Genomic DNA, 57,671 nt, shown 5'->3' with positions numbered 1-57,671 from the left:
TGGCCAACGACATCGGTGCGAGCAACACCTTGGAGCGCCTGCGCCAACTGGTGGCCAAGGGAGTACTGGAGCCGCTCGATGGCGCCGCCTATGAGGAGGCCTACCACTTCATCCAGCAGACACGCATGCAGCAGCACCAGCGCCAGAGTCGAGAGAATCAGCCTTATTCCAACCGGCTCGACCCCGACAGCCTCAACCATCTGGATCGACGCATCCTGCGCGAGTCCCTGCGTCAGGCACAACGCCTGCAAGCCAGCCTGGCGCTGCGGTACCAGCTATGAGCCTGCTCGACTGGCTGCGGCCTGCCGCGCCCAACCTGGATGCGCACTTGCGCCAGCGCCTCGAACGCTTGCCTGCGCCGCGACCGCTCGGGGTCGAAAGCCTGCGCGAACAGCGCTGGGTGGTGCTGGACCTGGAAACCAGCGGCCTGAATCTCAGCCGCGACGTGGTGCTGTCCATCGGCGCGGTGGTGATCGAAGATGGCGCCATCGATCTTGGGCAGCAGTTCGAACGGACCTTGCTCCGTCCTGGCCGCAAGACCACTTCCAGCGTGCTGATCCATGGCCTGGGCCCAGGTGCCCTGGCAGCCGGCTGCGACCCACGCGAAGCCCTGCTCGAGTTGCTGGAGTTCATCGGCGCCAGCCCGGTGCTGGCCTTCCACGCGCCATTCGACCAGCACATGCTGGCCAAGGCGCTGAAGGAGAGCCTTGGCTATCGCCTGCGTCATCCGTTTCTGGACGTGGCCGAACTGGCGCCGATGCTCAACCCCGACACGCTCTTGCGCGAACCGGGCCTGGACGACTGGATCGCCCGGTTCGGCCTGGAGGTCCATGAGCGTCATCATGCCAGCGCCGATGCGCAGGTCACCGCAGAACTGGCCTTGATCCTGCTCAGCCAGGCCCGTCGGCAACAGCTCGACAGCCCCCTGCAACTGGAACAGCGACTGCGCCAGTGGCGACGACGCAACCTGCACAGGCATGGCCTTTAGGCAGTAGATAACTGTTGCCCGGGCATAGCGCTGCTCGACAGCATGGCATGTTCTCATCACCCGGGACATGAACCATGACGCCACTGCAAAGCCTCGAAGCGCTCGACCTACAAGCGACCACGCTGTTGGAACTGCCAGCCGGCATCGAACAGTCGCTGGATCTGCATGTGCAACAGGTGCTCTCCAGGCCCGAGCTGAAAGCGGCCGATCTGCTGCTCGATGGCCAGAGCCTGCTGACAAGGGTCGGCCAGCGCCTGGCTGGCGAGCAGCCTTTCACCGCGCCTGCCGCTGGCCAGGTAGCGCGGGAACGGATCAGCCTGCCGGCCGGCTTCGCCCAAGCCATCGAAAGATTTTGCCAGCAGGCGAGGCAGACCTATCATCGCCGTTTCGTCGACTACTGGCTGGAGCGCGACAGCCGTGGCCTGACCCGACGCTCGCGCCTGGTCGTGCTGCGGCGCGAGCAGCTGGATGCGGAAATCCGCCTGCGCCTGTTCGACCAGACGCTGGAGCAGGCGGAGGCCGAACTGCTGCGCATTTGCATCGAACGTGGCCGGCCCTGGCAGCGGCAACACCTGCCGAGCGACGCGCGACCCCAGGTGTACCGACCCTTGCTCGACGGCAGCGACCCCAGCTGGCGCTTGTACCTGCCTGGTTCGCTGGTGCTGGTGGAGCGGGGCCCCGAAGGGCGTATGGTCGAGCCCGGGGAACCGGTCGGCAAGGCCCTGCTGTGCAGCCTTGCCCATGGTATCGAAGCCTTCGCCAGCCTTGCCGACTTGCATCTGGAACTCTGCGAACGCCTGGAGGACCCGCTCCAGAGTCGCCCGCTGGTCGAATTGCTGGTCGACCCGCAAGCCCAGCGCCGAGCCTGCCAGGCCGAACGCCTGCGCTACGACTGGTATACCGATGACTTCGTGCACGCCCAGGTCGATGCGGTGCGCAACGCCCATCGTCACAGGCTCGCGCTAGCCTGGCAGCAAGCCTGGAACAGCGGCCTGCAAGCGGATATCCCGGCCTTCGATGCGGCCCTGCAGGCGCAGCTCCAGCTCGACCAGGTGTTTTCCAGCAAAGGCGCGCTGGCGACTCGCTATGCACTGCTGCTGGAAAAACACCTCCCTGCCTGGCTGCGCAACGCGTCCCAGCAAGCCTTGAGCCATATCATGCAAACGTTGCAGGAACTGGTCGTCGCCATCGAGCAGGCCGCGGCGCCTGGAATTCCTACACTCGAAGAGTTTCACCAGCGTAACCGCCTGCTGGACTGGACCCGCCAACGTCTGCAAGCGCGCCTGCTCCATGCCACGGGCCTGGAGCTCGACGTACGACAGCTGCGCCTTAGCGTCACCATGGCCAGGCAGGTCGGTCCGGTCTTCAATCCCCTGATGCCGAGCAGCTACATACCGATAGCCAATCGGCCCCAGGTCGGCGACACCATCGAACTGGTCCCGGTCACCTACAAGCTCGAGGAACTGGCCCTGCTGAACATCGCCTGGTTCGATACCGACTACTGGCTGACGGCCCGGCTACATCGCGCCGACGGCCGCCCGGCTCCTGCGGGGCTCGATGCAGCACTGGTCAAGCGCCTGATCCGCGAGCTCAATGCCGGCAACAGTTATCCGGCCTTCCTGCGCTGGCACCTGCTCGAGTCCGCCAACGGCAAATGGCGGCAATGGGCCCATGGCCGGATCAATCGCGCACGCATGCGCAGCGAAGCGGCAAAGGCCCTGCATGCCGGCCATTATCTGGAGACTTGGCCAGGGCAAGGCTATGCCTGGACCCGCAGCGTGCTCGACTACCCGGACAATGCGCACCGACCATTGGTCGAAGGACGACGGATCGTCGTCAGCCAGCTACTGGTCGATGGCCACACCCTCCAAGGTGTACTGCTGGTCAGCTCCCTGGATTCGAGCCCCTACTTCCTGCTCTACGCGGCAAATGCGCCAGACAGCCGTCCCTGGCGCCATTACCGCAACCCCAGGCATCTGCTGCGCGCCTTGCGCGAAAGCGTCGAATTGCGCCGCTACGTCAAGGAGCGCCTGCCGCTGCTACCCGAACAGCAGGTCGAAAGGCTGCTGACCAGAGGGCGCCTGGCCGCACACCTGCAACGCCCCTTGATCGCAGGCAATCTGTTCGATGCCTGCTACCTGGCACAGGTTCAGGCGTTGCGGGAAAAGGTCGATGCCAGTAGCAATACGAGCCTGGAACTGCTTGGCGAAACGGCCCTGCAGACGTTCTGGATACTGCTGGACCTGGTCAGCGTGTGGCTGCCGCAACGCACCCTGGCCGCTCTGGCGTTCGGCAGGGCGGCTGTCGCCACGCTCGACAGCCTCGAGGAGCTGCAAGAGGATGATCGCCTGGGCGCGCTTTCCCAAGCCATCGAGGCTCTGGCCCATGCCGCCGATGGCGTCGGTACCATCGCCGGCTCGGCGATCACTCGCAAGGCCATACGCCATATGCCGCCCAACCCGCCGGGTTCGCTGCCCAATCATTACCAGGTGGCTCCGGAAGTCGGCAAGCTGCGCTATCGCCTGGGTGGTCTTCATGGCGAGGGCGTCTACGAGATGCCGTCGCCGTACCAGGGGCTCTCCCACTACTACATCAAGGACAACGCCGAACGTTTCTACCAGGTCCGCTTCGACGGACGTCGCTGGCGAGCGGTCGATCCCCAGCAACCGGACGCCTACTTGCAGGTACCGATCAAGCGCCGCGCCGATGGCAACTGGATCGTCGACTCGCCGGTGCTGTGGTACGACGGTCTGCCGGACCTCGCCCAACTGCTCGACGACTGTGCACTGACCGAACCGGCAAGCGGCACGCCATCAGCCGATGGCAACGGGCTTTACCGCTACGCCAACCAGCTGTACCTGCAAGCCGGCAAACGTCGGGTAGGCTTGCGCAAGCACCTGCTAGCAAACCACTATCACTTGTTGATACCCGCGCAACGCCCCGATGCGACAGTCGCCTGGGCCGTCTTGCGCTGGCAGGAGCGTGAATGGCGGATACGCGTGCGCCAGGCCGGACGCAGCAGCGACTGGCTGGCGCTGCCTGAAGACTATCAGCCCAACCTTGGCAACAGCTGATCCAGGCGCTGGTGCAGGACGCTCTCACTCGGCCAGTTGCGCAGCAGGCGTGCCCGGTCGCGGGCATAGGCCGGTGCGAAGCTGAGCTGAGTGCCGTGCTGGCTCATCGCGTCGAGATCTATCAGCGACCATTGGTCCTCCTGCCAGAACAGGTTGTGACCCTTGAAGTCGCCATGGCTGATGCGCTCGTGGATCAGCCGCTCCATCAGCCGGACCAGCGCCTGCAACTGCTGCTCGGGTACCTCGCCGCTGTCGAGGTATGGCGCGAAGCTTTCGATCAGATCCGGCCCGTCGGCGTGCTCGGTCACCAGGTAGGCGCGACCACGCAAGCCGACGACCCGCTGCTCGAGCACGGCCAGCGGCCTGGGCGTGGCGATTCCGAGAAACGCCAGGCGGTGCCCCTCGATCCACGAGTGCCAGGCCCGGCTCGGACGCCAGAAGCGCTTGAGCCAGTGCGCGGCGTCCTTGATGTTGTAGCGCTTGATCACCAACCGGCGACCGGCGACTTCGACGCAGGCGACACTGGCCGCGCCACCCGTCTTGTATAGATGGCCCTGCTCGATCAGCTCGTCGGCCTGCTCCAGGACTGGCAGCATTGCCTGCGCCTCGCCGCGCACGATCGCGCGCAGGCCGGACAGGCCACGTTCGACGCTGAATAGCGTGCAATCGCGTCCGGCCTTGTCGAGATAGTCCTTCAGGCGCCAGGTACGTACCTTGTCCACCTGCTTCTGCAAGGCCTCCATGGGTAGCGCATGCTCGGCGTTGGCCAGCAGGTAATGCACCAGCAGCTCCTCGATGAACGGCTCCAGAGGCTTGGGCAGCTGGGCGAAGAAGACCCCGAGGTTTTCCAGCACGCGCTGACGGGAAAGCGGCTGGCCAGGCGTCTCGGCCCTAATGCCCGCGCCATCGATGAGGTAAAGCTGGTCGCCTTGGCGGAGCAGGTTGTCCAGGTGCAGGTCCTCCTGCCAGAGGCCCTTGGCATGCAAGTGCGCGACGGCCTCCAGGGCTTGGCCGAGCACTTGCTGCTGTGCTTCGGCCAGAGGTGGCAGCGACTCGACTTCGGCCCAGGCGGCGCCCAGGCTCTGGGCATTCTCCAGGTATTCGAACAGCAGCCAGCCGCCCTCGCCTTCCACCAGGCCATCGGCGAGCAACCTCGGCGTGGTCAGGCCCTGGGTAGCCAGCAGGCGTACCCCGTCGAGCTCGCGCTGGAAGTGGCGCGCGGCGCTGCTGCCCACCAACAGCTTGGCCAGCACCGGGGTCCCGCGCCAGATCCCCGCGCCGACATAACGCTGCCCCGGCAGTACACGCAGCAGGTTGAGCAGTTGCAAGTCGGCGCTGCCAGCGGCATCGGCCAGGGTCAGCGACAACGGCACGTCGGGATTGCGCCCGGCGTTCTTCAGATCAGGCAGACGCATCAGCGAGCCTCCTTGTCACGGCGCCGGCTCGCCAGGCGTTGCTGCCAGGTCTCGACCAGCGCACTGTCTGCCGGCTGCCCGAGATAGGCAGCCAGCAACGTACGGACATCCGCGGCCTGCCAGGCCGGAGCCCGACGCAGCAGCGGTTCCAGGTCCTTCAAGCGGTCGCGCATGCCGAACAGCAGCGGCCGGGTCTTTTCCAGGTCGATCAGCTGCGCCTGCCAACCATCGCTGCGCGCACGCAGGAAGATGTGCTTGGGGTAGAAACAGCCGTGCAGCTGGCCGGCTGCGTGCAAGGTCCTGGCCAGGCCACCACAGGCCTGGACGATCCCCTGGCGGCGCACGGGATCGAGCTGGGGCCAGCGTTCGAGCAGGCTGTCCAGGTCGTTCCAGTCGTCCAGCGCGCGGGTCATGAGGATGGCCCGGTGCTCTCCCCTGGCCTTGCGTTCGCCGTAGAACACTGCCTGCAAGGCGGGTATGCGCAGCTTCTGGTAACGGCTGATGTTGCGGAACTCGCGTGCCAGGGTCGGCTCGCCGAGCGGCCGGTGCAGGGTCCGGGTCAGGTAGTTGGCTTGCCGCTTGAGGTAGTAGCCCTTGCCCTCCAGCTCCAGTCGATAGACGCTGCTCCAGCCCCCGCGGCCGGTGTTGGGCTCGTCGACGGCGTCGAGCTGCAGCGCCCAGAGCGCTTCGAAATCGTCCAGGCCATGGCGTTGCAGCAAGGCCATTTCGGCGTTGGCCAGGTAATCGGTCATTCCCGTCCCTCGAAGAAACCCACCACCCGACGCACGCGGCGCTTGTCCGCTGCATTGAGCCGCTCGTGCCCACGATACTGCAGGTAGAAGCGAAGGCGCTGGGTCGCGGAAAGATGGTATTTGGCCACCTTGTCCAGGCAGGCCAGGTCCTTGATGACCCGATGGCGCAGCATGAAACCGCGCCAGAAATCGCCGGTCGGACAGTCGATGAAGTAGATCGTCGCCTGGTCGTCGACCAGCAGGTTGCGCCACTTCAGGTCGTTGTGGGTGAAATGATGTTTGTGCATGGTCCGGGTATGCCGTGCCAGCTGGCGGCTGACATGGTCTACCCAGGCGCGGTCGAGCAGCCGCGGGTCGTGGCGCTCGGCCAGGACCGACAAATCCTCGGTACCTGGCAATTCCCGGGTGACCATCGCTCCGCGACCGAATGCCAGGCCCTTGCGCTCCAGGCCCCAGGCGATCACTTCGGCGGTGGGAATGCCCCACTTGGCGAACTGCTTGAGGTTCTGCCACTCGGCCTTGATCCGTGGCCGGCCCAGGTAGCGGCGCAGCCCCTTGCCGGCGCCGGTGTAGCGCTTGACGTAGTAGTGGACCCCGTCTCGCTGGACGCGGATCACCTCGCTCAGCGGGTCGCGGGTCAGGTGCTCGCCGCGCAGAGCGAATACCGCGTCGATGCTGCCAAAGTCGGCCGCCAGGGCCTGGTAGCCCGGCGCCAGTGTCCAACCTGCCATCAGAGCGCGTCTCCATAGCGTTGCTTGCGCGCATAGAGTTTGCGTGCTTTGCCCTCCAGTGCGGCGAGCAGGGGCGCCTCGTCGGCCAGGACCTGGCGCAGCGGGCGCTGGAAGTAGCCGCGCAGGAAGCGCAACTTGTCGCGCCGCGTGAGCCCGATGTCCAGGGCGGAGAAGTACAGCGCTGCCAGGTCCTTGTCGCGCCAGCGCCGGGTGATGGCCGGCCGGGTCTGGGCGCGATGCAGGTCGATCAGCGACAGCTTCAGGTCATTGGCGGTCACTGGACGGTCGGTGTGCAGCAGGAAGTGGCAGATGTAGCAGTCGCGGTGGTTGACGCCAGCGCGGTGCATGGTCCCGGTCATTCTGGCCACTTCGTCGATCAATGCCCGCTTGAGGCGTGGCTGGGGCGGCTGGCGCAGCCAGTCGAGACTGAAGTCCTCGAGGCTGATGGTCGGCGCCAGTTCTTCGGTCACGATGAACGAATGCTGTGTCGCCGGGTTGCTGCCGCGCTCGCCATAGGCCACGGCGGTCATGGTCGGCACGCCTGCCTGGTGCAGGCGCTCGATGGCACGCCACTCCTGGCCGGCGCCAAGCACCGGCAGCTTGGCGCTGAACAGGTTCTTGAAGATTTCGCCCCAGCCGATGCCGCGGTGGATCTTGACGAAGTAGCCCTTGCCGGCGACTTCGGTACGCAGCGTGCGCCGCCCTTCCAGCTCGCGGTACACCTGGCCCTGCAGGCTCTCGACGGATTCGAAAGGGTCACGCCCGGCCCACAGGCGCTTGAACGGTTCGGCCAGTTTCAGTTTCATGAGGGCTCCTGGCCGACGATCACGTCGGCGGCACGCTGGGGCATGCTGTAGAGATCGGCCACCTCGGCGAAGGCCAGACCGTTGCGCGACCACATGGCACGGGCCTGGTCGTCCTCGAGCATGCGCCGCAGGCAAGCGTCGAGCTGCGACTGTTCGAACGGATCGTCCAGCACCAGGCCGCTGTCGGCCTCGGCGATGTAATGGGCGTAACCGCACACCTTCGATACCAGCACCGGCAGCCCGGCGACCAGCGCCTCGAGCAGCACGGTTCCGGTGTTTTCGTTGTAGGCCGGATGGATCAACAGGTCGGCGCCGAGCAAAAAGCGCGGGATGTCGCTGCGACCCTTGAGGAACTGCACATGCTCGCCGAGACCGAGGCCAGCGCTCTGCAACTGGAACACCTTGGGATCGTCCTGGCCGATCACCATCAGCCGGGTACGCTTGCGCAATGCCGGCGGCAGGGCGGCCAGGGCCTTGAGGCTGCGGTCGACGCCCTTGGTCTTGAAGCCGGAACCGATCTGCACCACCAGCAGGTCATCTTCGCCCAGGCCGAACTCCCGACGGAACCCGTCACGCACGCAGTCGGCATTGGCCGGGCGTCGACGGTCCGGGGAGATGCCCGGCGGCAACAGGTGGAAGCGTTCCAGGGGCGTGGCGTAGTGCTTGATGAACAGCGGTTGCTGCACCTCGGAAATCATCAGTATCTCGGTCCCGGCATCCGCGGCGAACACGGCCCGCTCGTAGTCGGCGAAGTGCCGATAGCGGCCCCAGCGGCGATACAAGCCACCGCGCAGGGTCTGGGCCTTGTCCTCGAAGCAGCCGTCGGCGGCGTAGTAGACGTCCAGCCCTGGCATCTTGTTGAAGCCGATCAGCCGGTCGACCGGTCGTCGGGCAAGGTCGGCGGCCATCCAGGCACTGAGCTTCTCGTTGCGCCGGTGGTTGAACAGTGCTTTGACCGGAGCGATGAGCACCTCGAAGCCCGGCGGCACCTCGCCTTCCCAGATCAGCGTATAGACACGGATCTGATGGCCGCGCTGCTGGCACTCCAGGGCGATGCGCATGAAATCGCGCTGCAGGCCGCCAAATGGAAAATACTTGTAGAGCACGAAAGCCAGTTGCATCAACGAACATCCTCAGCCAGCAGCAGCGCGCCCAGGCGGCTCGCCACACGCTCGGGGTCCAGGCGAGTGAAGCACAGCGGCCACTCGCGCTCGACATCGAACCGGCGCACGTCTTCGGCGCTCGGCTTGTAGGTGCATTTTCTCTGCATGCATGGGGCGCAGGGCCAGTCGCTGGCCAGGTGGACCTGGGCACGTCCGTAGGCACCCGTCAGCCCGGGGTTGGTCGGCCCGAACAACGACAGGGTCGGCACATCCAGCGCGGCGGCCAGGTGGCCCAGGCCAGTATCGACCGCCACGCAAGCCTTGGCCCCCGCCAGCACCCGGGCGACACCGGCAAGGTTCAGCTTCGGCAGCACCTGGCAGTGCTTCAGCCCCTGGGCGATGCGCTCGGCGCGCGCCTGCTCGGCCGGGCTGCCCCACGGCAGGCAGACCTGCAGGCCCATCCGTGCCAGGCGCTCGGCCAGTGCGCGCCAATAGACTTCGGGCCAATGCTTGGTCGCCCAGGTCGTGCCATGCAGCAACACCACGTAGGGGGCGGTCGGCGCCAGTTGCAGCCGCCCCAGGTCCAGGCCATACCGGCCCAGCCCCTCCGGCAGGTCATAGGCCAAGGCCATGGCGAACAGCTGGCGCACCCGCTCGACCGCATGCTGGCCGAGGGCGACCGACAGCCGACGGTCGTAGAAACGGCTGGCCCAGCCCTCGCGCGCCGAATAACGATCCAGCCCGGCCACCGGGGCCTTGACGTAGCGGGTCAGCCAGGCCGACTTGAGCAGCCCCTGGGCATCGATGACCAGGTCATAGTCGACCTCGCGCAAGCGCTTCTTGAATCGTTGCCATTCACCACTGCGCCAGGCCTGCCAGGGATGCTTGCGCCAACGCCGGATGTTCACCGGGATGACCCGGTCGACCGCCGGATGCCAGGCGGGAATCTCGGCAAAGCCTTCTTCCACGACCCAGTCGAAGCGGATACCGGGCAGCGCATGGGCGGCATCGGTCAGCGCCGGCAAGGTATGGATGACGTCCCCAAGCGATGAGGTCTTGATGATCAATACCCGCACTTAGTCGACCTCGGCCAGCACATCGATCAGCTCCGGGCCTTCCAGCCGCCGCAAGGCAGCGATGACCGCCTCGGGTTCGAGCAGGCGCAGGCAGTTGTAGTGGCCGAAGCGGCAAGTGCGGTCGAAGCACGGACTGCATTCGATCCCTAGGCGTACCACCTCGACCTGCTGGGCCAAGGGCGGGGTGAAGCCTGGCGAGGTCGAGCCGTAGACCGCGACCAGTGGCCGGTCGAGCGCGGCAGCCACATGCATCAGACCCGAATCGTTGGACACCACGGCAGCAGCGCAGGACAGCAGGTCGATGGCTTCGGCCAGGGACGTTTCGCCGGACAGGTTGATGGATTCTTCGCGAAAACCGGGAATGAGCCGGTCACGGATCGACTCGCCTACCGGCTGGTCCTTCTTCGAGCCGAACAGCCAGACCTGCCAGCCCTGGCGGATCGAGGCCTCGGCGACCTGAGCATAGTGCTCGGCCGGCCAGCGCTTGGATTCGCCGAATTCCGCACCAGGGCACAGAGCCAGCACGGGCCGATCCAGAACCAGGCCGAACTTGCCCAGTGCCGCCTCGCGACTCGCCGGCTCGATGCGCAGCCGGGGGCGCGGATAGGGCTGGACCAGCTCGGTACCCGGCTCGTAGGCCAGCGCCATAAAGCGCTCGATCATCAGCGGGTAGCGCGCCTTGTCCAGCTTGCGCACATCGTTGAGCAGCCCATAGCGCATTTCACCGCGCCAGCCGGTACGCTTGGGAATACCGGCGAAGAACGGCACCATGGCCGACTTCAGCGAATTGGGTAGCACGATCGCCTGGTCGTACTGCCCCGCCAGGGACTTGCCGATGCGCCGGCGCGTGGCAAGCTCCAGCGCGCCGTGGCCGAGCGGAAAGCTCAAGGCCTGACGCACTTGCGGCATGCGCTCGAGGATCGGCCGGCTCCATTCGGGCGCCAGCACGTCGATGACGCACTCGGGTTGACGCTGTTTCAGGCAATGGAACAGGGTTTGCGCCATTACCATGTCGCCCACCCAGCTGGGGCCGATGATCAGAATTCTCATGCTATTTCCAGTAAAGCTGGGGAAAGCTTGCGGACCTTGCGCGAACGTTGGAAGACGAGCGGGCATGGCTGCCCGCCCGGGAGGCTCGTGGGTGCCCATCGACGCTTTCGGCCCGCACCTGGCGATCCCCGCGTCTACGACCAACCGCGCAGGCCAGACGATCACGACCGCCCAGCTTTCCCTCTATATTCAGGCCATTTGCCGAGCAGTGTACCACCGAGCTCCGGTAACCGGTCAGCCGAGCGCGTCAGGCGCTTGCCCGGCGCCCCTGTGAAGTTCAGACCAGCCCGAGCTGTGCCCAGATCCGCCGGACTTCGCGACGCTCGTCGGCGAACTGCGCGGCATCGATGATGCCGGCCTGTTTCTGCAAGGCCTGGCGATGCGAGGCCGAGCGGAACGCCTTGTACACCTCGCGCAGCAGCACGGCATCGCTGGCCGGCATCAGGCCAGCGTGCTCGAGCTCCTCGAGAATGCGAATGTTGTCGGTCCAGCGCAGCAGGGTTGGATGCATGTGGGACCAGGCCAGGGCGGCGTACTGGACCATGAACTCGATATCGACGATTCCGCCAGCGTCCTGCTTGATGTCGAAAGGCATGCCCGGCTCGAAGGCGTTGCCAGCCGTCCCGGCAGCCGTGAGCCGGGTGCCCAGGTTGTCGCGCATCTTGCCGCGCATCTCGCTCACTTCGGCGCGCAGCTTGTCCAGCTCGCGCGCCTGGCCAAGCACCTGGGCGCGTACCTGCTCGAAGGCCGTGGCCACCTGTTTGCAGCCTACCAGCACGCGCGCCCGGACCAGGGCCTGGTGCTCCCAGGTCCAGGCTTCGTTGCGCTGGTAGCGCTCGAAGGCGCCAAGCGAGCTGACCAACAGGCCGGAAGCGCCGGACGGCCGCAGGCGCATGTCCACGTCGTACAGTTGCCCAGAGGCGGTCTGGGTGGTCAGCAGGTGGATGATGCGCTGGCCCAGCCGGGTGAAGAACTGCGCACCGTCGATCGGCTTGGCGCCGTCGGTCTCGGCGTTTGGATCGGCATCGTGGATGAACACCAGGTCCAGGTCCGAACCGTGCCCCAGTTCGAGGCCACCCACCTTGCCATAGCCGACGATGATGAAGCCGGGATCGCACAGGCTGCCATCACTGCGCCTGGGCTGGCCATGCCGGGCAACCGTCTGGCGCCAGGCCAGGGCCAGCACCTGATCGAGGATCGCCTCGGCGAGCCAGGTCAGGTAGTCGCTGACCTTCATCAACGGCAGGTGACCGGTGATCTCGGACGCGGCCACCCGCAGGTTGTGCGCCAGCTTGAAGTGGCGCAAGGCTTCCATCTGCTGTTCCAGGTCGTCCTCGGGAATCCGCGTCAGCCGCTCGCGCAGCTCCGAGGCCAGCTCCGGCGCCAGCGGCGGGCTGAACAGCCGCCCTTCGTTGAGCAGTTCGTCGAGCAGCAACGGGAAACGCGCGATCTGCTCGGCGATCCACGGGCTGGCCGCGCATAACGTGAGCAGCCGGCGCAGGGCGCCAGGGTTCTCCGTCAGCAGGACCAAGTAGGCCGAGCGCCGGGCCACGGCCTCGACCAGCGGCAGCACGCGCTCGAGCACCAGGTCCGGACTGTCATGCTCGACCGCCTGGGCCAGCAGCCGTGGAATGAACGCGTCCAACCGCTCGCGCCCGATACGCTGCATCGAGCGCAGCGACGGGCTGGCCCGCAGCCCGGCCAGCCGCCGCAAGGCTTCGCCGGGCTGGCCGAAACCGGCTTCCTGCAGCTGCCGACAGGCGGCTTCTTCGTCCTGGGCCTGCTCCCACAGCGGCGACCATTCACCGCCGACCATCAGTTCGCCCTCACTCTCGCTCTCGTCAGGATCGGCTATGACCTGCCGGAAATGCCAGTCGATCCGCCCGCGCCAGTGCATGAGCTGGTCGTGGAAAGCCTGCCAGTCGGCGAAGCCCAGCATGTAGGCCACGCGGGCGCGATCGAGCTCGTCGTCGGGCAGCATCTGGGTCTGGCGGTCGGCGATCGCCTGGATCGCATGCTCGGTATACCGCAGGAACTGGTAGCCTTCGCGCAGCTCCGCTACCGCGGCGCCTGGCAGGTAGCCCTGGTCTTCGAGCGTGGCCAGGACCTCGAGCAGCGGTCGTTGCTGCAGGCTCAGGTCGCGCCCACCATGAATCAGCTGGAAAGCCTGGGCGATGAACTCGACCTCGCGGATGCCGCCGGCGCCCAGCTTGATGTTGTCGGCCATGCCTTTGCGCCGCACTTCCTGCTGGATCAGCTGCTTCATGGTGCGCAGCGCCTCGATCGCGGAAAAATCCAGGTAGCGCCGGTAGACGAACGGCCGCAGCATGTCCTGCAACTGGGCGCCGGCGATCTGGTCCCCGGCCACCACGCGCGCCTTGATCATGGCATAGCGCTCCCAGTCGCGTCCCTGGTCCTGGTAATACTGCTCCAGGGCGCTGAAGCTCAGCACCAGGGCGCCGGCCGAGCCGTAGGGCCGCAGGCGCATGTCGACCCGGAACACGAAGCCATCGACGGTCACCGGGTCCAGTGCCTTGATCAACCGCTGCCCCAGCCGCGTGAAGAATTCCTGGTTGTCCAGCGAACGCTTGACCCCTTCGGTCTCGCCCCCTTCGGGGAAGGCGAAGATCAGGTCGATGTCCGAGGACAGGTTGAGTTCGATCGCGCCGAGCTTGCCCATGCCCAGCACCACCATGTGCTGGGGTTCGCCGCTGCGCCGCCCGATCGGCGTGCCGAACTGCTGGCAATGACGCGGATACAGCCACTGGTAGGCCTGGTCGATGCAGGCATCGGCAAGATCGGACAGATCACGGCAGGTTTCACCCAGCGCCGCCTGTCGGGTAATGTCGCGCCAGATGATCCGTATCTGCTGCCGGTTGCGCTCGCGCCGCAGGTTGCGTGCCAGCTCATCCTCGTTCTGCGCGGCCTGGGCCGCCGCGGCCACCCGCGCGCGCAGCTCGCCGGCCAGCAGTGCGCGCTCCATCTCGCCACTGGCCAGCAGTTGCGTCAGCAGGCCCGGCTCGCGCAAGGCCTGGTCGAGGACGAAATCACTGGCGGCGGCAACCTGATCGAACTGATCTCGCTGTGCGCGGCTCCAATCGGGTAGATCGGGATGAGCGCCCAATGCATCGGCCAACGATCGCGCATTGCGAGCGACCAGCGGTTGCAAGGCAGCGGGCGGTTCAGGCGGCAAAGGCAGGCGCATGGGCTATCCTAGATCGACGTTGGAAGGGGGCAGGAATGCGGTCGAGGGGAAGCCGGACCACGGTTGGACTGTCATACAAAAGTTTGAAATGGCTGGAAATACGAAAATATTGGCACGATTCATCGAATTAAACTGTACACCAAGCTGTTTTCAACCGACGGTATCGTTTCTCCCCACAACCCGCCAACCGGCCATGAGCCGTCTCAATGTAGTTTTACTACTGCCCTTTCAGCGCAAAAGCATGAAATGCCAAGACATTTGTAGTAAAACTACACGGCGCCGGATGACTGTCCGGTAATCCAAGAATTCACGACGTCTGCCCAAAAGGCCAGTCGCAAACTCAGGCAATCGATTCTGGTTGCCTTTCCGCCCTGGAGCAAGCCATGCAAGACCTCGATCCCGTCGAAACCCAGGAATGGCTGGACGCCTTGGAGTCGGTCATCGACAAGGAAGGCGAAGACCGCGCTCACTATCTGATGACCCGCATGGGCGAGCTGGCCACCCGTAGTGGCTCTCAGCTGCCGTATGCGATCACCACGCCATACCGCAACACCATCCCTGTCACCCACGAAGCGCGCATGCCTGGCGACCTGTTCATGGAACGCCGCATCCGTTCGATGGTGCGTTGGAACGCCCTGGCCATGGTCATGCGCACCAACCTGAAGGATTCGGACCTGGGTGGCCACATCTCGAGCTTCGCCTCCAGCGCGACGCTGTACGACATCGGTTTCAACTACTTCTTCCAGGCGCCCACCGAAGAGCATGGCGGCGACCTGATCTTCTTCCAGGGCCATGCCTCGCCCGGCATCTACGCCCGCGCCTTCCTCGAAGGCCGCATCAGCGAAGACCAGATGAACAACTTCCGCCAGGAAGTGGACGGCAACGGCCTGTCCTCCTACCCGCACCCCTGGCTGATGCCCGATTTCTGGCAGTTCCCGACCGTGTCCATGGGCCTGGGCCCGATCCAGGCGATCTACCAGGCGCGCTTCATGAAATACCTGGAAGCGCGCGGCTTCATCCCGGCCGGCAAGCAGAAGGTCTGGTGCTTCATGGGCGACGGCGAGTGCGACGAGCCGGAATCGCTCGGCGCCATCGCCCTGGCCGGCCGCGAGAAGCTGGACAACCTGATCTTCGTGATCAACTGCAACCTGCAGCGCCTGGATGGCCCGGTGCGCGGCAACGGCAAGATCATCCAGGAACTCGAAGGCGTGTTCCGTGGTGGTGGCTGGAACGTCAACAAGGTGGTCTGGGGCCGCTTCTGGGACCCGCTGTTCGCCAAGGACACCAACGGCGCCCTGCAGCGGCGCATGGACGAAGTCATCGACGGCGAGTACCAGAACTACAAGGCCAAGGACGGCGCGTTCGTCCGTGAGCACTTCTTCAACACGCCCGAACTCAAGGCCATGGTCCAAGACCTGTCCGACGAGGAAGTGTGGAAGCTCAACCGTGGCGGCCATGACCCATACAAGGTCTATGCGGCCTATCATCAGGCGGTCAACCACAAGGACCAGCCGACCGTCATCCTGGCCAAGACCATCAAGGGTTACGGCACCGGTGCCGGCGAAGCCAAGAACACCGCGCACAACACCAAGAAGGTCGACGTCGACAGCCTGCGCAAATTCCGCGACCGCTTCGACATCCCGGTCAAGGATGCCGACCTGGAGAACCTGCCGTTCTTCCGCCCCGAGCCCGACAGCGCCGAAGCCAAGTACCTGGCCAAGCGTCGCGAGGCGCTGGGTGGCTTCGTGCCGCAGCGCCGGGCCAAGAGCTTCAGCATCCCGACCCCGCCGCTCGAAACCCTCAAGGCCATCCTCGACGGTTCGGGCGACCGTGAAATCTCCACCACCATGGCCTTCGTGCGCATCCTGGCGCAGCTGGTCAAGGACAAGGACATCGGCCAGCGCATCGTGCCGATCATTCCTGACGAAGCGCGCACCTTCGGCATGGAAGGCATGTTCCGCCAGCTGGGCATCTACTCGTCCGTAGGCCAACTGTACGATCCGGTCGACAAGGACCAGGTCATGTTCTACCGCGAGGACAAGAAAGGCCAGATCCTCGAGGAAGGCATCAACGAGGCTGGCGCCATGTCGTCGTTCATCGCCGCCGGCACCTCGTACAGCAACCACAACCAGCCGATGCTGCCGTTCTACATCTTCTACTCGATGTTCGGCTTCCAGCGTATCGGCGACCTGGCCTGGGCTGCCGGCGACAGCCGTACCCGGGGCTTCCTGATCGGCGGCACCGCTGGCCGTACCACCCTCAACGGCGAAGGCTTGCAGCACGAGGACGGTCACAGCCACATGCTGGCAGGCACCATCCCGAACTGCCGCACCTATGATCCGACCTACGGCTACGAGCTGGCGGTGATCATCCAGGACGGCATGAAGAAGATGACCGAAGAGCAGCAGGACATCTTCTATTACATCACCGTGATGAACGAGGCCTACCAGCAGCCAGCCATGCCGGCCGGCGTCGAGCAAGGCATCGTGAAGGGCATGTATCTGCTCGAGGAAGACACCCACGAAGCGGCGCACCATGTGCAGCTGCTGGGTTCGGGCACGATCCTGCGCGAAGTCCGCGAAGCGGCGAAGATCCTGCGCGAAGAGTTCAACATCGGCGCCGATGTCTGGAGCGTCACCAGCTTCAACGAGCTGCGTCGCGACGGCCTGGCCGTGGAACGCCGCAACCGCCTCAAGCCAGGCCAGAAGCCACAGCAGACCTATGTCGAGCAGTGCCTGGGCGGGCGCAAGGGCCCGGTCATCGCCTCCACCGATTACATGAAGCTGTTCGCCGAGCAGATCCGCCAGTGGGTGCCGACCAAGGAGTTCAAGGTGCTGGGCACCGACGGCTTCGGTCGCAGCGACAGCCGCAAGAAACTGCGTCACTTCTTCGAAGTCGATCGTCACTTCGTGGTGCTTGCAGCCCTGGAAGCCTTGGCCGACCGTGGCGAAATCGAACCGAAGGTGGTGGCCGACGCCATCGTCAAGTTCGGCATCGACCCGGACAAGCGCAACCCACTGGACTGCTGAGGAGTATTTTTAAGTGAGCGAACTCATTCGCGTACCTGACATCGGCAGCGGTGAAGGTGAAGTCATCGAGCTGTTCGTCAAGGTCGGCGACCGCATCGAGGCCGACCAGAGCCTGCTGACCCTGGAATCCGACAAGGCTTCCATGGAAATTCCGGCGCCCAAGGCCGGCGTGGTCAAATCGCTGAAGGTCAAACTGGGCGACACCCTCAAGGAAGGCGACGAACTGCTGGAACTGGAAGTCGAGGGCGCCACCGCGGCGCCCGAGGCCGCGGCCCAGCAAGACAAGCCCGCCGCCGCCCCGGCCGCCGAGGACAAACCGGCAGCCGCCCCCACGCCCGCCGAGGCCACCCCGGCACCGGCCGCCTCCGCCAGCGTGCAGGATATCCACGTGCCGGACATCGGTTCGTCGGGCAAGGCCAAGATCATCGAAGTGCTGGTCAAGGCTGGCGACAGCGTCGAGGCCGACCAGTCGCTGATCACCCTGGAGTCCGACAAGGCATCCATGGAGATTCCTTCCCCGGCCGCAGGCGTGGTCGAGGAAGTGATCGCCAAGCTCGACGACGAAGTCGGCACCGGGGACCTGATCCTCAAGCTCAAGGTCGCGGGAGCTGCCGCGCCGGCACCGGCACCGGCCAAGTCCGAGGCGGCTCCAGCTGCGGCCGCCGCCGCGCCTGAAAAGGCTGCCACGCCTGCCCCGGCGCCCGAGAAACCGGCCGAAGCAGCCGCCAGCGCACCGGCACCCGCCGGCAACGCCAAGGTCCATGCCGGCCCGGCCGTGCGCCAGCTGGCCCGCGAGTTCGGTGTCGACCTGGGCGCCGTGACGGCCTCCGGGCCGCACGGCCGTATCCTCAAGGAAGACGTGCAGGCGTACGTCAAGGCCATGATGCAGAAGGCCAAGGAAGCGCCAGCGGCAGCCGCCGGCGCGACCGGTGGCGCCGGCATCCCGCCGATTCCGGCAGTCGACTTCAGCCGCTTCGGCGAAGTCGAGGAAGTCGCCCTGACCCGCCTGATGCAGGTTGGCGCCACCAACCTGCACCGCAGCTGGCTGAACGTGCCGCACGTGACCCAGTTCGACTCGGCCGACATCACCGAGCTGGAAGCCTTCCGCGTCGCGCAGAAGGCAGTGGCCGAAAAGGCTGGCGTCAAGCTGACCGTGCTGCCCTTGCTGCTCAAGGCTTGTGCCCACCTGCTCAAGGAGCTGCCGGACTTCAACAGTTCGCTGGCGCCCAGCGGCAAGGCGATCATCCGCAAGAAGTACGTGCACATCGGCTTCGCCGTGGACACGCCGGATGGCCTGCTGGTGCCGGTGATCAAGAACGTCGACCAGAAGAGCCTGCTGCAGCTGGCTGGCGAAGCCGCGGCGCTGGCCGAGAAGGCCCGTACCAAGAAACTGGCCGCCGACGACATGCAGGGCGCCTGCTTCACCATCTCCAGCCTCGGCCACATTGGCGGCACCGGCTTCACGCCGATCGTCAACGCGCCGGAAGTGGCGATCCTAGGCGTGTCCAAGGCGGCCATGGCGCCGGTCTGGGATGGCAAGGCCTTCCAGCCCAGGCTGATGCTGCCGCTGTCGCTGTCGTACGATCACCGCGTGATCAACGGCGCCGCCGCCGCGCGCTTCACCAAGCGCCTGGGCGATCTGCTGGCGGACATCCGCACGCTGTTGCTGTAATGCCGTTCGCTGCCTCTCTCGTTGCGGGAGAGGCAGTCCTTCCTTTGCGAGCGACCAGGCTCGCGTCTTGACGACTTGCCTGGCGAGCCTGATCGCGCACTATTCTCTGGCCAATGAATATCTGGTTCAGGTGTCCGCCACGGCCGCTTGCCAGGCTCGGGCACTTGATGCAACCTTGCCAGAGGCGCGGCCGTCCAGGTCGCGCCACCCTCTTCAAGCGAGCCTTCGATGAAAAGCCAACCCGATGCCGCCAGCCGTATGGTGGCCGAGGTCGTCACGCAGCTTCCCGTGCCTTCGCGGCTCGGGATGCTGCGTTTCGAGCGGCTCAACGAGGCGAGCTGGGCCCTGCTCTACCTCGACCCGGCCTGCGAGCGGCAGTTCGGCCAGCCCGCCGCCGAATTGTGCGCGCTGGTCGGGTCGCCCTTCGCCAGCCTGATGGAGCCGGAGGCGCGTTACCGGCTGCATGACGAGATCCAGCTGCAGCTGGCCCATCGACCTTACTACCGAGTGCGCTACGCCTTGCACGTCGGCGCGGCGCCCATGCGCGTGCTGGAGGTTGGCGAGGCCTACAGGCAGCACGCCCGGCAACTGCTGCGTGGCTACCTGATGGTCCTCGACGACCAGCCGGGCGAGGCCCCGGAACCGGACGCCAGCGACCTGGAAACCCGCAACAATCGCCTGCAGCTCGCCTTGCAGATGAACCAGAACGTGCAGCAGGAGCAGCTCGAGCACCTGGAGCGGATGCGCGCGCAGCAGGACCTCATCCTGCGCCTGGTTCGTCAGCGCTACAGCGCCAGCAATTCCCTCAGCGAGGCCGCCGAGCTGATCACTCGCAGCGCCTGCGAGATCTACCGGGTCGACTGTGCCAGCCTCTGGCATCTCCATGGCCAGCGCCTCGAGCCGATCTCGTCCTGGAGCCGGGACACCCAGCAGCATCGCCTGCCCGATCCGCTCGATGTCAGCCGCTTCCCCGACTACCTCGATGCACTGCACGACAGCCGTGCCATCGATGCGCACAATGCCAGTCATGACCCACGCACCCGCGATCTGGCCGACAGCCTCTTTACCTGCGAAAACACCGCCTTGCTCGACGCGGGCATCCGTGTCGACGGGCAAGTGGTGGGGGTGCTGTGCCTGGAGCAGACGGGCGTGCCGCGCGCCTGGCAATCCGACGAGATCGCTTTCGCCGGTGAGCTGGCCGATCAGTTCGCCCAGGTCATCACCAGTCACAACCGCCGTGCGGCAGCCAGTGCCCTGCATCTGTTCCAACGCGCGGTGGAACAGAGCGCCAGCGCCTTCCTGCTGGTCAACCGCGACGGTGTGGTGGAGTACGTCAACCCCAGCTTCACCGCCATCACCCAGTACAGCACCGAGGAAGTCCAGGGCCATCACCTGGCCGAACTGCCGGCGCTGGAAAACCTCAGCGAGCTGTTGTTCGACTCGCCTTCCAGCCTGGCCATGGGCAACAGCTGGCAAGGTGAATTCAAGAGCCGGCGCAAGAACCTCGAGCCGTACTGGGGGCAGCTGTCGATCTCCAAGGTCTACGGCGACAATCGCGAGCTGACCCACTATATCGGCGTCTACGAGGACATCACCCAGAGCAAGCTGGCCCAGCAGCGCATAGAGCGCCTGGCCTATACCGACAACCTCACCAACCTGGGCAACCGGCCGTCCTTCATCCGTAGCCTCGACGAGCGCTTCGCCCAGGACGGCGAGCGACCGATCTGCCTGCTGCTGGTCGATATCGACAACTTCAAGCGGATCAATGACAGCCTTGGCCACCAGACTGGCGACAAGCTGCTGGTCAGCCTGGCCCGGCGCCTGCGCAACAGCCTCGAGCCAGGCGGCATCCTGGCGCGCTTCGCCAGCAACGAGTTCGCCGTGCTGCTCGACGATACCGTGCTCGAGCATGGCCAACAGATCGCCCAGCAGCTGCTGCGCACGCTCGACAAGCCGATGTTCGTCGACAACCAGTTGATCAACGTCACCGCCTCGGTGGGCCTGGCCTGCGCCCCCCTGCATGGCCGTGACCCGCAAAGCCTGATGAAGAACGCCGGCCTGGCGCTGCACAAGGCCAAGGCCAACGGCAAGCACCAGGTCCAGGTATTCACCGAGGTGCTCAATGCCGAAGCCAGCTACAAGCTGTTCGTCGAGAACAACCTGCGCCGGGCGCTGACCCAGGACGAGCTCGAGGTGTTCTACCAGCCCAAGCTGTGCCTGCGCAGCGGTCGACTGCTTGGCCTCGAGGCGCTGCTGCGCTGGAATCACCCGGAGCGCGGCATGATCCGGCCAGACCAGTTCATCAGCGTGGCCGAGGAAACCGGGCTTATCATTCCCATCGGCAAGTGGGTGCTCCGCCAGTCCTGCGCCATGAGCAAGCAGCTCGGCGCAGCCGGCCTGGGCAACCTGCACGTGGCGATCAACCTGTCGCCCAAGCAGTTTTCCGACCCGGAACTGGTGACTTCGATCGGCACCATCCTTGCCGAGGAGGCACTCCCCCCCCACCTGCTGGAGCTGGAACTGACCGAAGGACTGCTGCTCGAAGCCACCGAGGATACCCGCCGCCAGCTCGAGGAGCTCAAGCAGTTGGGCCTTACCTTGGCGATGGACGATTTCGGCACCGGCTATTCATCCCTGAGCTACCTGAAGAAATTCCCGATCGACATCATCAAGATCGATCGCAGCTTCATCAGCGAAATCCCGGACAACCAGGACGACATGGAAATCACCTCGGCGGTGATCGCCATGGCGCACAACCTCAAGCTCAAGGTGGTCGCCGAAGGCATCGAGACGGCCGAGCAACTGGCCTTCCTGCGTCGCCATCGCTGCGACGTGGGCCAGGGCTATCTGTTCGACCGGCCGATCCCCGGACGCGAACTGATCGACAGGCTCAGGCGCTATCCACGCGGCCCGGCGACCTGACAGCAGCGCGACACTGGGGCACACTAGCGGTCTAATCCTATCGACCCGACTACAGAGGTACGGCCATGGTCCTGCGTTCGGAAATCCTGGTGAACAAAAACGTCCTGCCTACCGCGGAACAGGCCCTGCCTGGCCGCGAGACACCGATGGTCCTGCCTGAGAAGCACTTCGTGTTCGAAGACACGCCCCTGCTTGGCCCTTTCTTCCAGAACGTCGATTTCGCCATCTTCGGCCTGGGCTGCTTCTGGGGCGCCGAGCGTCGCTTCTGGCAGCGCGAAGGCGTAGTGAGCACAGTGGTCGGCTATGCCGGCGGCTTCACCCCCAACCCCACCTACGAAGAAGTCTGCTCGGGCCTGACCGGGCATGCCGAAGTCGTGCTGGTGGTCTTCGACAAGGACAAGGTCAGCTACCGTGAACTGCTGGCCATGTTCTGGGAGCTGCACAACCCGACCCAAGGCATGCGCCAAGGCAACGACGTCGGCACCCAGTACCGCTCGGTGATCTACTGCACCAGCCCCGAGCAGCTGGAGCAGGCCCAGGCCAGCAAGGCCGAGTACCAGGCAGAGCTGGACAAGGCCGGCTTCGGCCAGATCACCACCGAGATCGACCAGGCGCCGACAGTGTACTTCGCCGAGGCCTATCACCAGCAGTACCTGGCCAAGAACCCCAATGGCTACTGCGGTATCGGCGGCACCGGCATCTGCCTGCCGCCAAGCCTGCAAGGCAACTGAGGAACCGGGCATGACCTGCATGACGCTGTTCCATTCGCCCTTGTCGCCCTTCGTGCGCAAGGTCATGGTCGTGCTGTACGAGACCGGCCAACAGGACCGTGTCACCCTGCAGCCGGTCAATATCAGCCCCGTCCGTGGCGACGAGCGATTGAATCGAGACAACCCGATCGGCAAGATCCCGGCCTTGCGACTGGCTGACGGCACCGTGCTGCACGACAGCCGGGTGATCTGCGCATACCTGGATCTGCAACATGTAGGCAACCCATTGATTCCGCGCGAGGGCCTGGCGCGCTGACGGCGCCTGACCCTGGCGTCCCAGGCCGACGCGCTGACGGATGCGGCGGTCTCGACCCGTTACGAGACCTTCCTGCGCCCCGAAGACAAACGTTGGGCTGGCTGGGTCGAAGCACAGGGCGAGAAGATTCGTCGGGGTCTGGCCGATCTGGAGCGCGAGCACCTGGCGGAACTGGCGTCGGCCTTCGATATTGCCGCCATTGGTGGTGCCTGCGCGTTAGGCTACCTGGACCTGCGCCAACCCGATTTCGGTTGGCGCGAACGCCAGCCGGGGCTGGCGCAGTGGTATGCGCAGGTATCCGAACGCCCTTCGCTGGTGGCGACGGCGCCGGTTGTCTAGGCGGCCCAATGGCAGTTGGCAGCGCCCTGAGCAGGCGCCGGAAGCAGGCTGGAAGCCGTACGACCGGGCGTAGGCGGTCGCAGTGACGCGATGGGCGCGAAGCAGCCGCTGAGTCGCGCCGACAACCCGAACATTGCCCTTGCGTACCACCCAGCTAGGGCCCGCCTTGCAACGGGCAATCAAGGCGCCTTTGCGGCGGCGTTCTCAACAATCCGGCTTGTCCGCCGTATATCGCCGCGCCGGGTCCACCGCCGCCTTGAACTCGCGCAGCGCCTTGGCGCCGATCAGTAGCGGATAATTGAAGCTGCTGCGGTCGGTCAAGTTCACCTCGACCGTGCGCTTCACGTCCCCCAGGCACAGCTCCAGCTCGACCACCGGCCGCTTCGCCGCTTCGGCGGCCTCGCCTTCTTCGTCCTCGTCGGCCCGGCTCTTGATCTTGCTGATGCGTGCCAGCCTGTGCTCGTAGACCTTGCCATCGGCGTCCCGAGTGGCCAGCCGGAAACGAACCCAATCTTCACCCTCACGGGTGAAGCGCTCGATGTCCTTTGCCGACAGCGACGCGGTCAAGGCACCGGTATCCATCTTCGCCTTCAGCGTCTGGCCGATCTCCGGCAGGCCAATGTATTCGTAACGCCCATAAAGGGTCGGATCGGCAGCCATGACCGGTAGGGCCAGCAGTGACAACAGAGCGAACATTGCTTTCACGAGATACGCTTCCTTGAGACAAGACAGGGGTTGGACGTCAGCGGCAGCGGCAAGTTTTCGGGCGCACGCAGCAAGCTTGCCGGCAGCCGTTGCCAGCGAACGCAGGGCGAACGATGCCGAGCTTATCGATCACAATGTGAAACATTTGTTTCTACCGTCCGGCTCGGCCTATTTGGCGTGCCGCCGGGCGATGCTTATCATGGCCGATCGCTAACGTCCTACAACAAGAGTCCCCTATGCGTCGCCTGTTCACCGGCATCTTCGTCACTCTCCTGCTGTTGCTCAATACCCTCGTGCTGATCTGCCCGCTGCTGGTCTTCGCCCTGCTCAAGCTGGTCCTGCCGTCTCGCGGCCGGGACCTGGCCTCGCGCGCGGTCATGTGGGTCGCGCAAACCTGGGCCGCGATCGACCGGCTGATCTTCGCCTGGTGCATCCCGACGCGCTGGGACATCCGTGGCGTCGAGAAGCTGCGCCTGGATACTTCCTACCTGGCAGTCAGCAATCATCAAAGCTGGGTCGACATCCCCGCGCTGATGGAAAGCCTCAACCGACGCGTGCCGTTCTTCAAGTTCTTCCTGAAGAAGGAACTGATCTGGGTCCCCTTGCTCGGCCTGGCCTGGTGGGGTCTGGACTACCCCTTCATGAAACGCTACAGCAAGGCCTTTCTGGACAAACACCCGCATCTCAAGGGCAAGGACCTGGAAATCACCAAGGCCGCGTGCGAACTGTTCAAGCGCCAGCCGGTCACCGTGGTCAACTATCTCGAAGGCACGCGCTTCACCGAAACCAAGCGCAAGGTCCAGCAGTCGCCCTACCGCCACCTGCTCAAGCCAAAGGCCGGTGGCGTCGCCTTCGTGCTGGCCGCGTTGGGCGAACAGCTCGATGCCTTGCTCGATGTGACCATCGTCTATCCAGGCGATCGTGCGCCGGGGTTCTGGGATCTGCTCAGGGGTGCCATCCCCAAGGTGATCGTGGACATCCAGGTGCGTGAACTCGATCCGAGCCTGTGGGCCGGCGACTACGAGAGCGATCCGGTGTTTCGCCAGGCCGTGCAGGACTGGGTGAATGGCCTGTGGCAAGAGAAAGACCTGCGGATCGAGCGATTGCGCGCAGAGCTGTGTTGAGTCGTTGCCCGTCCAGAAGGCCAGGCGTCAGACGGCGCTCAAACCGATGGCCCGGCAGCCGGCGCGGACCACAAGGCCCCCAGGCTCTGCAGCAGCGAACCGGCAATGCCCTGCTGCGCCAGGTACTGCAGGAGCAGCGGTGCGAATTGGTCGATCATTGCCCCATCCATCTCCAGCGCCTTGAAGGCGCTGACCAGATCATCGAGGTCCCCGACATTGCCCAAGGCGTTGGCGAGGGGCAACCGTCGCTGGCTGTTCTGGCCGAGCAGCTCGTCCAACCCTCGTAGCCCACCGAAGGCGTTGACGGTGGCGAGCATGTCCAGTCCAGGGGCCGCCTCGATGAGCTGGTTGTACTGGGTCTCGTCCAGGTTGTTGCGTGCCATGCCAAGCATCGCACTCGCACCACCCAGCGCCTGTCCAGGCGTGACCTTGAGTTCGCTGCCAAGCACATTGAGCAATCGCGCCGAGGCCAGCGGTGTCTGGACCGAAGCTTCGTGGCCGCTCTGGTTCTGGATTGCCGAAGCAGTATTGATGGCATCGTCGAGAGTGAAGGCCAAGGTGGGGTCAGCAACCAGCACCATGAGGACTGTCAGGGTAGATACCTTCATAAGAATGATCTCTTGTGGTAAAGCAAGCTGTTCGACGACCAGTCATGGCGCTTGTTCCAGCTCTGCTCCGGTCAACGAATGTCTACGTGTGGCATGGCACGCCGCCAAGACCGAGGGAGTCACCCAGCATTTATGCCAGTTGATAGACACTCTACAAAGTCTCAACATGCCCTGACCACGTTTTCAAGAAATTATCCAACCCACCGGTGAGCCAATGAAAAAGATGCGCTTGGCCAGCACAGCTTATTTTTATCAAAGTTCCAAACTTTCCACGGTTTGCGAATGTACCAAGGCCCGATCGATTATGCGCGGCATTGGAATTCCTTTGGTCGAACATGCACCAGAACGTAGCGAGCCTGGCGATCTCTTATCGACCGATGGCAACGGCTCGATATTATCAGACGGAGATTTCGATAGACGCGTGTCGCGCCGCTACACCTGCTACGGCTATTTGCACGACGTGAAACGAAACTCTTCGGTGCTAGCCTTCAATGGTGAGCGCATGGATCCTCAATTGCTCTGGTATCTGCTCGGCAATGGCGTTCGTGTCTTCAATCCTTCATTGATGCGCTTCCACTCAGCCGATGAATCGAGTCCGTTCGGCAAAGGCGGGTCAAATGCATACATGTACTGCAATGGCGACCCGATCAACCACATAGACCCTTCAGGTAGATTTCGCATTCGCCGCCTGCCAGGTCATGTGTTTCGGCCCAAGTTCCCCAAGCAGGTGAACGCTATCATGAACCTTCAAAATCATCATGACCAGCGCCCATCTCCCCCCAGTTACTCAAGCGCTGTGGCAAACGCAGAGATGCCGCCCAGCTATTCCGACTCCCTGAAATTGTACCCAGGCGAGATGATCAAGCATTTGACCGTCCAAACGCCCAACTTGGATAAAAAGCTGGAGCGCGCAAGGGATCACTATAGCGGCTATATAGCCCAGCAGAAACTAAAAAAACAGCTCTATACAGCGGCCTTCACCAATGAACTTCGAAGCCAAACGAGGACCTCTTACGGGAGCGACATGTGGAAATATTACGAGCAAAGAATTGCAAAAGCCAGACGCTCCATAAGTCATTACGATCGAAAAATTTCGAACCTGGGGACCGAATTTGACCGCATCGAGGCAGCTATTACCCAGCTCAGAACCGTGACAGCCTGAGTCGAATAGAACTCTGCCCACAACCGCAACTGACATGATCGGACCGGCCAATCCTTCATGCTCAATCCGGTTGCCGGCAGTTCCGCAATGGCTCACGCAGCGGATTGGCAACTACAACCTGATGTAGCCATTATTCATGAAGCTATAATAGTCGCGTCCAGCCTGGCGTGCTTCTTCCCTGACAGCCTGAGAAAGGTTTTGAGCGCGGTAAACCTCGTAATACTTATGACCTTGTCCGCCTTCATAACCGTGCATTTGAGCAAATGTGCGCAGCTGGCCATAACGCTCGGCCCCAAGTGCCTGCCTTGCAACGTTCATGGGTAGATTCGCATAAATCATTTCAGGCGTATGGATTTGCATTTCTGCCAGGGGGCCTGCTGGTGTAGCGATCTTCGCATGTATGCCGCTGTAGCCAACGGGCGTGTTCTCTGCCTTGATTATGCTCAACGACACATTGTCAAGTCTTGATAAGCTATGCACTACTGCTTGAGTCTGATTGGACTCGACGACCAGCGTGTTCCGAGCGACGTCATTGATCTTTCGAGGATCACCGCCGAACGTTGTCATGATCTTTTCCGTCGCACGAGCTCGGGCTTTCAGAGGGGCCGTTATCAGATTTCCACCATGGTGGCTCGCTAAATCAGCGCCTAGATCATCGATATAAGCCTTTGCCGCAGGCGCCTTCTTATAGAGCGTGCTGATGCGGGATCTCGTCCGCCAGTTCCTCATCCCTGTGTCTATCCGGGGAGAGTAGATGATATGCCCGCTCGGATCGGTGAAATTGACCGGATCACCCGAGCAGTAGGCATAGGCATTGAGCCCACCCTTGCCGAACGGACTCCAGCCATCCGCGCTGTTGAATCGCATCAGAACGGTATTGAAAATCCGTACACCCTGCCCCAGCGCGTAGTGATGAGTGATCGGGTCGAGGCGTTCGCCGTTGAAGCCGAGTGCTGCCCCGCCTGGCTTGCGATAACCATATGGCGTATAAGCTAACGGTTGTGCAGATGCAGCTTCCACTTTACCGACTACCGATTGATGGTCGTCCGTAACCGACAAGCCGGCGGCCGATGCGACTCCATCTTTTTCGGCAAGCTGCAGCTCTCCCACACGCACAAAACTGCGCAAGTCCGTGCCTGCTCTTTCACCAGACAACCTGTTGCCTGTATAAAAATAGTGGGTCGCGCACGGCGACCCGCATGAAGCATCTTGCCGGGTCGATTTCGCTGAAGAGGATTCCTGTATATGCGTCATGGCAATGACTCCTAGAGAAACTCAACGCGATCGGACCATATCAAATACCTCATCACAACTGACAATACTGTCAGTCTGTCTTTGACCAACCTTCGACAACCTCGATCCCCGGCGCGTATCAATCACTGCAGCTCCAGCAGTTCTGTCAGTTGCTTGGTACTTGGCTAACCCAGATAGTGGTGACGCCGCCGCTCAAGCATGCATAGTGGCAGCAAATGGATCGAAGCCTTCCTGCATTTCCCTCTCGAGCCACTCGCACGTTTCAGCCTATACCTGGAGCCAAGACATGGACACCGCGTCAGACAGATCATTGTTCTTCTATCAACACGAAAAGCTCGTCACCGTCCGACAAAGCGACCAATACCGCGCGCTCCTTCGCCATGCAGAAATACCGCTCGCGGAACTGCATGTGAGCGACGCTGGCGAGACGGGTCCGCTCGCCACGCATGACAAGGACGCGGTACCGGCCGTGCAGCAAGGGGGCGAAAAGGACGCGCATGCCTTCCCAGCCCATGGTCACGACCCGAGCCTGGTCTTGCGTCGCTCGACGCTTGGTTAACGGCGATGGCTTCGGCCCTGGCGCGAGTGGATATCCGCTGGGCATGAGCAGGGTGTACAGCTCGGACCTGGCAGTTGAAGCCCGTCGGCGGATGGAAAACGAGCCCCTCGCTTCGAGGGGCTCGTTGACTAGGCGCTCGTTACGCCGCACCCCACATCTTGTGCGGGTCGATCACGAACTTCTTCGGTACCCCTGCATCGAACTCGCCATACCCTTCCGGCGCCTGATCCAGGTTGATCACCTGCACGCCGACCACCTCGGCGATGTTGATTCGGTCCCACATGATCGCCTGCATCAACTGGCGGTTGTACTTCATGGTCGGAGTCTGACCGGTGTGGAAGCTATGCGACTTGGCCCAGCCCAGGCCGAAGCGGATGCTCAACGCGCCGATCTTCGCCGCGGCGTCCACCGCGCCTGGGTCTTCGGTCACGTACAGGCCTGGAATACCGATGCTGCCGGCCACGCGGGTGACCTGCATCAGCGAGTTCAGCACGGTGGCTGGCGCCTCGTGCTTGGCGCCTTCATGGCCATGGCCACGGGCTTCGAAGCCAACGGCGTCGACCGCACAGTCCACTTCCGGCTCGCCGAGGATGTCGACGATCTGCTCGTGCAGCGGGGTGTCCTTGGACAGGTCGACCACTTCGAAGCCCTGCGACTTGGCGTGGGCCAGGCGGGCCGGGTTGAGGTCGCCAACGATGACGCAAGCCGCGCCCAGCAGGCGGGCCGAAGCGGCGGCGGCCAGGCCGACCGGGCCAGCACCGGCGACGTAGACGGTACTGCCCGGGCCAACGCCGGCGGTCACGGCACCGTGGTAGCCGGTTGGCAGAATGTCGGACAGGCAGGTCAGGTCACGGATCTTCTCCATGGCCTTGTCGCGCTCGGGCAGTTTCAGCAGGTTGAAGTCGGCGTACGGTACCAGCACGTATTCGGCCTGGCCACCGGTCCAGTCACCCATGTCGACGTAACCGTAGGCACCGCCGGCACGGGCCGGGTTGACGGTCAGGCAGACGCCGGTGTGCATTTCCTTGCAGGAACGGCACCGACCACAGGCGACGTTGAACGGCACCGACACCAGATCGCCGATCTGCATGCGCTCGACGTCGCTGCCTTTCTCGACGATTTCGCCAGTGATTTCATGGCCTAGGACCAGGCCGACCTGGGCGGTGGTGCGACCACGGACCATATGCTGGTCAGAGCCGCAGATGTTGGTGGAGACTACCTTGAGGATCACCCCGTGTTCGATCTTCCTGCCACGCGGGTCCTGCATTTTCGGGTAGTCGATCTTCTGCACCTCGACCTTGCCGGCGCCGAGATACACCACTCCACGATTGCCTGACATGCTCTTACCTCGCTTGAATTCTAGTTATGCAGCGGTGGTTGAAGCGCCGCCCTTCCAGGGCGACAGATGTTGCGGATGCCGTGGAAGGAGGCCTGCCACGGCGCAAAGGCGTACAGGGCCGCGCATTTGGTGCGATCCATTGTGGTCTTGTCGGAAGGAGGTACGGTGACTGGGAACGACAGTGACTTGCTTTGGAGCGTCAGCCGTCGGTGGGAGAAGGTTGGCCTGCGTGTGTGTGCGGGCGTTGGTACGAAAGCCTTGCCTTGCTTTCAAGCATGGCCTGATGCGTTGACTGCGTTGTGGGCCTTTCAGGCCCAATCGCGGCACAGGGGCCGCTCCTACACCCACCACCGTAGCGGCAGGCCAGCACGGCCCATGTAGGAGCGGCCCCTGTGCCGCGATTGGGCCCGCAGGGCCCACCCACAACGCAGTCATCCCGCCAGACCAGGAAAAGACAGCCGCTGCCACGGAAGATCGCGCCTGCCTGCACCACCTCGGTATTGCTACAGATGGGGGAGCGGGCTTGCCCGCGATAGCGTCGGTACAACTTCTATCAGCCAGCCCGCACCTCTGCCCTGCAAGCCACACGTGGCCCCTCACCCTCGATGCAGACCCGGCACTGTCCCTACAGCACCACCGTCCGATTGGCATTGAGGAACACGCGCTTCTCAATGTGATACCCCACCGCTCGCGCCAGGGTCAGGCACTCGATATCGCGCCCCTTGGCGATCAGGTCCTCGGGGTAATGGCTGTGATCCACGGTCTCGACGCCCTGGGCGATGATCGGTCCTTCGTCCAGGTCGTTGTTGATGTAATGCGCGGTGGCGCCGACCATCTTCACGCCCTTGTTGTAAGCCTGGTGGTAGGGCTTGGCACCCTTGAAGCCCGGCAGCAGCGAGTGATGAATGTTGATGGCCCAGCCGTCCAGGCGCCGGCACAGCTCTGGCGACAGCACCTGCATGTAGCGGGCGAGGATCACCAGTTCGGCGCCGGTGTCCTCGATCACCTGCAACACCTTGCTTTCCTGGGCCGGCTTGTCCTTGGGATCGAGCGGGAAATGGTGATAGGGGATCTTGTGCCACTGAGCCAGGGGTTCCAGATCAGGGTGATTGGAAATCACCGCGACCACGTCCATGGCCAATTGGCCGATACGCTGACGATAGAGCAGGTCATTGAGGCAATGGTCGGCCTTGGACACCATGATCACCACCTTGGGGCGGTGATTGGGGGCGGTCAGCTCGAACGCCATGCCGAAACCCTCGCTGCGCTCGGCAAGGCCGGCGCGAAACGCGGTCTCGTCGAACGCCTCGGGCTGGCGGAACTCGACACGAATGAAGAAGCGGCCGGACAACCGATCATCGAACGAGTGATGCTCGGTCACGTAGCATTGCTGCTCGTGCAGAAAGCGTGTCACCACATCGACGGTACCGAGCTTGCTCGGGCAGTCGGCGGTCAGGATCCAGGTGTCCGGTGCTCGGCTCATCGATCGTTCTCCTAGGCTTCGACGCTCAGGCCATATTCGGCCGAGGCATCCTGCAGCCACAGCCACCAGTAGTCGGCAAAGCTGCGACGGATCACCAGCTCCCAGGTGTCTTCGGCGGTGCGCCGGATCACCAGCTGCGACTTGGCGAACACGGTACCGACCGCCTTGCCGACCGGGAAGTTGTTGGGATGCACATCGTAGCTGGTGGACTTCATCAGCACCTCGCGCACATTCGGGCCGCGCAACTCCAGCAGGGTCTGCCCACCGCTGACGTTGACCACCTGGATATGCAGCCCCTCGAGCGCGGCGCGCAGTTTCTGCTCGACTTCGAACTCTTGCCCGCCTGGCACGATCAGCAGCCATTCGTCCGGACCTACCCATTGCAGGGAGGTCTGGCCATCGGCGACCACGGTCAGGGCGACCGGCAGTTCCAGGCCCAGGGCCTTCTTCACCCCTGAGGCGAAGGCTGGATCGTGGCCATCGCCACGAAGAGTCAGGTGACCGAGGAATTTCTTTTCGCGCAGGGTCACGCCGGCGCTCTTGCGACCCTTGCCGACCAGGCTGGCAAGGTCCGCGTGATGCAGCGGGCTCTCGGCCTTGACGTTGGCGCTGGGGTTCTGCTGATAAACGTTGATGGTGCTCATTACTTATCCGCCTTGAATTCTGTTGACCGCAAAGACCTGCGAGCGGCAGGCCGAGGATGGCCGGGAGGGCCGTGCGCCGCTCCCGCCATGCCGGGGCTCCCTTCCGGCGTATCCGGCCTGAGCCTCAGACGTTCTGCCGTTCACCCTTCGGATCGAAGAAGACCGAAGGCACGATTTGCGCTTCGGTCACGCTACCGTCGGATTGCGATACCCAGATACGCTCACCCATGCGCTTGAGCCCGCCCTTGACCACGCCCATCGCGAAGGAATACCCCAGCGAGTTGTGGGCATAGCTGGAGGTGATATGGCCGACCATGTCCTGCGGGATCGGCTGGTTCGGGTCGAAGATCAGCTGAGCGCCTTCGGCCAGCCACTTGGTCGGGTCCAGCGGCTTGATGCCGACCAGTTGCTTGCGGTTCTCGCGTACGCAGTCCTCGCGGTTCATGCCGCGCAGGCCGATCCAGGAGAACGGCTTGTTGCGACCGACGCACCAGCTCATGTTCAGGTCGTCCGGGGTCATCGAGCCGTCGGTGTCCTGTCCGACGATGATGAAGCCCTTCTCGGCGCGCAGCACATGCATGGTCTCGGTGCCATATGGGGTCAGGTTGTACTTCTTGCCGGCCTCGACGATCTTCTCCAGCACGCCCATGGCGTAGTTGGCCTGGATGTTGACCTCATACGACAGCTCGCCGGTGAACGAGATACGGAACACGCGCGCCGGCACGTCGGCGACCAGGCCCTCCTTCCAGGTCATGAACGGGAAGGCTTCCTTGTCCAGGTCGATGTCGGTGACTTCGGCCAGCAGCTTGCGGCTGTTGGGGCCGGACAGCGTCAGGGTCGCCCAGTGGTCGGTGACCGAAGTGAAGTAGACCTTCAGTTCCGGCCACTCGGTCTGGTGGTACAGCTCCAGCCACTGCAGGACACGCGCGGCGCCGCCGGTGGTGGTGGTCATGATGAAGTGGTTGTCGCCGACGCAGGCGGTCACGCCGTCGTCGAAGACCATGCCGTCTTCCTTGCACATCAGGCCATAGCGAGCCTTGCCTACGTCGAGCTTGGTCCAGGCGTTGGTGTACACGCGGTTGAGGAACTCACGCGCATCCGGGCCCTGGATGTCGATCTTGCCGAGGGTCGAGGCGTCGAGCAGGCCGACGCTGTCCCGCACGGCCTTGCATTCGCGGGCCACGGCGGCATGGATGTCTTCGCCAGGCTTGGGGAAGTACCACGGACGCTTCCACTGGCCGACATCCTCGAACTCGGCGCCGTTCTTCAAGTGCCAGGCATGCAGGGCGGTGAAGCGCACGGGCTCGAACAGGTGGCCGCAATGCCGGCCAGCCACGGCGCCGAAGGCCACCGGCGTGTAGTTGGGGCGGAACATGGTGGTGCCCATCTGCGCGATGGTGATTCCCAGCGAACGGGCGGCGATGGCCAGGCCGTTGATGTTGCCCAGCTTGCCCTGGTCGGTGCCGAAGCCCAGTGCGGTATAGCGCTTGACGTGCTCGACCGACTCGAAACCTTCGCGGGTGGCCAGCTCGATGGCCGCGGCGGTGACGTCGTTCTGCTGGTCGACGAACTGCTTGGGCGCCCGCGCGGTGCCCTTGTCGTGCGGCACCTGGAACAGACCGACGGTGGCCTCTTCCTTGCGCGCGATGGCCTTGGGCAGCGTACCGACACTGGCCTTGAAGCCGGCTTCGTTGGCCGCGCGGGCGCCGCCTTCGAAACCGTCGGCCAGCACGTCACCCAAGGCATAGACGCCATTGACGCCACCGACGCAGACACGTTTCTGCGGCGCATCGCCCGGTACGAAACCAAGGATGTCTTCACGCCAGACAGGACGCCCGCCCAAGTGCGAGGCCAGGTGAACCACCGGGCTGTAGCCGCCGGAGGTGCCGACCAGGTCGCAATCGAGCCATTCGCCCGGGCTGGTGACCTTGTGCGCCGGTACGTCGATGGCCGCCACTCGGGCAGCGCTGACATGCTTGCCGCCACGGGTCTCGACCACCGCGCTGGAGGTCAGGATGCGGATGCCCTTGGCGCGTGCTTCCTCGACCAGCGAGCCACGCGGGTTGTGACGCGCATCGGCGATGGCCACCACCTGCAGGCCGGCGTCGTGCCAGTCCAGCGCGGCGCGGTAGGCATGATCGTTGGTGGTCGACAGCACCAGCTTGCGGCCAGGCGCCACGCCATAACGACGCACATAGGTGGAAATCGCTCCGGCCACCATGTTGCCTGGCAGATCGTTGTTGCCGTAGACCAGCGGACGCTCCTGGGCCCCGGCGGCCAGTACCACGCGCTTGGCGCGGACGCGGTGGACGCGGTGGCGAACCTGGCCGATAGGCGCACGGTCGCCGAGGTGGTCGGTCAGACGTTCGTGGATGGTCAGGAAGTTGTGGTCGTGGTAGCCGTTGACCGTGGCGCGCGGCAGCAAGGTCACCTCGGGCAGCGCCTGTAGCTCGGCGACGGTGGCCGCGACCCAGTCGGCGGCCGGCTTGCCATCGAGGGTTTCACGGGTGTCGAGCAGGCTGCCGCCGAACTCTTCCTGTTCGTCTGTCAGGATCACCCGCGCGCCGCTGCGACCGGCTGCCAGGGCAGCCGCCAGGCCAGCGGGACCACCGCCGACGACCAGCACGTCGCAGTGCTGGTTCATGTAGTCGTAGCTGTCAGGGTCGTTCTGCAGCGGCGAACGGCCCAGGCCGGCCGCCTTGCGGATGTACTTCTCGTAGGTCATCCAGAACGACTTGGGGTACATGAAGGTCTTGTAGTAGAACCCTGGCGGCATCATGTTGCCGCCGACCTTGCCAATGATGCCCATGACATCGTTGTTGACGTTCGGCCAGCCGTTGGTGCTCGTGGCGACCAGGCCGGAATACAGCGCCTGCTGGGTAGCACGCACGTTGGGCACCTGGGTCGACTCGCTCGAGCCAAGCTGCAGGATCGCGTTCGGCTCTTCGGAGCCGGCGGCGATGATCCCGCGCGCACGCGAGTACTTGAAGCTGCGTCCGACGATGTCGACACCGTTGGCCAGCAGCGCGGCGGCCAGGGAATCGCCGGCATAACCCTGGTAGGTCTTGCCGTTGAAGGTGAAGTTCAGGACCTTGCTGCGGTCGATGCGGCCACCACTGGAGAGGCGATAGGTCTGGCTCATACGTTTTCTCCCCGTGCGTTGACGGCCGCCGAGTGCGCGGGTGTGTGTTCGCGAGCGGCCATTCTTGGCTTCTCGCCAATCTTGTAGGTTTCCAGGATCTCGTAGGTCTCGGTGTTGCGGGTGACGTTGAAGTACTGGCGGCAGCCGGCGACGTGGTCCCAAAGCTCATGATGGATGCCACGCGGGTTGTCACGGAAGAACATGTACTCGCCCCACTCCGCGTCGGAGCAGGCAGCCGGATCCAGTGGACGAGCGATGTGCGCCTGGCCCGAAGGGTGGAATTCTTCCTCGGAGCGCAGCTCGCCGCAGTGGGGACAGAAAATATGCAACATGACGTTGTCTCCGGTTAGTGGGCGACGGCAGCGGCGCCGTGTTCATCGATCAGCGCGCCATTGTGGAACCGCTCGATGGAGAACGGCTTGGCGATCGGGTGCATCTCGCCCTTGGCCAGGCTGGCCGCGAAGATGTTGCCCGAACCCGGCGTGGCCTTGAAGCCGCCGGTACCCCAGCCGCAGTTGAAGAACAGATTCTTGACCGGCGTCTTGGAGATGATCGGGCAGGCGTCCGGGCAGGTATCGACGATGCCGCCCCACTGACGATTCATGCGCACGCGCGAGAGGATCGGGAACATCTCCACGATGGCCTGGATGGTGTGCTCGATGACCGGGTAGGAACCCCGTTGGCCATAGCCCACATAGCCGTCGATGCCAGCGCCGATGACCAGGTCGCCCTTGTCCGACTGGCTGATGTAGCCGTGTACCGCGTTGGACATGATCACGCTGTCGATGATCGGCTTGATCGGCTCGGAAACCAGTGCCTGCAGCGGATGCGATTCCAGTGGCAGGCGGAAGCCGGCCAGGCGCGCCATGTGCCCGGAGTTGCCGGCAGTGACCACGCCGACGCGCTTGGCGCCGATGAAACCCTTGTTGGTTTCCACGCCGATGACCGCGCCGTTCTCCTTGCGAAAGCCGATCACTTCGGTCTGCTGGATCAGGTCCACGCCCAAGGCGTCGGCAGCGCGGGCGAAGCCCCAGGCCACGGCATCGTGACGGGCCACGCCGCCGCGACGCTGGACGGTGGCGCCGAGGATCGGATAGCGGGTGTTCTTCGAACAGTCCAGGTAGGGAATCTCGGCCGCCACCTGCTCGGTGTTCAGCAGTTCGCCATCCACGCCATTGAGTCGGTTGGCGCTCACGCGGCGTTCGGAGTCACGCATGTCCTGCAAGGTGTGGCACAGGTTGTAGACGCCGCGCTGGGAGAACATGACGTTGTAGTTCAGGTCCTGGGACAGCCCCTCCCACAGCTTCATGGCATGTTCGTACAGGCGCGCCGACTCGTCCCAGAGGTAGTTGGAGCGCACGATGGTGGTGTTGCGAGCGGTGTTGCCGCCGCCCAGCCAGCCCTTCTCGACCACCGCGACGTTGGTGATGCCGTGCTCCTTGGCCAGGTAGTAGGCCGTGGCCAGGCCATGGCCGCCACCGCCGACGATGACCACGTCGTAGACTTTCTTCGGCGTCGGCGTGCGCCACATGCGCTGCCAGTTCTCGTGGTGGCTGAGGGAGTGTTTGAGAAGGCCGAAGCCCGAAAAGCGTTTCATGGTGGTTGCTCCCACTCAGCGGTAAACCGGGAAATCTGCACACAGGGCTGCGACGTTCCGCGCCACGTCGGCTTCGACGTCGGCGTCGCCGAGGTTGTCGAGGATGTCGCAGATCCAGCCGGCCAGCGCCACGCACTGGGCGACCTTGAAGCCGCGGGTGGTGACAGCGGGCGTGCCGATACGCAGACCAGAGGTGACGAACGGCGACTGTGGATCGTTCGGCACGGCGTTCTTGTTGACGGTGATGTGCGCGCGGCCCAGGGCGGCGTCGGCGTCCTTGCCGGTCAGGCCCTGGCGGATCAGGCTGACCAGGAACAGGTGGTTGTCGGTACCACCGGAAACCACGTCGTAGCCGCGATCGACGAAGACCTGGGCCATGGCCTGGGCGTTCTCGATGACCTGCTTCTGGTAGGCCTTGAACTCAGGTTCCAGCGCTTCCTTGAAGCACACCGCCTTGGCGGCGATGACGTGCATCAGCGGGCCGCCCTGGGCACCCGGGAATACCGCGGCGTTGAGCTTCTTCTCGATCTCCGGGTTGGCCTTGGCCAGGATCAGGCCGCCACGCGGACCGCGCAGGGTCTTATGGGTGGTGGTGGTGACCACGTCGGCATAGGGCAGCGGGTTCGGGTACAGGCCGGCGGCGACCAGGCCCGCCACGTGGGCCATGTCGACGAACAGCAGCGCACCGACCTTGTCGGCGATTTCGCGGAAGCGCGGGAAGTCGAGGGTCTTGGAATAGGCCGAGAAGCCGGCGACGATCATCTTCGGCTTGTGCTCGACAGCCAGGCGCTCGACTTCGTCATAGTCGATCAGGCCGGTATCGGTGTCGATGCCGTACTGCACGGCGTTGTACAGCTTGCCCGAAGAGGATACCTTGGCCCCATGGGTCAGGTGGCCGCCATGGGCCAGGCTCATGCCCAGGATGGTATCGCCGGCTTGCAGCAGGGCCAGGTAGACGGCGCCATTGGCCGAGGAGCCGGAGTGCGGCTGGACGTTGGCATAGTCGGCCCCGAACAGCTGCTTGGCGCGATCGATGGCCAGCTGCTCGACCTTGTCGACATGCTCGCAGCCGCCATAGTAGCGCTTGGCCGGATACCCTTCGGCGTACTTGTTGGTCAGACCGCTGCCCTGGGCCTGCATCACGCGCTTGCTGGTGTAGTTCTCCGAAGCGATCAGCTCGATGTGATCTTCCTGGCGTTGCTCTTCGGCATTGATCGCCGCCAGCAGTGCGTCGTCATAACCTTGGATCTGGTCTTGCTTGCTGAACATCTTGTATCTCCCGGCAGCGATCGATTCTTGACATGGAGGGTACTGCGACCCTTTGCGGCGATGGTATGGCCGGGAGGTGGGGTGCAGATGCCTGCGCACGCCTCGCAATGGCGCGTTTACGACATTGCCACCAAAGCCTCAAACACTAGTGGGAACGCTCGCCACTGGGCACCGGTCGCGCACGTGCGTGATGACGGACCCGGCCGGTCGCCAGCAAGGTCAGCGCGAGCGCAGCCAGCATGAGCGCGGACAGCCATTGGGGATGCTCGCCGACCCAGTAAAGTGTCAAACCCACCACCGGCAATACGGCTTGGTTCAACAGCACCATCACCGAAGACACGCTTGCCAGACGCTCCACCGGGACGACACGAATCCGAAGGCTGCGACAAAAATTGATCATGAAGACCTTACCGCCGATGTTCAGGGCATAGAGCGCGAGAAAGCCAAGCAGGTAGGCCTGGACAAAGACCATGAGCGTGCCTGCCAAGGCCGTGACCCCTGCGGCCACCGTGAACAGTCGCAGAGGCGGCATGACCAAAGACAGCCTGGGATAGAGCAACGTGGCAGCCACGCCACAGATGCCTGCGCAGATATCCACGAAGGCAAAATAGTGGACGGGCAGCTGCATCACACGATCGATCACCGTGGCCGCACCCGCCTCGACCAGTCCGTCGAACGCGTTGTTGCCACACGCCAGCATGACCGAGCTCAACAGCACAGGCGTGAAGAAGATGAACTTCATGTTGTCGCTCGTAGGCCATACCGCCTTGTCTTCAACGTGGGCAGCTTGGCGTGGCACAACGCGACTGAAGCCATAGCAGGCCGCGTTGATGGCATACATGACGGCGGCAACCATCAGCAGCGCTAGGGCGCCTGCCGTGTAACCGACAAAGCCTGCAAGCGGCCCGATGATCATGGCCGACTGATCGAGGCGACAAAGGAGATTGACGTCGCGATCCACGTCACGGCTGACCAGGGCGATCATTTTTTCGTAAGCGATCAGGCTTTGTGCGTTGCCAATGGCGACCAGCCCTCCAAGCAGGCCACTGCATAACGCCACCACGGGCGCTGTCGGCTCATGCCGCAATGCCAGGACGGCCAACAGGCAGCCCCCGCACTTGACGAGGTCAGACGCCACCGACACGCGCCGGACGCCCCAACGATCGATCGAGACGCCCACCAGTGGGGTGACCATGATGCGCGGAAGCCATGCCATGGCATACGCCATGCCTGACCAGGCCAGGCTTGTGGTGTAGGCATAGACCATGACCGGCACCAAGAACATCAGCAATGCGTCTGCACACAGCACCAGAAGCAACAAGAGCGACAGCGTTCGACTCATGGCGCCGAAGTCGGTGCCGAGGGCATTGCTCGCGTCAGGAGTACCTTGACCTGCTGCCCCGTGGATTCATCGGTGACGATGACGGCCTTGGGGGTTTCTCCAGTCGGGATGCTTTCCATGGCCTGCTGTTGCTGACCGACGAGCGCTTCCAGGTACGCCAAGGGCGCGGGTATTTCATTGACCTTGAAGGAAGGATAGCGGGTGTCGGTCAATGGCCAATCGATGACATCGTGCCCGGGGATATAGGCCATGGAGGCGTCGAGGTAAAATACCGGCCTGTTGAGGGTGAAGATCTGTTCCATGTCGAATAACGCATGGGCCACGCCGCACGGAATGACCAACTCCATCTGAGGATCACAGGTGAACGCATGCCACTCTTCGTGATGGAGCGTGTCAGACCCTTGCCTCATGTCGACCAGCTTGAGTCTGATCACACGATCGCCAGGCCCCATGAAGGTCAGGTGATCTTCCTGTCCCAGGTGTACACCGAACGACTCGAAATCATAAGACGCCGAACCGTGGTCGACGATGTAAAACGGCGAAGGGCCAGCAATTGGAATGATGCGACTGTCCTCGCCCGTCCTGACAGCGCCATGACGTTCGAACCGTACGCCTTTCAAGCGAGAGGACGGCAGCGGTGAAGACGCCTCGGAGGGCTCGGCCTCCGGTTGCAACAGCAGTTGCACCTGCTCGCCGGTATCCAAGACGAAGGTTCGAGTTTCCCCGTGTGAAACGTTCCCTACGGACAAGGCAGCGGCTTGCAGCGACGCCAGCCGGTAATACACTTGATTTGAGGCAGGTTCGCTCATGGCCACGACAGGTTCGATGGTCTTCGGATCCGTCTCCAACGGCAGATTGATGATGTCGTTTTCGGGGATCCACCCCACCGTCGGCGCCAGCAAGTCTTCGATAGGCGGCAAGAAAAGGCCATATGCATTGAGGGTTGAAACCCCTTCGAGTCCAGTGAAGGTGTGGGCCACTCCCGGTGGGATGATCAGTGTTCTGCTGGACGAAGGCGCGAACGCGAGATCCAGGGAAACGCCAAGCGTCGGGGAGTCTTTTCGGCAGTCGATGAACCTGGCACGTATACGCCTGCGCGCATCGCCCAGGAACGTCAACACGTCCTGCTGACTCAAATGAATACCATATTGCCCATAGTCAAAAGGCTGTTCTCCATGGGTCACGATATTGATGGGACGCGTCGTGGGGAAGGGAACGACAAAGGATTCCGCACGCCCGTTATTGAGGCGCCAGCGATCAATCCACTGCAACCCGTCGATGGTCATTTGCGCATTCAGAGCATGCGTGTTCATGGCATGACGTACCTTTCAAAAGGTGCCAGGCATCGACAATGCCTGGCGACCGTTTCAGAGACTAATGACGTGCGCGTTGAACCCCGCCTGTTTCGCACTGCGCAAGAGCGACTGCAAACTTGAGGTATCCAGGGTACGGTACTGATCCTGCAAGGGAGCAGACTTGATACCTGCCAAGTAGGCCAGTTTGTCATACGTGTGCATCACCGTTTCCTTGCTCGTTTCCATCAGACTGATGAATCGATTCGCATGCACGGTGCGAGCCTCGCTCACGGTCGGTTGCACTTCATAAAACTCAGCCACTTCATTTGCCTTGATCATAGAAACTCTCCCATTAAAAGGAATTGCGGTTGTGAGTTGCCGATATCGGCCGTTTGATACTTGTTGCCAACAATCAATATGTCAAATAGCGCGCACTCACTAAACAGCATAAATCAGCGGCTGATAACCATAACTTTTAATTTGTCTTTAGGGAAATTCTCAAGGCACTTGAGGAAAATTCTTAAAAACTCCCCAGCTCCATACCACTCGTCGTTTTGTCTCCTAAACAAGAAACATCTCGAAATAAGTTCCTGCCTACTTTATCGGCTGTCGTCTGGTTGATTCGCCGATCACGCTCACTGACGCGAGACGCGTGTTCTGTCATGGCCACCGCCAATAGCTCCATGTCTGTACCGCCCCGTGTGCAGACGCGGTCCGTTGGGTCAGCCACACGGCACCTGTACCTGTTTCTCTACCACGCTGAAATGAGGCTCAGGTTGCGCTTGCACTCCAGTACACTGCCGAGGCCTCCCACCTCATTCGTGCGGCGCTCATGCAGACATCTTTCATACCGAGCCTAGGACGTGCCTATGACCGATCAGACGCAACAATTCGCCAGCGACAACTATTCCGGTATCTGCCCCGAAGCCTGGGCGGCGATGGAGCAGGCCAACCTGGGCCACGAACGTGCCTATGGCGACGACCAGTGGACGCAGCGCGCGGCCGATCACTTTCGCCAGCTGTTCGAGACCGATTGCGAAGTGTTCTTCGCCTTCAACGGCACCGCCGCCAACTCGCTGGCCCTGGCTTCGCTGTGCCAGAGCTACCACAGCGTGATCTGCTCGGAAACCGCCCATGTCGAGACCGACGAATGCGGTGCCCCGGAATTCTTTTCCAACGGTTCCAAGCTGCTCACCGCCGCCAGCGTCAACGGCAAGCTGACCCCCCGGTCGATCCGCGAGGTGGCACTCAAGCGCCAGGACATCCACTACCCCAAGCCGCGCGTGGTGACCCTCACCCAGGCCACCGAGGTGGGCACGGTCTATCGTCCCGACGAGCTCGCGGCGATCAGCGCCACCTGCAAGGAGCTGGGCTTGAACCTGCACATGGATGGCGCCCGGTTCGCCAATGCCTGCGCCTTCCTGGGCTGCTCACCCGCGCAGCTGACCTGGAAGTCCGGGGTCGATGTGCTGTGCTTCGGCGGCACCAAGAACGGCATGGCGGTCGGCGAGGCGATCCTGTTCTTCAACCATGAGCTGGCCGCCGACTTCGACTACCGCTGCAAGCAGGCCGGGCAGCTGGCCTCGAAGATGCGCTTCCTGTCCGCCCCTTGGGTGGGCCTGCTCGAAGATGGCGCCTGGTTGCGCCACGCCGCCCATGCCAACCAGTGCGCGCAGCTGCTAGCGAGCCTGGTGGGTGACATCCCGGGCGTCGAAGCGATGTTCCCGGTCGAGGCCAACGGGGTCTTCCTGCGCATGCCGGAGCCCGTCCTGCAACGGCTGCGAGACCAGGGCTGGCGCTTCTACACCTTCATCGGCAGCGGAGGCGCTCGCTTCATGTGCTCCTGGGATACCCGGCAGGCCCGGGTACGCGAGCTGGCGGCCGACATCCGTCAGGCCATGACTGCCTGAAGCCCTGCCGGGAGCTGGCGGGACGGCCGGCCGGTTCAACCTGGCAACCGGTCGTCCCGCTGTTGCGCCAGCGTACGGCTGATCGATTCGACCGTCGCGCTGACCTGTGCCTGGCAGCGATCGAGCGTCCTGGCGTGCTCATCCTGCAGCTCGATCTGCCTCGAGCAGAGATTCAGGGCGGCCAGTACCAGCAGCTTGTCGCCGATCAGGGTCGGATACAGGCGCTTGGTTTCCTTCAGCGAGGCCTGGAGCAGCTGCACCGCCTGGTCCAGCGTGCGCTCCTGGCCGACCGGCGCCTTGATCGAATAGTCGTGGCCAAGGATCGACACGACATTGATCGAACTCATGCGCCGACGGTACCTGCGCTGGCGCGTTCGAGCAGCGCCTGGATACGCGCCGCAGCACTGCCCTGCTTCTCTTCCTGCTCCATCAGGTTCAGTTGCAGGCTGTCGTTCTCTTCCTTGGCCTGGGCCAGTTCCTGGCCGAGCTGGGCGTTCTGTTCGGCCAGACGGGCGTTCTGCTGCAGAAGGTCGTTGACCAGCTGTTCGAGTTGATTCAGGGATGCTTCCAACATTGTGCTGTCTCGGTCGTTGCAAGGGGCGCACACGATAAAGAAAAGTGCACGCCGCCGCCATTAAATATCGGTAACAAGGGTTACGTCCGCCCCATTGACCCGGCTCGGCACGGCTTGTTCCAGGCCGGGCTGCCCGCCTGTCCGGAATCGCGCCAGATCCGCCGTTTTTTCAGCCGCCCACTCAAGACCTCCGGGTTCCGACCGATAGCCACTCCAGGTCCTGTCTTGTCGCACGGATGCGCAACCACTCCCTGCCCGGATACGTACCATGTTCCTACGCAATGCCACTATCGCCACGCGCGCCCTGCTCGGCTTCACCTTGATCGGCCTGATGCTGCTCGGCCTTGGCGTGTTCTCCCTCGTGCAAATGAGCCATATCCGCCAGGCAGGCCTGGCGATCGAGACCATCAGCATGCCCAGCATCAAGACGCTCGACGAGCTGACGGCGCTGAACCTGCGCATGCGCACTCTCTCCTACCGCCTGCTGGCCGAGCAGTCTCCCGAGGCCCGGCAGGACATCCTGCGCATGCTCGATGAGCGCAACGCGCAGATCGACAAGGCCCAGGCGACCTACCAGACATTGGTCGAAGACCCGAACGAACAGGCCACCTTCGACCAGTACGGCAGCCTGCTCGGCCAGTATCGTCAACTCGAGGCACGCATGCGCAGCCTGGCTCAGGCAGGGCAGCTGGATGCGCTGCGCGGCCTGCTCAATGGCCCGCTGTTGAGCAATTCCGAACAGGTCAACGAAGTGACCGAGGCACTGGTGCGCTTCAATACCGAGCAGAGTCGCCGCACCAACCAGCGCGCCGCGGACCAGTACGACGGAGCATTGATCCTGGTGATCGGCCTGCTGGTCGCCGCTGGCGTCATGACCCTGGTCTGCGCCTTGCTGCTGACCCGTAGCATCGTCCAGCCAATCAACCAGGCATTGGTGGCCGCCGAACGGATCGCCGAGGGAGACCTTACCCACCGTGTGCGTGCCGAGGGGCGCGACGAGGCGGCCCGCCTGCTGCAGGCTACCGGTCGCATGCAAGACAAGCTGCGCGAAACCGTGCAGCTGATCAACGGCTCGGCCACGCAACTGGCATCCGCCGCCGAAGAGCTCAACTGCGTGACCGATGAGAGCGCCAAGGGTCTGCAGCAGCAGAACAACGAAATCCAGCAGGCAGCCACCGCCGTCAACCAGATGACCAGCGCGGTCGAGGAAGTGGCCCGCAATGCCGCCAGCACCTCGGACGCCTCCAGTGAAGCGACCCGCTCGGCCATCGACGGACGTGACCTGGTGCTGGAGACCGTCGGCGCCATCGAGCGCATGAGTAGTGACGTGCAGGCAGCCGAGCGCCTGATCGTCGAACTCGCCGGACAATCACGGGACATTGGCAAGGTGCTGGATGTGATTCGCGGGCTGGCCGACCAGACCAACCTGCTGGCGCTCAACGCGGCCATCGAGGCCGCCAGGGCCGGGGAAGCGGGCCGCGGCTTCGCCGTGGTGGCCGACGAGGTGCGTGCCCTAGCCCACCGCACCCAGCAGTCGACCAGCGAGATCGAGCGGATGATCGGCAGCATCCAGAGCGGCACCGGGCACGCGGTGGAAGCCATGCGCACCAGTACCGAACGCGCCGAGTCGACCCTGAACATGGCGCGTGGCGCAGGCACGGCGCTGGACAGCATCGCCAGTGCCGTGGAACAGATCAACGAGCGCAACCTGGTGATCGCCAGCGCCGCCGAAGAGCAGGCCCAGGTGGCACGTGAAGTCGATCGCAACCTGGTGAACATCAACGACCTGTCGGTGCAGTCGGCAACCGGCGCCCATCAGACCAGCGCGGCGAGTGCCGAGCTGACGCGCCTGGCGGTAGACCTGAACGGCCTGGTGGCGCGGTTTCGTACTTGAGCCTGTGACTGGTCGAGGGCAGGCCCTGGGCCGCTATGCGCGGTCCAGGGCGGTACCCTGGCGTCGCGACAGCGGCTGGCCTCAATACTCGATCCGTACATCGCCCTTCGGCACGCTGCAACACGACAGGATGTAGCCTTCGGCCTCGTCCTCCTCGGTAATGCCGCCATTGTGCTCCATCGCCACCTCACCGCCCAGCTTGAGCACCTTGCAGGTCCCGCAGATACCCATGCCGCAGGCCTTGGGGATCATCAGGCCGACCTTGGCGGCGGCGGCGTGCACGGTCTCGCCAGGGGCGATGCGGATGCTCTTGCCGCTGTCGACGAACTCGACCAGGTTGAGATCGGCAGCCGCCACCTCCGGCGCCTCGGCGGCCTGCTCGGCATGCTCGACGGCATCGGCCTTGGCCTCGGCCGGGGTCGCGCCGAACGATTCCTCGTGATAGCGCTGCATGTCGAAGCCTGCTTCCTCGAGCAAGCGCTTGACCGCGTTCATGTACGGCGTCGGGCCACAGCAGAAGATCTCGCGCTCGAGGAAATCAGGCGCCATCAGCTCCAGCAGCCGCTGGTTCAGGTAGCCCCGGTAACCGGCCCATGGCTCGCCCAGCCCGTGCTTCTCGCAGATGATGTGCAAACCGAAGTTGGGAATGCGCGAGGCCATCTGCTCGAGTTCGCGATGGTAGATGATGTCCTTGGGCGAGCGCGCGCTGTGCACGAAGACCATGTCGACATTGGCATTGGTATCGTAGAACCAGCGCGCCATCGACATTACCGGGGTGATGCCGACCCCGCCGCTGAGATAGAGCACTTTCGGCGCCGGGAAGTCGATGGCGTTGAACAGACCTACCGGCCCATGCACGGCCAGTTCCTGCCCTTCGTGCAAGGTGTCGTGCAGCCAGTTGGAGACCTTGCCGCCCGGAACGCGCTTGATGGTGACGGAGAAGCTGTAGGGCACCGATGGCGAGCTGGAGATGGTGTAGGAACGCATCACCGGCTGCCCTTCTATCTCGAGCTCCAGGGTCACGAACTGGCCTGGCTTGAAGAAGAACATGATCGGCTGGTCGGCCATGAAGCAGAAGGTGCGCACGTCCCAGGTCTCCTGGATGACCTTGACGCAGCGCACGATGTGCCGGCCATTGGCCCAGGTCTGGGTAGTGACCGGATTGAGGAAGGGATTGGACATGTTCGTCTCCAGCAGCCACGGCGGCATTTTCATGGGACGGATAATGCTCAAGCCAGGCACGGCGTACATTCCTGTCCGCGACATCGGCGTGCTTATCGCGACCAGCCTTGCCAGACAAGGGCTGGCGCGTCGGGAACGGATTCGGCCATGTCGTCCATGGATATGGATCGCGCAGGCCGCGAACGCACACTCCACCGCAAATGAACACGCTGTCTGATGCAGGCAGCCTTGCGGCACTACAAGAACGATTAGCCACCTTTCGCCGGCCGCCAGCGGCCAAGAGGACCAAAACGATGGACGTCACCGCAACCCTGAGCCTGGGCGATCCACTGGAACCTGCACGCAAGGCTACCGCCGAGATGCTGCAGACCCGCGAGCGTACCTTCTCGCTGCCCCAGCCGTTCTACACCGACGAGCGTCTGTTCCAGATCGACATGCAGGAGATCTTCCACAAGGAATGGTTGATCGCCGGCATGACCTGCGAGATCCCGGCCAAGGGCAACTACATCACCTTGCAGATCGGCAAGAACCCGATCCTCGTGGTACGCGGCACCGAGGGCAAGGTCCATGCCTTCCACAACGTCTGCCGGCATCGTGGCTCGCGCCTGTGCGTCAGTGACAAGGGCAAGGTGGCCAAGCTGGTCTGCCCGTACCACCAGTGGACCTACGAACTCGATGGCCGCCTGCTGTTCGCCGGTACCGAGATGGGTGCCGACTTCGACATGGCCAAGTACGGCCTCAAGCCGGTCAACGTGAAAGTCGCCGGTGGCTACATCTTCATCAGCCTGGCGGAAAACCCGCCCGCGATCGACGAGTTCCTGGCCACGCTCGAGCACTACATGGAACCGTACGACATGGAAAACACCAAGGTGGCGGTGCAGACCACCTTGATGGAAAAGGCCAACTGGAAGCTGGTGCTGGAAAACAACCGCGAGTGCTACCACTGCAACGGTTCGCACCCGGAGCTGCTGCAGAGTCTGCTGGAGTGGGACGACACCAACGATCCGCGTGCCGACCAGGCGTTCAAGGACCACGTGGCCGCCTGCGCCGCTGCCTGGGAAGCCGAGAAGATCCCCTACTTGCACAAGAGCCATGGCCTGCGCAACCGCATCGTGCGCATGCCGCTGCTCAAGGGCACCGTATCGATGACCATGGACGGCAAGCAGGCTTGCCAGAAGCTGATGGGCCGGATCAAGAACCCCGACCTGGGTTCGATGCGCATCCTGCACCTGCCACATGCCTGGAACCACTGCATGGGCGACCACATGATCGTCTTCACCGTCTGGCCGATCAGCGCCCAGGAGTCGATGGTCACCACCAAATGGCTGGTACACAAGGACGCCGTGGAAGGTGTCGACTATGACCCGGCGAACATGCGCAAGGTCTGGGATGCCACCAACGACCAGGACCGCCGCCTGGCCGAAGAGAACCAGCGCGGGATCAACTCTACCGCCTACCAGCCAGGCCCCTACTCCAAGACCTATGAGTTCGGCGTGGTGAACTTCATCGACTGGTACAGCCAGCGCATGCTGAACAACCTCGGGGCTGAGCCGGCACCCTATCTCAAGGAAGTCAAGGCGCAGTGACCCTCGGCGCTTCGTGCTCCCAAACGCACCGGGAGCATGAGGCGCCTACACTGGCGTTTCCCGTGGCGGGGTTGCCCCCCGGCGAATCTCGATGCCGACCTGGGCGATGGGATAGCGCCGGGTGACGGGCGTGGTGGCGAGCCCGTAGAGCTCGTAGGCAGACACTGCCGTCGCGACCGTTCCTACGGCCATGTCGACCCAGGCCAAGGCTTCCGTCTGCGGCGAAAGAAGGCGTCCGGTACCGGTGCCGATGCTCACCGACGCAGTGACGGCGCCAATACCCGACAAGACCTTCTCCTGCGTTGTCCATGGCATCACCGCGGCTTCGGCCGTCCCGTACGTCAGCTCCCCCGATCGGCTCGCCGCCAAGCCTGGAGCGACTGCGAAGTCACGCTCGAGCCTGTAGTTGCGCATGCCTTTCACCACGCTGATCGCCAGGTTCAGGATGCCTGTGACGATGCTCCTGATCGGCGCGATGATGCTCGGAAACTGCCCATTGGGATCCACCAGATTGACCGGATCGTTTCGGCAATAGGCATAGGCGTTGATACCACCCTTGCCAAACGGGCTGAGCCGGTCGGCTGTGTGGAAACGCATGAGTACCGGGTTATAGGTACGGTGACCGCTGCCCAAGTGGTAGCAGCCGGTCAGCGGGTCGACCGGTTGGCCTGCGAAGGCGAGCAGCGGACCCTTGGCAGCAGACTGGGCGCCATAGGGTGAATAGGCTCTGGCGGGAAAGGCGAGCCCGCCCAGGAACGAAGCCTGCATATCGGTATTGAGCAAATGGATGCAGTTCACCGGCATATCCCTCTTCCACGGTCAGGAACTACCGTAGCCGGTGGGAGAGCGACTTTGAACTGGTAGAAACGACAGGTAGGGCAAACTGATAAAAGGTCAGGTGAGCGGCAGGAAGATCACCCCAACGACCGCCGAGCCTGCGCAAGCGGCGCCGCGAAGCCTGGCGACCCGTGCCCGGTTTCGGACAAAGGTCGCCAGCAGGCTCGCCTTCGAAGTTGGCCGATGGCCAGGCATCATCCATGAACAGGCAGGCGCTGATGCAGGTTCAGCGCAGAACCCCTTCTTCGCACAGCAGCTTGAGGATGGCCTGCGCCGCTTCCTGCGCCGAGACATCCTTCATCACCTTGCCACCGCCGCCGCTGGCCTTGGCGGTGGCGGCCTTCATCCGGTCCGCGCCGCTCTTGGCCTTGATCACCTTGAGTCGTTTTGGGCGCGGCTTGGCAGGTTGCAGTTCGGCCTCGGCCAGCAAGCTGTCCTCAACGACCTCCACCGAGCGGGCAGCCAGCACGCCACGACGTGCCGGACCGAAAGCGCTCTGGCGAGGCCTGGGTGCCGCGTTGTCCACGGTGGCCAGCACCGGCAGGCGCACCTTGAGCCGGCGCCGCTGGCCGCGCGGCAAGGCTTGCAGGACCTGGGCGGTACCGTTGTCGATCGACTCGACCTCGGCCAACCCGACCACCAGCGGCCAACCTAGTCGCTCGGCCAGCAGGAACGGCAGCATGCCCGAGCCCTCCCCCGTCTCGGCCTGGCTGCCGGTCAGTACCAGCTGCGCACCGGCATCGCGCAGGTAATCGGTCAGCACGCCGAGCACGTCGGCACCGGCCGGTTGCTCGAGCACATCCAGATGATCCAGGCCCATGCCGAGATAACCGCGCAGGGCCTCTTCGCGCGGGTCGCCAGCATGTACCACCTGCAGGTCGCCGCCGGCCAGCTGCAAGCCAAGTTCCACGGCGCGCGAATCCTGCTCGGCGCGCCGGGTGCGCCCCGATGTCGGATGAGAACCGACGGAAACCAGGCTGATGACTTTCGTACTCATCGCTTCATCCTCATGCCGCATCGCGCTGGTCGGCGTTGCGCAGCTCTTCCACAGCCTCGATCAGCGCCTGGAGAACCGCCGAACTGTCGCCGATGATCGACAGGTCTGCCCGCTTGATCATGTCGCAACCAGGGTCCATGTTGATCGCCACCACCTTGTCGCAGGCAGCGATGCCTTGCAAATGCTGAATGGCCCCGGAGATGCCCACGGCCACATAGACACGTGCCGTGACCCAGGTGCCGGTGGCGCCGACCTGCCGGTTGCGCGGCATGAAACCGTCGTCCACCGCTACCCGCGAAGCACCTTCGGTGGCGCCCAGGGCAGCCGTGGCCCGATGGAACAGGTCCCAGTCCTTGACCCCATTGCCGCCGGAGACGATGAATTCCGATTCGGCCATGGCGATGGCAGCCGGATCCACCGCAACCGGACCGAGGTCTTCGATCCGCGACAAGCTGCGCGCCACGCTCGTCGATAACTCGACCGGCAACGCCTCGTGGCGGGTTTCGCTGACCGGGTCGGCGCACTCGGCGGCGGCCAGGACCAGACGTGGCAGGCTACGCTGCAAATCCTGCTGGCCGGCACCGGCACGGCCAACACACTGGCCGTCCTTGATCTGCCAGACGCGGGTCGCCGGGCGTTCGCCCAGGGCTGCGGCCAGGCGCCGACCGAGCTCACCACCACCGGTGCGACTGTCCGGCAGCAGCCAATGCTTCGGAGCGAATTGCTGGTCCACCGCATGCAGGCCCTGTACCAGCTGTTCCGGTGCGTAGCCCTGGTACTGTTCGCCTTCGATGACCAGCAGCCGATCGACACCTGCACCCTGGAAGTTGCTTTCCTTGTGCTCGCCGAAGACCACCGCCAGCACGGCGCCGCCGCTGCCGGCCAGACTGTGGGCCAGGCCGAGCAGGTCTCGGTCATGACTGCCGAGGCGGCCACCGATCATGTCCGGAACCACCGCGATGTAGAACGCCGGATCGGCCACCTGGTGCAGCGGCAGTTGCACTTCGGCAGCGGCCGTGCGCCGTCCCGCGATGCCGGTACCCTGCTGAGCGCCGCTGCGATCGATTCGCTTGATGCCGTTGGGGCCGACGAAGCCCGCGGCCAGCGCATGGGGGTTCTTGCGGATCAGCCCGTTGGGGCCCATCCAGCGGCTCTGCTGGGTCTGCATCGCCGCATGCAGCGGATGCAGTCGGTTACGGGCGATCCACTCGGCGCGGGGATCGCGGCGGATGATCTCGCTCATCAATGCACCTCCGCAGGTTCACGTTTGGCGGCTGCCGGCTTTGCCGCCGCCGGGGCTTGTTCCTCGATCAGCGCGTCGGCCACCAGTTCGGCCAGGTCCTTGATCTGCGGCCTCGGCTCGACCACGCCCTCGAGCATGGCCGTGCATTGCGGGCAGCCGACGGCCACCAGTTCGGCTTCGGTCTGGCGGATGTCCTCCATGCGCATGTCAGGGATCCGCTGCTTGCCGGGTATATCGGTGATCGGCGCGCCGCCGCCGCCGCCACAGCAGCGCGAACGCAAGCCCGAACGCTGCATCTCGCGCACTTCGATGCCGAGCGCCTTGAGCACCTCCCGTGGCGCCTCGTACTCGCCGTTGTAGCGGCCCAGGTAGCACGGATCGTGATAAGTCACGCTGCCACCCTTGTGCTGGCCAAGATTGAGCTTGTTCGCCGCGATCAGCTCGGCAATATAGGTGCTGTGATGCTGCACCTGATACTGGCCGCCAAGCGCGCCATATTCGTTCTTGAGCACATGGAAGCTGTGCGGATCGCAGGTGACGATGCGCTGGAAGCGGTATTTGCCCAGGGTCTGGATGTTACGTCTGGCAAGCTGCTGGAAAGTCGCCTCGTCGCCCAGGCGGCGGGCCACGTCACCACTGTCGCGCTCCTCCAGGCCGAGGACGGCGAAGTCGACGCCGGAAGCCTTGAGGACCTTGACGAACGCGCGCAGGGTGCGCTGGTTGCGCATGTCGAACGCCCCATCGCCCACCCAGAACAGCACCTCGGTACTCTTCACCTCGGCCAGCACCTTCATGTTCAGGTCTGCCGCCCAGTTCATCCGTCCCCCAGGATTGAAACCGCCCGGGTTGTCGGTGGCGATGAGGTTGTCGAGCACTTCGGCGCCCTTGTTCGGGGTAGCGCCCTTTTCCAGGGTCAGGTGACGGCGCATGTCGACGATGGCATCGACGTGCTCGATCATCATCGGGCACTCCTCGACGCAGGCGCGGCAGGTGGTGCAGGACCAGAGCGTTTCGGCATCGACCAGGCCATTGACGATGGGCTGGTGCGGATGACCGCCATGCTCGCCGATCGGCTTGCCTGGGTAGGGGCTGCCGAAGTACCTGGCGTCGGTGCCACCGGCCAGGCCGATGACCATGTCCTGGATCAGCTTCTTCGGGTTGAGCGGCTGGCCCGCGGCGAAGGCCGGGCACATCGCTTCGCAGCGACCGCACTGGACGCAGGCATCGAAGCCCAGCAGCTGGTTCCAGGTGAAATCCGCCGGTTTCTCGACCCCCAGCGGGGCCGTCCGGTCTTCCAGGTCGAGCGGCTTGAGCCCGGTCGAGCGGCCGCCACCGAAGCGCTCGGCGCGACGGTGCCAGGCCAGGTGCAAGGCGCCAGCGAAGGCGTGCTTCATCGGCCCGCCCCAGGTCATGCCGAAGAACATTTCCGACACGCCCCAGAGCACACCCAGGCACAATACGCCGACCATGACCCAGCCCCCGGTTTCGGCTGGCAGGATGCCCGCCACCGGCAAGGTCACGACGAAGAAGGTCGTGGCAAAGACCAGCAAGCTTTTCGGCAGGCGCATCCAGGGCCCTTTCGACAGCCGCGCCGGCGGATTGCGGCGCCGCCTGTAGACGAACATGGCACCGGTGAACATCAGCACCGTGGCGATCAGCAAGGCGTAGCCGAGGACCTGGCTGTGCAGGCCGAAGCCATGCACCAGGATCGCCAGCAGCGCCGAGAGCACGAAGCCGCCAGCGGTGGCGACGTGGGTGTTGGACATGTACTTGTCGCGCTCGACCACATGGTGCAGGTCGACCAGGTAGCGACGGGGCACGGCCAGCAAGCCGCCGAGCAGGTTAACCTTGGATGGACGACCACGGCGCCACATGCGCGCGCGGCGTGCGGCACCGAGCGCCGCCAGGGCAAGCGCGGCGAACAGCAGGATGGGTACAAGGGTGTTCAACATGGGGGGCTCCCACTGATTGCAAGCTGCAAGCGATAAGCTGCAAGCGGCAAGAAAAAGCAAAAGCGGCATTGGCTTCACCTTTTCTCCAGAACCAGGCCTTCAAGTGCCTTGCCGAGGTGAAGTCTGAAGCTGCAAGTAAAGGCACTACCGTGCGCTTTGCTTGCAGCTTGCCGCTACCGCTGCCGTCAAAAGTCCTTGCACAGGCGCAAGGCGTCGTAGATCGCCGCATGGGTATTGCGCTGGGCCACACAGTCGCCGATGCGGTACAGCAGATAGCCCTCGCCTGGCTGGCTGAGGATCGGCTGCGGCTTGATGGCGAACAGCGCCTCCACATCGATCTGGCCTTTGTTGCGCGACCCATCCTTGAGGGCGTAGTACAAGGCTTCGTCAGGGCGTACACCGTTCTCCACCACGACCTGGTCGACTACCCGCTCTTCCTTGGCGCCGGTGTATTCGTTCTCGAGCACCGCTACCAGCTTGTCGCCCTCGCGGTAGACCTTTTCCAGCATCATGTCGCCGGTCATGATCACTTCCTTGGGATACAGGCTGCGGTAATAGGTCGGGAAAGTGGTCCCGCCCATCGCCACGCCGGGCTTGATGTCGTCGGTGACGATTTCCACCTGGCAGCCCTTGTCGGCGAGGAAGTCGGCAGTGGACATGCCGGTGAACTCGCAGATGGTGTCGTAGACCAGCACGTTCTTGCCAGGCGCGACCTTGCCGTCGAGCACGTCCCAGCTGCTCACCACCAGTCCTTCGGCAGCGCCCCAATGCTCGTTCTGCTCGACGAACGGATGCCCCCCCACCGCCAGCACGATGATGTCCGGACGCAGGTCCTGGATGGTCGGGACATCGGCCGCGGTACCCAGGCGCAGGTCGACCTTCAGGCGCGCCAGCTCCAGCTGGTACCAGCGGGTGATGCCGGCGATCTGGTCACGCTGAGGTGCCTTGGCGGCAATGGTGATCTGCCCGCCGATCTGCTCCTTCTTCTCGAACAGCGTCACGTCATGGCCACGCTCGGCAGCGACCCGCGCCGCCTCCATCCCCGCAGGCCCTGCGCCGACCACCACCACCTTGCGCCTGGGTCCGGTGGACTTCTCGATGATGTGCGGCACGCCCATGTATTCACGGGAGGTCGCGGCGTTCTGGATGCACAATACATCCAGGCCCTGGTACTGGCGGTCGATGCAGTAGTTGGCGCCGACGCACTGCTTGATCTGGTCGACCTGGCCCATCTTGATCTTGGCGATCAGGTGTGGGTCGGCCATGTGCGCCCGGGTCATGCCGACCATGTCCACATAGCCGCCTTCCAGGATGCGCTGGGCCTGGTTCGGGTCCTTGATGTTCTGCGCATGCAGGACCGGGACCTTGACCACTTCCTTAATGCCCGCCGCCAGGTGCAGGAACGGCTCCGGCGGGTAGCTCATGTTGGGGATGACGTTGGCCAGGGTGTTGTGGGTATCGCAGCCCGAGCCGATCACGCCGAAGAAGTCGACCATGCCAGTGGCATCGTAATACTTGGCGATCTCCTTCATGTCTTCGTGGCTGAGACCGTCCGGATGGAACTCGTCGCCGCAGATTCGCATGCCCACGCAGAAATCGTCACCGACCTCCGCCCGCACGGCCTTGAGCACTTCCAGGCCGAATTTCATGCGGCCTTCGAAGCTGCCGCCCCATTCGTCGGTACGCTTGTTGACCCGTGGGCTCCAGAACTGGTCGATCATGTGCTGGTGCACGGCCGACAGCTCGACGCCATCCAGGCCACCTTCCTTGGCTCGCCGCGCGGCCTGGGCATAGTTGCCGATGATCCGCCAGATCTCTTCCGGTTCGATGGTCTTGCAAGTGGCCCGGTGCACCGGCTCACGGATGCCCGACGGCGACATCAGGGTCGGCCAGTTGAAGCCGTCCCAGCGCGAGCGACGGCCCATGTGGGTAATCTGGATCATGATCTTGGCGCCATGCTTGTGCATGGCGTCGGCCAGGTTCTGGAAATGCGGGATGATCCGGTCGGTCGACAGGTTCACCGAGGCCCACCATTCCTGCGGGCTGTCGATGGCGACCACGGACGAGCCGCCACAGATCGCCATGCCGATGCCGCCCTTGGCCTTTTCCTCGTAGTACTTGACGTAACGTTCGGTGGTCATGCCGCCATCGGTGGCGTAGACCTCGGCGTGCGCGGTGCTGAGCACGCGGTTGCGCACGGTCAGTTTGCCGATCTGGATCGGCTGGAACATCGCTTCGAATGCCATGACGCAATCTCCGGCTTACAACGGCTTGACGACGAACAGCCCGTCGTCGTGACCTTCTTCCGAACCGCCGTAGACCTGCTCGGCCACGGTGCGGATCGAGCTGCCACGGGCGGCCAGGATCTGGTCCATGGCACCGGCGAACCAGCCGGTGAACATGTAGTCGACCTTGCGGCCGACCTTGCCGTAGACATAGACGAACGCCGAGTGCCTGAGCTTGATGCTGGCGGTACCCTTGTTCAGGTCGATGTCCTGGATCTCGAACAGGCCCCAGCCGCGCTGGGACAGGCGCTTCATGTAGTGCTCGAACACCGCCACGCCTTCCAGGCCATGGCATTCGGCTTCCTTCTCGCACCAGTGCCAGGCGGACTTGTAGCCGGCCTTGTAGAGGATCTCGGCATAGGCATCGGCACCCAGAACCTCTTCGATGCCCATGTGGTTGTTGACGAAGAAGTGACGCGGTACATACAGCATCGGCAATGCATCGGAAGTCCAGACACCGGTCTCGCTGTCGACTTCGATTGGCAATTGCGGGGCGATCTTGGCCATGGAAACTCAACTCCATAATTGTTTTGATTGATGGCCCCGGCATCTGCGGCCGGGGCGCAAGGCGTGGAGAGCGGCTTTATTCGCCCCAGACGTCGCGCAGTACGTTGACCCAGTTCTCGCCCATGATCTTGCGCACCACCCGCTCCGAATGACCACGCTTGAGCAGGGTCTCGGTGAGATTGGGAAACTCGCCGACGGTGCGGATGCCCAGTGGGTTGATGATCTTGCCGAAGTTGGTCAGGCGCCGGGCGTAGCCCTTGTCATGGGTCAGGTACTCGAAGAAATCTTGACCATGCCCCTGGGTAAAGTCGGTGCCGATCCCGATGGCGTCCTCGCCGACGATGTTCATCACGTACTCGATGGCTTCGGCGTAGTCGTCGATGGTCGAATCGATGCCCTTGGCCAGGAACGGCGCGAACATGGTCACGCCGACGAAACCGCCGTGATCGGCGATGAACTTCAGTTCTTCGTCGGACTTGTTGCGCGGGTGATCCTTCAGGCCCAGGGGCAGGCAGTGGGAGTAGCAGACCGGCTTCTTCGACTCGAGGATGACTTCCTCGGAGGTCTTGGAGCCGACGTGCGAAAGGTCGCACATGATGCCGACGCGGTTCATCTCGGCAACGATCTCGCGACCGAAGCCCGACAGACCGCCGTCACGCTCGTAGCAGCCAGTGCCGACCAGGTTCTGGGTGTTGTAGCACATCTGCACGATGCCCACGCCCAGCTGCTTGAAGATCTCCACGTAGGCGATCTGGTCTTCGAAGGCATGGGCATTCTGGAACCCGAAGAGGATCCCGGTCTTGCCCTGCTCCTTGGCCTTGCGGATATCGGCGGTAGTGCGCACCGGCATGACCAGGTCGCTGTTCTCGCGGATCAGCTTCTGGCTGGCGGCGATGTTGTCCACGGTCGCCTTGAAGCCTTCCCAGACCGATACCGTGCAATTGGCCGCGGTCAGCCCGCCCTTGCGCATGTCCTCGAACAGTTCGCGGTTCCACTTGGCGATGATCAGACCGTCGATGACGATGCTGTCGGCGTGCAATTCGGCTGGGCTCATCAGGCTGTCCCCTTTTATCGGCTTGAGCTGCGCAGAAGGTGTGTCGGCGCTTTGGAGGCCAGCATATGCCTGCGCGGCGTACGAGCAGGATGCAAAAACGACAGGGGGTTTGCCGAAAGCGTCAATGGGCGAAGAGCCGCGTACGGGCGGGGCTCGTGGCGATGAGAGCGAGTCTCGACAATCTTGGAAAAGGTCGTTTCGTGAACATTTCGACGGCAAGCTACCGCCCTACTTCAGCGTGAGCGAGAATCGCTGCCGATTGTTCAGCCTGGCGAGGAAAGACGGATGAAATCGATGGCATGGCTGGTCCTGATGGCAGTGGCATGTGCCGCCCAGGCCAGCGGGGACGAAAGCACTCCCTGCGACAATGTCGAGAACGACCTGCAGGCACATGCCTGCGCCGCCTACAACAAGCAGACCGCCGAGCGGGAACTGAAAGCGGCGTTCGATGACCTGCTCGAACGCATTGCCGAGCAGTACGCCAACGAGGAAGACAAGGTCAAGGCACTGAAGGCGCGGCTGGCGGCGGCCGAGTCGATATGGACACAACTGCGCGATGCCGACTGCAAGGCCGAGACCTTTGCCGAAAAGCCGGGCAGCAAGGCCTTCGAGGCCGCCTGGAACACTTGCGTGGCCCAGCGTAGCGACGACCGCTCCGAATACCTGCAGTCCATCGGCCAGCAGTGAGTGCAGACGGCGCCAGCTCCTCCACCGGTGCAAACACCCTACCGATGGTCAGTGGGCGCAGTGCCGCGACAGGGCGCGCAGCGGCCTCGGGAACGGGCAGGCGACAGCGTCCTGAACAGGCTTGCAGGGGATATTCGTAGGGTTCGCAAGGATGCTGAAGGCCGCTACGCGACCTAGCGCAGCCGGTACGGCGCCCCGGCCGCTGCTAAACGGGCGTGGCGCAGCGGCTGCCATGGCTTGCACGGCAACCTC

At 63.7% G+C, this 57,671-nt stretch carries 46 protein-coding genes and 2 pseudogenes (1 of these 48 cut by a window edge); 17 read left to right on the top strand and 31 right to left on the bottom strand.

Annotated features, from left to right (window positions below; translation table 11 throughout):
• The 3 genes from ACY8GK_RS17650 to ACY8GK_RS17640 form a co-directional block, all read left to right on the top strand.
• A protein-coding gene (locus ACY8GK_RS17650; protein WP_462401728.1) for a putative nucleotidyltransferase substrate binding domain-containing protein crosses the window boundary here: on the top strand, positions 1–281 show its 3' end. It extends 1,657 nt beyond the left edge of the window; the window shows 281 of its 1,938 coding nt (coding positions 1,658–1,938); the start codon falls outside the window, past its left edge; its stop codon occupies positions 279–281.
• Complete coding sequence (locus ACY8GK_RS17645; protein ID WP_196179336.1) at positions 278–988, top strand: 3'-5' exonuclease; 711 nt, start codon at positions 278–280, stop codon at positions 986–988. The genes ACY8GK_RS17650 and ACY8GK_RS17645 overlap by 4 nt, the downstream gene beginning before the upstream one ends.
• Positions 989–1,062: 74 nt before the next feature.
• Positions 1,063–4,062, top strand: a complete 3,000-nt coding sequence (locus ACY8GK_RS17640) for a dermonecrotic toxin domain-containing protein (RefSeq protein WP_462401727.1) — start codon at positions 1,063–1,065, stop codon at positions 4,060–4,062.
• Here ACY8GK_RS17640 and ACY8GK_RS17635 read toward each other — a convergent pair.
• The 8 genes from ACY8GK_RS17635 to glnE all read right to left on the bottom strand — a co-directional run bounded on the left by ACY8GK_RS17635 (position 4,038) and on the right by glnE (position 14,200).
• The gene (locus ACY8GK_RS17635) at positions 4,038–5,477 is read right to left on the bottom strand and encodes a lipopolysaccharide kinase InaA family protein (protein WP_462401726.1); all 1,440 of its coding nucleotides are present in this window, start codon (positions 5,475–5,477) and stop codon (positions 4,038–4,040) included. The genes ACY8GK_RS17640 and ACY8GK_RS17635 overlap by 25 nt on opposite strands.
• Positions 5,477–6,229: a lipopolysaccharide kinase InaA family protein gene (locus tag ACY8GK_RS17630; protein WP_196179342.1), complete on the bottom strand. Its 753-nt coding sequence runs from the start codon at positions 6,227–6,229 to the stop codon at positions 5,477–5,479. Before ACY8GK_RS17630 ends, ACY8GK_RS17635 begins: the two co-directional genes overlap by 1 nt.
• Positions 6,226–6,960: a lipopolysaccharide kinase InaA family protein gene (locus ACY8GK_RS17625; RefSeq protein WP_196179344.1), complete on the bottom strand. Its 735-nt coding sequence runs from the start codon at positions 6,958–6,960 to the stop codon at positions 6,226–6,228. The genes ACY8GK_RS17630 and ACY8GK_RS17625 overlap by 4 nt, the downstream gene beginning before the upstream one ends.
• Positions 6,960–7,766: a lipopolysaccharide core heptose(I) kinase RfaP gene (rfaP, locus tag ACY8GK_RS17620; protein WP_462401725.1), complete on the bottom strand. Its 807-nt coding sequence runs from the start codon at positions 7,764–7,766 to the stop codon at positions 6,960–6,962. Before rfaP ends, ACY8GK_RS17625 begins: the two co-directional genes overlap by 1 nt.
• Positions 7,763–8,887: a glycosyltransferase family 4 protein gene (locus tag ACY8GK_RS17615; RefSeq protein WP_196179348.1), complete on the bottom strand. Its 1,125-nt coding sequence runs from the start codon at positions 8,885–8,887 to the stop codon at positions 7,763–7,765. The genes rfaP and ACY8GK_RS17615 overlap by 4 nt, the downstream gene beginning before the upstream one ends.
• Positions 8,887–9,945: a lipopolysaccharide heptosyltransferase I gene (gene waaC / locus ACY8GK_RS17610; RefSeq protein WP_196179350.1), complete on the bottom strand. Its 1,059-nt coding sequence runs from the start codon at positions 9,943–9,945 to the stop codon at positions 8,887–8,889. The genes ACY8GK_RS17615 and waaC overlap by 1 nt, the downstream gene beginning before the upstream one ends.
• Positions 9,946–10,995, bottom strand: a complete 1,050-nt coding sequence (waaF, locus tag ACY8GK_RS17605; RefSeq protein WP_196179352.1) for a lipopolysaccharide heptosyltransferase II — start codon at positions 10,993–10,995, stop codon at positions 9,946–9,948. It lies immediately after the preceding gene.
• A 277-nt stretch (positions 10,996–11,272) separates the two neighbouring features.
• Positions 11,273–14,200 (bottom strand): bifunctional [glutamate--ammonia ligase]-adenylyl-L-tyrosine phosphorylase/[glutamate--ammonia-ligase] adenylyltransferase, encoded by a 2,928-nt coding sequence (gene glnE, locus ACY8GK_RS17600; RefSeq protein WP_462401724.1) that lies wholly within the window; start codon positions 14,198–14,200, stop codon positions 11,273–11,275.
• 383 nt (positions 14,201–14,583) lie between these two features.
• On the opposite strand from glnE, the gene aceE reads away from it, so the two are divergent.
• From aceE to ACY8GK_RS17575, 5 genes and pseudogenes are all read left to right on the top strand, one after another.
• A complete protein-coding gene (gene aceE / locus ACY8GK_RS17595) occupies positions 14,584–17,229 on the top strand; it encodes a pyruvate dehydrogenase (acetyl-transferring), homodimeric type (RefSeq protein WP_196179356.1) in 2,646 nt (881 codons plus the stop codon).
• A 13-nt stretch (positions 17,230–17,242) separates the two neighbouring features.
• Complete coding sequence (gene aceF / locus ACY8GK_RS17590) at positions 17,243–18,901, top strand: dihydrolipoyllysine-residue acetyltransferase (RefSeq protein ID WP_196179358.1); 1,659 nt, start codon at positions 17,243–17,245, stop codon at positions 18,899–18,901.
• A gap of 228 nt (positions 18,902–19,129) precedes the next feature.
• Positions 19,130–21,823, top strand: a complete 2,694-nt coding sequence (locus ACY8GK_RS17585) for a putative bifunctional diguanylate cyclase/phosphodiesterase (protein ID WP_462401723.1) — start codon at positions 19,130–19,132, stop codon at positions 21,821–21,823.
• Between the two features lie 65 nt (positions 21,824–21,888).
• Positions 21,889–22,554, top strand: a complete 666-nt coding sequence (gene msrA / locus ACY8GK_RS17580; RefSeq protein WP_196179363.1) for a peptide-methionine (S)-S-oxide reductase MsrA — start codon at positions 21,889–21,891, stop codon at positions 22,552–22,554.
• Between the two features lie 10 nt (positions 22,555–22,564).
• Positions 22,565–23,188: pseudogene (locus ACY8GK_RS17575) on the top strand (glutathione S-transferase).
• 204 nt (positions 23,189–23,392) lie between these two features.
• Here ACY8GK_RS17575 and rloA2 read toward each other — a convergent pair.
• Positions 23,393–23,893 (bottom strand): retropepsin-like aspartic peptidase RloA2, encoded by a 501-nt coding sequence (gene rloA2, locus ACY8GK_RS17570; protein ID WP_196179365.1) that lies wholly within the window; start codon positions 23,891–23,893, stop codon positions 23,393–23,395.
• Positions 23,894–24,129: 236 nt separating this feature from the next.
• Between rloA2 and ACY8GK_RS17565 the strand changes: the two genes are divergently transcribed.
• Positions 24,130–25,017: an acyltransferase gene (locus ACY8GK_RS17565; RefSeq protein ID WP_462401722.1), complete on the top strand. Its 888-nt coding sequence runs from the start codon at positions 24,130–24,132 to the stop codon at positions 25,015–25,017.
• Between the two features lie 38 nt (positions 25,018–25,055).
• On the opposite strand, the gene ACY8GK_RS17560 is transcribed toward ACY8GK_RS17565, so the two are convergent.
• Entirely contained in the window at positions 25,056–25,625 is a 570-nt protein-coding gene (locus ACY8GK_RS17560) for a DUF2780 domain-containing protein (RefSeq protein ID WP_462401721.1), read from the bottom strand.
• Positions 25,626–25,839: 214 nt separating this feature from the next.
• Between ACY8GK_RS17560 and ACY8GK_RS17555 the strand changes: the two genes are divergently transcribed.
• A complete protein-coding gene (locus ACY8GK_RS17555; protein WP_462401720.1) occupies positions 25,840–26,787 on the top strand; it encodes an RHS repeat-associated core domain-containing protein in 948 nt (315 codons plus the stop codon).
• 111 nt (positions 26,788–26,898) lie between these two features.
• On the opposite strand, the gene ACY8GK_RS17550 is transcribed toward ACY8GK_RS17555, so the two are convergent.
• Positions 26,899–28,041: an RHS repeat-associated core domain-containing protein gene (locus ACY8GK_RS17550; RefSeq protein ID WP_462401719.1), complete on the bottom strand. Its 1,143-nt coding sequence runs from the start codon at positions 28,039–28,041 to the stop codon at positions 26,899–26,901.
• Positions 28,042–28,327: 286 nt separating this feature from the next.
• Between ACY8GK_RS17550 and ACY8GK_RS17545 the strand changes: the two genes are divergently transcribed.
• Entirely contained in the window at positions 28,328–28,600 is a 273-nt protein-coding gene (locus tag ACY8GK_RS17545) for a hypothetical protein (protein ID WP_462401718.1), read from the top strand.
• A gap of 139 nt (positions 28,601–28,739) precedes the next feature.
• On the opposite strand, the gene fdhA is transcribed toward ACY8GK_RS17545, so the two are convergent.
• From fdhA to ACY8GK_RS17495, 10 genes are all read right to left on the bottom strand, one after another.
• Entirely contained in the window at positions 28,740–29,939 is a 1,200-nt protein-coding gene (gene fdhA, locus ACY8GK_RS17540; protein ID WP_196179375.1) for a formaldehyde dehydrogenase, glutathione-independent, read from the bottom strand.
• Between the two features lie 625 nt (positions 29,940–30,564).
• Positions 30,565–31,422, bottom strand: a complete 858-nt coding sequence (purU, locus tag ACY8GK_RS17535; RefSeq protein WP_196179377.1) for a formyltetrahydrofolate deformylase — start codon at positions 31,420–31,422, stop codon at positions 30,565–30,567.
• Positions 31,423–31,433: 11 nt separating this feature from the next.
• Positions 31,434–32,066, bottom strand: a complete 633-nt coding sequence (locus tag ACY8GK_RS17530) for a sarcosine oxidase subunit gamma (protein ID WP_196179379.1) — start codon at positions 32,064–32,066, stop codon at positions 31,434–31,436.
• A 124-nt stretch (positions 32,067–32,190) separates the two neighbouring features.
• A complete protein-coding gene (locus ACY8GK_RS17525; RefSeq protein WP_462401717.1) occupies positions 32,191–35,208 on the bottom strand; it encodes a sarcosine oxidase subunit alpha in 3,018 nt (1,005 codons plus the stop codon).
• Positions 35,205–35,540 carry a sarcosine oxidase subunit delta gene (locus ACY8GK_RS17520; RefSeq protein WP_230375969.1) on the bottom strand — a complete coding sequence of 112 codons (336 nt, stop codon included), beginning with the start codon at positions 35,538–35,540 and terminating at the stop codon, positions 35,205–35,207. The genes ACY8GK_RS17525 and ACY8GK_RS17520 overlap by 4 nt, the downstream gene beginning before the upstream one ends.
• 14 nt (positions 35,541–35,554) lie before the next feature.
• Entirely contained in the window at positions 35,555–36,805 is a 1,251-nt protein-coding gene (locus ACY8GK_RS17515) for a sarcosine oxidase subunit beta family protein (RefSeq protein ID WP_196179384.1), read from the bottom strand.
• Positions 36,806–36,820: 15 nt separating this feature from the next.
• Positions 36,821–38,074 (bottom strand): serine hydroxymethyltransferase, encoded by a 1,254-nt coding sequence (locus ACY8GK_RS17510; protein ID WP_196179385.1) that lies wholly within the window; start codon positions 38,072–38,074, stop codon positions 36,821–36,823.
• A gap of 145 nt (positions 38,075–38,219) precedes the next feature.
• Positions 38,220–39,416 (bottom strand): MFS transporter, encoded by a 1,197-nt coding sequence (locus tag ACY8GK_RS17505; protein ID WP_196179387.1) that lies wholly within the window; start codon positions 39,414–39,416, stop codon positions 38,220–38,222.
• Positions 39,413–40,729 carry a cupin domain-containing protein gene (locus tag ACY8GK_RS17500; protein ID WP_462401716.1) on the bottom strand — a complete coding sequence of 439 codons (1,317 nt, stop codon included), beginning with the start codon at positions 40,727–40,729 and terminating at the stop codon, positions 39,413–39,415. The genes ACY8GK_RS17505 and ACY8GK_RS17500 overlap by 4 nt, the downstream gene beginning before the upstream one ends.
• 54 nt (positions 40,730–40,783) lie before the next feature.
• Entirely contained in the window at positions 40,784–41,050 is a 267-nt protein-coding gene (locus tag ACY8GK_RS17495; RefSeq protein WP_462401715.1) for an XRE family transcriptional regulator, read from the bottom strand.
• A gap of 530 nt (positions 41,051–41,580) precedes the next feature.
• Here ACY8GK_RS17495 and ACY8GK_RS17490 point away from each other — a divergent pair.
• Positions 41,581–42,621: a threonine aldolase family protein gene (locus ACY8GK_RS17490; RefSeq protein WP_196179393.1), complete on the top strand. Its 1,041-nt coding sequence runs from the start codon at positions 41,581–41,583 to the stop codon at positions 42,619–42,621.
• A 35-nt stretch (positions 42,622–42,656) separates the two neighbouring features.
• Here the strand turns inward: ACY8GK_RS17490 and ACY8GK_RS17485 are convergent, their stop codons facing one another.
• Complete coding sequence (locus ACY8GK_RS17485) at positions 42,657–42,968, bottom strand: cell division protein ZapA (protein WP_196179395.1); 312 nt, start codon at positions 42,966–42,968, stop codon at positions 42,657–42,659.
• The gene (locus tag ACY8GK_RS17480) at positions 42,965–43,195 is read right to left on the bottom strand and encodes an MreC domain-containing protein (RefSeq protein WP_196179397.1); all 231 of its coding nucleotides are present in this window, start codon (positions 43,193–43,195) and stop codon (positions 42,965–42,967) included. The genes ACY8GK_RS17485 and ACY8GK_RS17480 overlap by 4 nt, the downstream gene beginning before the upstream one ends.
• 268 nt (positions 43,196–43,463) lie before the next feature.
• Here ACY8GK_RS17480 and ACY8GK_RS17475 point away from each other — a divergent pair.
• Positions 43,464–44,234, top strand: a pseudogene (locus ACY8GK_RS17475) (MCP four helix bundle domain-containing protein); the annotation flags it as partial.
• On the top strand, positions 44,226–45,089 hold the full coding sequence (locus ACY8GK_RS17470) for a methyl-accepting chemotaxis protein (protein WP_462403039.1): 864 nt from the start codon (positions 44,226–44,228) through the stop codon (positions 45,087–45,089). The pseudogene ACY8GK_RS17475 and the gene ACY8GK_RS17470, both read left to right, overlap by 9 nt.
• A gap of 81 nt (positions 45,090–45,170) precedes the next feature.
• Here ACY8GK_RS17470 and gbcB read toward each other — a convergent pair whose 3' ends face one another.
• Positions 45,171–46,271 carry a glycine-betaine demethylase subunit GbcB gene (gene gbcB / locus ACY8GK_RS17465; protein WP_196179401.1) on the bottom strand — a complete coding sequence of 367 codons (1,101 nt, stop codon included), beginning with the start codon at positions 46,269–46,271 and terminating at the stop codon, positions 45,171–45,173.
• On the opposite strand from gbcB, the gene ACY8GK_RS17460 reads away from it, so the two are divergent.
• Both ACY8GK_RS17460 and gbcA read left to right on the top strand, forming a co-directional pair.
• Entirely contained in the window at positions 46,270–46,488 is a 219-nt protein-coding gene (locus ACY8GK_RS17460; protein ID WP_230375971.1) for a hypothetical protein, read from the top strand. The genes gbcB and ACY8GK_RS17460 overlap by 2 nt on opposite strands.
• A gap of 76 nt (positions 46,489–46,564) precedes the next feature.
• Entirely contained in the window at positions 46,565–47,857 is a 1,293-nt protein-coding gene (gbcA, locus tag ACY8GK_RS17455; RefSeq protein WP_196179403.1) for a glycine-betaine demethylase subunit GbcA, read from the top strand.
• 45 nt (positions 47,858–47,902) lie between these two features.
• Here the strand turns inward: gbcA and ACY8GK_RS17450 are convergent, their stop codons facing one another.
• The 7 genes from ACY8GK_RS17450 to ACY8GK_RS17420 form a co-directional block, all read right to left on the bottom strand.
• The gene (locus tag ACY8GK_RS17450; RefSeq protein ID WP_462401714.1) at positions 47,903–48,655 is read right to left on the bottom strand and encodes an RHS repeat-associated core domain-containing protein; all 753 of its coding nucleotides are present in this window, start codon (positions 48,653–48,655) and stop codon (positions 47,903–47,905) included.
• A 265-nt stretch (positions 48,656–48,920) separates the two neighbouring features.
• Positions 48,921–49,691, bottom strand: a complete 771-nt coding sequence (gene etfB, locus ACY8GK_RS17445; RefSeq protein ID WP_196179407.1) for an electron transfer flavoprotein subunit beta — start codon at positions 49,689–49,691, stop codon at positions 48,921–48,923.
• Positions 49,692–49,701: 10 nt separating this feature from the next.
• On the bottom strand, positions 49,702–50,934 hold the full coding sequence (gene etfA / locus ACY8GK_RS17440; RefSeq protein ID WP_196179409.1) for an electron transfer flavoprotein subunit alpha: 1,233 nt from the start codon (positions 50,932–50,934) through the stop codon (positions 49,702–49,704).
• On the bottom strand, positions 50,934–52,886 hold the full coding sequence (gene dgcB, locus ACY8GK_RS17435) for a dimethylglycine demethylation protein DgcB (RefSeq protein ID WP_462401713.1): 1,953 nt from the start codon (positions 52,884–52,886) through the stop codon (positions 50,934–50,936). The genes etfA and dgcB overlap by 1 nt, the downstream gene beginning before the upstream one ends.
• A gap of 185 nt (positions 52,887–53,071) precedes the next feature.
• Positions 53,072–55,132 (bottom strand): dimethylglycine demethylation protein DgcA, encoded by a 2,061-nt coding sequence (dgcA, locus tag ACY8GK_RS17430; protein WP_462401712.1) that lies wholly within the window; start codon positions 55,130–55,132, stop codon positions 53,072–53,074.
• Positions 55,133–55,147: 15 nt separating this feature from the next.
• Complete coding sequence (locus tag ACY8GK_RS17425) at positions 55,148–55,678, bottom strand: DUF5943 domain-containing protein (RefSeq protein WP_462401711.1); 531 nt, start codon at positions 55,676–55,678, stop codon at positions 55,148–55,150.
• 76 nt (positions 55,679–55,754) lie between these two features.
• Entirely contained in the window at positions 55,755–56,732 is a 978-nt protein-coding gene (locus tag ACY8GK_RS17420; protein WP_196179417.1) for a dipeptidase, read from the bottom strand.
• 285 nt (positions 56,733–57,017) lie between these two features.
• On the opposite strand from ACY8GK_RS17420, the gene ACY8GK_RS17415 reads away from it, so the two are divergent.
• Positions 57,018–57,419 carry a lysozyme inhibitor LprI family protein gene (locus tag ACY8GK_RS17415; protein ID WP_196179420.1) on the top strand — a complete coding sequence of 134 codons (402 nt, stop codon included), beginning with the start codon at positions 57,018–57,020 and terminating at the stop codon, positions 57,417–57,419.
• Positions 57,420–57,671 lie beyond the last annotated feature (252 nt).

This window comes from Pseudomonas sp. Marseille-QA0332 (genome assembly GCF_054950175.1).
This window is presented reverse-complemented; position numbering and strand designations above follow the sequence as displayed.

Excerpts from the sequence above, each read along its gene's own strand:
- ACY8GK_RS17645 (WP_196179336.1), top strand. The coding sequence starts at position 278 with ATGAGCCTGCTCGACTGGCTGCGGCCTGCCGCGCCCAACCTGGATGCG.
- ACY8GK_RS17640 (WP_462401727.1), top strand. The coding sequence starts at position 1,063 with ATGACGCCACTGCAAAGCCTCGAAGCGCTCGACCTACAAGCGACCACG.
- ACY8GK_RS17635 (WP_462401726.1), bottom strand. The coding sequence starts at position 5,477 with ATGCGTCTGCCTGATCTGAAGAACGCCGGGCGCAATCCCGACGTGCCG.
- ACY8GK_RS17630 (WP_196179342.1), bottom strand. The coding sequence starts at position 6,229 with ATGACCGATTACCTGGCCAACGCCGAAATGGCCTTGCTGCAACGCCAT.
- ACY8GK_RS17625 (WP_196179344.1), bottom strand. The coding sequence starts at position 6,960 with ATGGCAGGTTGGACACTGGCGCCGGGCTACCAGGCCCTGGCGGCCGAC.
- rfaP (WP_462401725.1), bottom strand. The coding sequence starts at position 7,766 with ATGAAACTGAAACTGGCCGAACCGTTCAAGCGCCTGTGGGCCGGGCGT.
- ACY8GK_RS17615 (WP_196179348.1), bottom strand. The coding sequence starts at position 8,887 with ATGCAACTGGCTTTCGTGCTCTACAAGTATTTTCCATTTGGCGGCCTG.
- waaF (WP_196179352.1), bottom strand. The coding sequence starts at position 10,995 with ATGAGAATTCTGATCATCGGCCCCAGCTGGGTGGGCGACATGGTAATG.
- glnE (WP_462401724.1), bottom strand. The coding sequence starts at position 14,200 with ATGCGCCTGCCTTTGCCGCCTGAACCGCCCGCTGCCTTGCAACCGCTG.
- aceE (WP_196179356.1), top strand. The coding sequence starts at position 14,584 with ATGCAAGACCTCGATCCCGTCGAAACCCAGGAATGGCTGGACGCCTTG.
- ACY8GK_RS17585 (WP_462401723.1), top strand. The coding sequence starts at position 19,130 with ATGAAAAGCCAACCCGATGCCGCCAGCCGTATGGTGGCCGAGGTCGTC.
- msrA (WP_196179363.1), top strand. The coding sequence starts at position 21,889 with ATGGTCCTGCGTTCGGAAATCCTGGTGAACAAAAACGTCCTGCCTACC.
- ACY8GK_RS17565 (WP_462401722.1), top strand. The coding sequence starts at position 24,130 with ATGCGTCGCCTGTTCACCGGCATCTTCGTCACTCTCCTGCTGTTGCTC.
- ACY8GK_RS17560 (WP_462401721.1), bottom strand. The coding sequence starts at position 25,625 with ATGAAGGTATCTACCCTGACAGTCCTCATGGTGCTGGTTGCTGACCCC.
- ACY8GK_RS17555 (WP_462401720.1), top strand. The coding sequence starts at position 25,840 with ATGAAAAAGATGCGCTTGGCCAGCACAGCTTATTTTTATCAAAGTTCC.
- ACY8GK_RS17550 (WP_462401719.1), bottom strand. The coding sequence starts at position 28,041 with ATGACGCATATACAGGAATCCTCTTCAGCGAAATCGACCCGGCAAGAT.
- ACY8GK_RS17545 (WP_462401718.1), top strand. The coding sequence starts at position 28,328 with ATGGACACCGCGTCAGACAGATCATTGTTCTTCTATCAACACGAAAAG.
- fdhA (WP_196179375.1), bottom strand. The coding sequence starts at position 29,939 with ATGTCAGGCAATCGTGGAGTGGTGTATCTCGGCGCCGGCAAGGTCGAG.
- purU (WP_196179377.1), bottom strand. The coding sequence starts at position 31,422 with ATGAGCCGAGCACCGGACACCTGGATCCTGACCGCCGACTGCCCGAGC.
- ACY8GK_RS17530 (WP_196179379.1), bottom strand. The coding sequence starts at position 32,066 with ATGAGCACCATCAACGTTTATCAGCAGAACCCCAGCGCCAACGTCAAG.
- ACY8GK_RS17525 (WP_462401717.1), bottom strand. The coding sequence starts at position 35,208 with ATGAGCCAGACCTATCGCCTCTCCAGTGGTGGCCGCATCGACCGCAGC.
- ACY8GK_RS17520 (WP_230375969.1), bottom strand. The coding sequence starts at position 35,540 with ATGTTGCATATTTTCTGTCCCCACTGCGGCGAGCTGCGCTCCGAGGAA.
- ACY8GK_RS17515 (WP_196179384.1), bottom strand. The coding sequence starts at position 36,805 with ATGAAACGCTTTTCGGGCTTCGGCCTTCTCAAACACTCCCTCAGCCAC.
- ACY8GK_RS17510 (WP_196179385.1), bottom strand. The coding sequence starts at position 38,074 with ATGTTCAGCAAGCAAGACCAGATCCAAGGTTATGACGACGCACTGCTG.
- ACY8GK_RS17505 (WP_196179387.1), bottom strand. The coding sequence starts at position 39,416 with ATGAGTCGAACGCTGTCGCTCTTGTTGCTTCTGGTGCTGTGTGCAGAC.
- ACY8GK_RS17500 (WP_462401716.1), bottom strand. The coding sequence starts at position 40,729 with ATGAACACGCATGCTCTGAATGCGCAAATGACCATCGACGGGTTGCAG.
- ACY8GK_RS17495 (WP_462401715.1), bottom strand. The coding sequence starts at position 41,050 with ATGATCAAGGCAAATGAAGTGGCTGAGTTTTATGAAGTGCAACCGACC.
- ACY8GK_RS17490 (WP_196179393.1), top strand. The coding sequence starts at position 41,581 with ATGACCGATCAGACGCAACAATTCGCCAGCGACAACTATTCCGGTATC.
- ACY8GK_RS17485 (WP_196179395.1), bottom strand. The coding sequence starts at position 42,968 with ATGAGTTCGATCAATGTCGTGTCGATCCTTGGCCACGACTATTCGATC.
- ACY8GK_RS17480 (WP_196179397.1), bottom strand. The coding sequence starts at position 43,195 with ATGTTGGAAGCATCCCTGAATCAACTCGAACAGCTGGTCAACGACCTT.
- ACY8GK_RS17470 (WP_462403039.1), top strand. The coding sequence starts at position 44,226 with ATGCAAGACAAGCTGCGCGAAACCGTGCAGCTGATCAACGGCTCGGCC.
- ACY8GK_RS17460 (WP_230375971.1), top strand. The coding sequence starts at position 46,270 with ATGTTCGTCTCCAGCAGCCACGGCGGCATTTTCATGGGACGGATAATG.
- gbcB (WP_196179401.1), bottom strand. The coding sequence starts at position 46,271 with ATGTCCAATCCCTTCCTCAATCCGGTCACTACCCAGACCTGGGCCAAT.
- gbcA (WP_196179403.1), top strand. The coding sequence starts at position 46,565 with ATGGACGTCACCGCAACCCTGAGCCTGGGCGATCCACTGGAACCTGCA.
- etfB (WP_196179407.1), bottom strand. The coding sequence starts at position 49,691 with ATGAGTACGAAAGTCATCAGCCTGGTTTCCGTCGGTTCTCATCCGACA.
- etfA (WP_196179409.1), bottom strand. The coding sequence starts at position 50,934 with ATGAGCGAGATCATCCGCCGCGATCCCCGCGCCGAGTGGATCGCCCGT.
- dgcB (WP_462401713.1), bottom strand. The coding sequence starts at position 52,886 with ATGTTGAACACCCTTGTACCCATCCTGCTGTTCGCCGCGCTTGCCCTG.
- dgcA (WP_462401712.1), bottom strand. The coding sequence starts at position 55,132 with ATGGCATTCGAAGCGATGTTCCAGCCGATCCAGATCGGCAAACTGACC.
- ACY8GK_RS17425 (WP_462401711.1), bottom strand. The coding sequence starts at position 55,678 with ATGGCCAAGATCGCCCCGCAATTGCCAATCGAAGTCGACAGCGAGACC.
- ACY8GK_RS17420 (WP_196179417.1), bottom strand. The coding sequence starts at position 56,732 with ATGAGCCCAGCCGAATTGCACGCCGACAGCATCGTCATCGACGGTCTG.
- ACY8GK_RS17415 (WP_196179420.1), top strand. The coding sequence starts at position 57,018 with ATGAAATCGATGGCATGGCTGGTCCTGATGGCAGTGGCATGTGCCGCC.